General features: G+C 71.9%; 47 protein-coding genes (1 of these 47 only partly in view). 21 read left to right on the top strand and 26 right to left on the bottom strand.

Going from position 1 to position 57,303, the window contains the following annotated elements; genetic code table 11:
• Positions 1-99 precede the first annotated feature (99 nt).
• The 6 genes from AB0L37_RS34230 to AB0L37_RS34255 all read right to left on the bottom strand — a co-directional run bounded on the left by AB0L37_RS34230 (position 100) and on the right by AB0L37_RS34255 (position 10,357).
• Positions 100-1,332, bottom strand: coding sequence for an MFS transporter (locus tag AB0L37_RS34230; RefSeq protein ID WP_365514712.1), 1,233 nt, complete (start codon positions 1,330-1,332; stop codon positions 100-102).
• Positions 1,333-1,340: 8 nt separating this feature from the next.
• The gene (locus AB0L37_RS34235; protein ID WP_365514571.1) at positions 1,341-2,747 is read right to left on the bottom strand and encodes a CitMHS family transporter; all 1,407 of its coding nucleotides are present in this window, start codon (positions 2,745-2,747) and stop codon (positions 1,341-1,343) included.
• 164 nt (positions 2,748-2,911) lie between these two features.
• Complete coding sequence (locus AB0L37_RS34240; RefSeq protein ID WP_365514574.1) at positions 2,912-8,278, bottom strand: caspase family protein; 5,367 nt, start codon at positions 8,276-8,278, stop codon at positions 2,912-2,914.
• A complete protein-coding gene (locus tag AB0L37_RS34245) occupies positions 8,259-9,113 on the bottom strand; it encodes a hypothetical protein (RefSeq protein WP_365514577.1) in 855 nt (284 codons plus the stop codon). The genes AB0L37_RS34240 and AB0L37_RS34245 overlap by 20 nt, the downstream gene beginning before the upstream one ends.
• A gap of 97 nt (positions 9,114-9,210) precedes the next feature.
• Positions 9,211-9,819: a TetR/AcrR family transcriptional regulator gene (locus AB0L37_RS34250; protein ID WP_365514579.1), complete on the bottom strand. Its 609-nt coding sequence runs from the start codon at positions 9,817-9,819 to the stop codon at positions 9,211-9,213.
• Positions 9,820-9,829: 10 nt separating this feature from the next.
• Positions 9,830-10,357, bottom strand: a complete 528-nt coding sequence (locus AB0L37_RS34255; protein WP_365514582.1) for a hypothetical protein — start codon at positions 10,355-10,357, stop codon at positions 9,830-9,832.
• A 160-nt stretch (positions 10,358-10,517) separates the two neighbouring features.
• Here AB0L37_RS34255 and hmgA point away from each other — a divergent pair, with 160 nt between their 5' ends.
• The 3 genes from hmgA (at position 10,518) to AB0L37_RS34270 (ending at position 14,036) form a co-directional block, all read left to right on the top strand.
• Positions 10,518-11,831: a homogentisate 1,2-dioxygenase gene (hmgA, locus tag AB0L37_RS34260; RefSeq protein ID WP_365514585.1), complete on the top strand. Its 1,314-nt coding sequence runs from the start codon at positions 10,518-10,520 to the stop codon at positions 11,829-11,831.
• A gap of 201 nt (positions 11,832-12,032) precedes the next feature.
• Positions 12,033-12,782, top strand: a complete 750-nt coding sequence (locus tag AB0L37_RS34265; RefSeq protein WP_365514588.1) for a GntR family transcriptional regulator — start codon at positions 12,033-12,035, stop codon at positions 12,780-12,782.
• Between the two features lie 57 nt (positions 12,783-12,839).
• The gene (locus AB0L37_RS34270; protein WP_365514591.1) at positions 12,840-14,036 is read left to right on the top strand and encodes a type ISP restriction/modification enzyme; all 1,197 of its coding nucleotides are present in this window, start codon (positions 12,840-12,842) and stop codon (positions 14,034-14,036) included.
• A 12-nt stretch (positions 14,037-14,048) separates the two neighbouring features.
• On the opposite strand, the gene AB0L37_RS34275 is transcribed toward AB0L37_RS34270, so the two are convergent.
• Positions 14,049-14,759 carry a TetR/AcrR family transcriptional regulator gene (locus AB0L37_RS34275; RefSeq protein WP_365514594.1) on the bottom strand — a complete coding sequence of 237 codons (711 nt, stop codon included), beginning with the start codon at positions 14,757-14,759 and terminating at the stop codon, positions 14,049-14,051.
• Positions 14,760-14,822: 63 nt separating this feature from the next.
• Between AB0L37_RS34275 and AB0L37_RS34280 the strand changes: the two genes are divergently transcribed.
• Together AB0L37_RS34280 and AB0L37_RS34285 are read left to right on the top strand one after the other, a co-directional pair.
• Complete coding sequence (locus AB0L37_RS34280; protein ID WP_365514597.1) at positions 14,823-15,791, top strand: ATP-binding cassette domain-containing protein; 969 nt, start codon at positions 14,823-14,825, stop codon at positions 15,789-15,791.
• Positions 15,788-16,564 (top strand): ABC transporter permease, encoded by a 777-nt coding sequence (locus AB0L37_RS34285; RefSeq protein ID WP_365514600.1) that lies wholly within the window; start codon positions 15,788-15,790, stop codon positions 16,562-16,564. Before AB0L37_RS34280 ends, AB0L37_RS34285 begins: the two co-directional genes overlap by 4 nt.
• A 21-nt stretch (positions 16,565-16,585) precedes the next feature.
• Here AB0L37_RS34285 and AB0L37_RS34290 read toward each other — a convergent pair whose 3' ends face one another.
• The 3 genes from AB0L37_RS34290 to AB0L37_RS34300 form a co-directional block, all read right to left on the bottom strand.
• A complete protein-coding gene (locus AB0L37_RS34290) occupies positions 16,586-18,325 on the bottom strand; it encodes an amidohydrolase (RefSeq protein WP_365514603.1) in 1,740 nt (579 codons plus the stop codon).
• 279 nt (positions 18,326-18,604) lie between these two features.
• Complete coding sequence (locus AB0L37_RS34295; protein WP_338694887.1) at positions 18,605-18,874, bottom strand: hypothetical protein; 270 nt, start codon at positions 18,872-18,874, stop codon at positions 18,605-18,607.
• Positions 18,875-19,000: 126 nt separating this feature from the next.
• Complete coding sequence (locus AB0L37_RS34300) at positions 19,001-19,669, bottom strand: anti-sigma factor (protein ID WP_365514607.1); 669 nt, start codon at positions 19,667-19,669, stop codon at positions 19,001-19,003.
• A gap of 175 nt (positions 19,670-19,844) precedes the next feature.
• Between AB0L37_RS34300 and AB0L37_RS34305 the strand changes: the two genes are divergently transcribed.
• Positions 19,845-21,566, top strand: coding sequence for a serine/threonine-protein kinase (locus AB0L37_RS34305; protein WP_365514609.1), 1,722 nt, complete (start codon positions 19,845-19,847; stop codon positions 21,564-21,566).
• An 8-nt stretch (positions 21,567-21,574) separates the two neighbouring features.
• Here AB0L37_RS34305 and AB0L37_RS34310 read toward each other — a convergent pair whose 3' ends face one another.
• Complete coding sequence (locus AB0L37_RS34310) at positions 21,575-22,393, bottom strand: SGNH/GDSL hydrolase family protein (RefSeq protein WP_365514612.1); 819 nt, start codon at positions 22,391-22,393, stop codon at positions 21,575-21,577.
• A 328-nt stretch (positions 22,394-22,721) separates the two neighbouring features.
• Here AB0L37_RS34310 and AB0L37_RS34315 point away from each other — a divergent pair, with 328 nt between their 5' ends.
• The 5 genes from AB0L37_RS34315 (at position 22,722) to AB0L37_RS34335 (ending at position 30,294) form a co-directional block, all read left to right on the top strand.
• Positions 22,722-23,147, top strand: coding sequence for a hypothetical protein (locus tag AB0L37_RS34315; RefSeq protein ID WP_365514614.1), 426 nt, complete (start codon positions 22,722-22,724; stop codon positions 23,145-23,147).
• A gap of 392 nt (positions 23,148-23,539) precedes the next feature.
• Complete coding sequence (locus AB0L37_RS34320) at positions 23,540-24,367, top strand: glycosyltransferase family 2 protein (protein WP_365514617.1); 828 nt, start codon at positions 23,540-23,542, stop codon at positions 24,365-24,367.
• Positions 24,368-24,450: 83 nt separating this feature from the next.
• Positions 24,451-25,458, top strand: coding sequence for a glycosyltransferase family 2 protein (locus AB0L37_RS34325; RefSeq protein WP_365514715.1), 1,008 nt, complete (start codon positions 24,451-24,453; stop codon positions 25,456-25,458).
• Positions 25,455-26,279, top strand: a complete 825-nt coding sequence (locus AB0L37_RS34330; protein WP_365514620.1) for a polysaccharide deacetylase family protein — start codon at positions 25,455-25,457, stop codon at positions 26,277-26,279. Before AB0L37_RS34325 ends, AB0L37_RS34330 begins: the two co-directional genes overlap by 4 nt.
• Entirely contained in the window at positions 26,272-30,294 is a 4,023-nt protein-coding gene (locus AB0L37_RS34335; RefSeq protein ID WP_365514622.1) for a lipopolysaccharide biosynthesis protein, read from the top strand. Before AB0L37_RS34330 ends, AB0L37_RS34335 begins: the two co-directional genes overlap by 8 nt.
• Before the next feature lie 55 nt (positions 30,295-30,349).
• Here the strand turns inward: AB0L37_RS34335 and AB0L37_RS34340 are convergent, their stop codons facing one another.
• Positions 30,350-31,771 (bottom strand): xylan 1,4-beta-xylosidase, encoded by a 1,422-nt coding sequence (locus AB0L37_RS34340; protein WP_365514624.1) that lies wholly within the window; start codon positions 31,769-31,771, stop codon positions 30,350-30,352.
• 166 nt (positions 31,772-31,937) lie between these two features.
• Here AB0L37_RS34340 and AB0L37_RS34345 point away from each other — a divergent pair, with 166 nt between their 5' ends.
• Positions 31,938-33,032 carry a DUF5925 domain-containing protein gene (locus AB0L37_RS34345; RefSeq protein ID WP_365514627.1) on the top strand — a complete coding sequence of 365 codons (1,095 nt, stop codon included), beginning with the start codon at positions 31,938-31,940 and terminating at the stop codon, positions 33,030-33,032.
• 186 nt (positions 33,033-33,218) lie between these two features.
• Here AB0L37_RS34345 and AB0L37_RS34350 read toward each other — a convergent pair whose 3' ends face one another.
• Complete coding sequence (locus AB0L37_RS34350; RefSeq protein ID WP_365514630.1) at positions 33,219-33,593, bottom strand: GntR family transcriptional regulator; 375 nt, start codon at positions 33,591-33,593, stop codon at positions 33,219-33,221.
• A gap of 71 nt (positions 33,594-33,664) precedes the next feature.
• Between AB0L37_RS34350 and AB0L37_RS34355 the strand changes: the two genes are divergently transcribed.
• The 3 genes from AB0L37_RS34355 (at position 33,665) to AB0L37_RS34365 (ending at position 35,350) form a co-directional block, all read left to right on the top strand.
• Positions 33,665-34,600: a GNAT family N-acetyltransferase gene (locus AB0L37_RS34355; RefSeq protein WP_365514633.1), complete on the top strand. Its 936-nt coding sequence runs from the start codon at positions 33,665-33,667 to the stop codon at positions 34,598-34,600.
• The gene (locus AB0L37_RS34360) at positions 34,578-35,078 is read left to right on the top strand and encodes a DUF402 domain-containing protein (RefSeq protein WP_365514636.1); all 501 of its coding nucleotides are present in this window, start codon (positions 34,578-34,580) and stop codon (positions 35,076-35,078) included. Before AB0L37_RS34355 ends, AB0L37_RS34360 begins: the two co-directional genes overlap by 23 nt.
• 125 nt (positions 35,079-35,203) lie before the next feature.
• On the top strand, positions 35,204-35,350 hold the full coding sequence (locus AB0L37_RS34365) for a hypothetical protein (protein ID WP_365514639.1): 147 nt from the start codon (positions 35,204-35,206) through the stop codon (positions 35,348-35,350).
• Positions 35,351-35,359: 9 nt separating this feature from the next.
• On the opposite strand, the gene AB0L37_RS34370 is transcribed toward AB0L37_RS34365, so the two are convergent.
• The 4 genes from AB0L37_RS34370 to AB0L37_RS34385 are packed head-to-tail and all read right to left on the bottom strand — an operon-like array spanning position 35,360 to position 38,850.
• Positions 35,360-35,845: a GNAT family N-acetyltransferase gene (locus AB0L37_RS34370; RefSeq protein ID WP_365514642.1), complete on the bottom strand. Its 486-nt coding sequence runs from the start codon at positions 35,843-35,845 to the stop codon at positions 35,360-35,362.
• Positions 35,842-37,350, bottom strand: coding sequence for a tripartite tricarboxylate transporter permease (locus tag AB0L37_RS34375; protein WP_365514644.1), 1,509 nt, complete (start codon positions 37,348-37,350; stop codon positions 35,842-35,844). The genes AB0L37_RS34370 and AB0L37_RS34375 overlap by 4 nt, the downstream gene beginning before the upstream one ends.
• 4 nt (positions 37,351-37,354) lie before the next feature.
• Complete coding sequence (locus AB0L37_RS34380) at positions 37,355-37,870, bottom strand: tripartite tricarboxylate transporter TctB family protein (protein ID WP_365514647.1); 516 nt, start codon at positions 37,868-37,870, stop codon at positions 37,355-37,357.
• Positions 37,867-38,850, bottom strand: a complete 984-nt coding sequence (locus AB0L37_RS34385; protein ID WP_365514649.1) for a tripartite tricarboxylate transporter substrate binding protein — start codon at positions 38,848-38,850, stop codon at positions 37,867-37,869. Before AB0L37_RS34385 ends, AB0L37_RS34380 begins: the two co-directional genes overlap by 4 nt.
• 158 nt (positions 38,851-39,008) lie before the next feature.
• Between AB0L37_RS34385 and AB0L37_RS34390 the strand changes: the two genes are divergently transcribed.
• Together AB0L37_RS34390 and AB0L37_RS34395 are read left to right on the top strand one after the other, a co-directional pair.
• Positions 39,009-39,707 carry a response regulator gene (locus tag AB0L37_RS34390; protein ID WP_365514653.1) on the top strand — a complete coding sequence of 233 codons (699 nt, stop codon included), beginning with the start codon at positions 39,009-39,011 and terminating at the stop codon, positions 39,705-39,707.
• A gap of 166 nt (positions 39,708-39,873) precedes the next feature.
• Positions 39,874-40,860, top strand: a complete 987-nt coding sequence (locus AB0L37_RS34395) for a lytic polysaccharide monooxygenase (protein ID WP_365514656.1) — start codon at positions 39,874-39,876, stop codon at positions 40,858-40,860.
• Positions 40,861-40,892: 32 nt separating this feature from the next.
• On the opposite strand, the gene AB0L37_RS34400 is transcribed toward AB0L37_RS34395, so the two are convergent.
• Together AB0L37_RS34400 and AB0L37_RS34405 are read right to left on the bottom strand one after the other, a co-directional pair.
• Complete coding sequence (locus AB0L37_RS34400; protein WP_365514659.1) at positions 40,893-41,762, bottom strand: alpha/beta fold hydrolase; 870 nt, start codon at positions 41,760-41,762, stop codon at positions 40,893-40,895.
• A gap of 151 nt (positions 41,763-41,913) precedes the next feature.
• Positions 41,914-42,360: a MarR family winged helix-turn-helix transcriptional regulator gene (locus tag AB0L37_RS34405; protein WP_365514662.1), complete on the bottom strand. Its 447-nt coding sequence runs from the start codon at positions 42,358-42,360 to the stop codon at positions 41,914-41,916.
• An 85-nt stretch (positions 42,361-42,445) separates the two neighbouring features.
• Here AB0L37_RS34405 and AB0L37_RS34410 point away from each other — a divergent pair, with 85 nt between their 5' ends.
• Positions 42,446-42,823 (top strand): cupin domain-containing protein, encoded by a 378-nt coding sequence (locus AB0L37_RS34410; RefSeq protein WP_365514665.1) that lies wholly within the window; start codon positions 42,446-42,448, stop codon positions 42,821-42,823.
• An 87-nt stretch (positions 42,824-42,910) separates the two neighbouring features.
• On the opposite strand, the gene AB0L37_RS34415 is transcribed toward AB0L37_RS34410, so the two are convergent.
• Positions 42,911-43,960, bottom strand: coding sequence for a hypothetical protein (locus AB0L37_RS34415; protein WP_365514668.1), 1,050 nt, complete (start codon positions 43,958-43,960; stop codon positions 42,911-42,913).
• Entirely contained in the window at positions 43,957-47,406 is a 3,450-nt protein-coding gene (locus AB0L37_RS34420; protein WP_365514718.1) for a DNA polymerase III subunit alpha, read from the bottom strand. The genes AB0L37_RS34415 and AB0L37_RS34420 overlap by 4 nt, the downstream gene beginning before the upstream one ends.
• Before the next feature lie 152 nt (positions 47,407-47,558).
• On the opposite strand from AB0L37_RS34420, the gene AB0L37_RS34425 reads away from it, so the two are divergent.
• From AB0L37_RS34425 to AB0L37_RS34435, 3 genes are all read left to right on the top strand, one after another.
• Positions 47,559-48,578, top strand: coding sequence for a DUF3533 domain-containing protein (locus AB0L37_RS34425; protein WP_365514670.1), 1,020 nt, complete (start codon positions 47,559-47,561; stop codon positions 48,576-48,578).
• An 86-nt stretch (positions 48,579-48,664) separates the two neighbouring features.
• On the top strand, positions 48,665-49,318 hold the full coding sequence (locus AB0L37_RS34430) for an acetate uptake transporter (protein ID WP_365514673.1): 654 nt from the start codon (positions 48,665-48,667) through the stop codon (positions 49,316-49,318).
• Entirely contained in the window at positions 49,315-50,451 is a 1,137-nt protein-coding gene (locus AB0L37_RS34435; protein WP_365514675.1) for an AAA family ATPase, read from the top strand. Before AB0L37_RS34430 ends, AB0L37_RS34435 begins: the two co-directional genes overlap by 4 nt.
• Before the next feature lie 12 nt (positions 50,452-50,463).
• Here AB0L37_RS34435 and adhE read toward each other — a convergent pair whose 3' ends face one another.
• The 5 genes from adhE to AB0L37_RS34460 form a co-directional block, all read right to left on the bottom strand.
• Positions 50,464-53,103 carry a bifunctional acetaldehyde-CoA/alcohol dehydrogenase gene (gene adhE, locus AB0L37_RS34440; RefSeq protein WP_365514721.1) on the bottom strand — a complete coding sequence of 880 codons (2,640 nt, stop codon included), beginning with the start codon at positions 53,101-53,103 and terminating at the stop codon, positions 50,464-50,466.
• 223 nt (positions 53,104-53,326) lie between these two features.
• A complete protein-coding gene (locus tag AB0L37_RS34445) occupies positions 53,327-54,409 on the bottom strand; it encodes a S1 family peptidase (RefSeq protein WP_365514678.1) in 1,083 nt (360 codons plus the stop codon).
• Positions 54,410-54,638: 229 nt separating this feature from the next.
• On the bottom strand, positions 54,639-55,472 hold the full coding sequence (locus tag AB0L37_RS34450; RefSeq protein ID WP_365514681.1) for a slipin family protein: 834 nt from the start codon (positions 55,470-55,472) through the stop codon (positions 54,639-54,641).
• Between the two features lie 167 nt (positions 55,473-55,639).
• Positions 55,640-56,545, bottom strand: coding sequence for a S1 family peptidase (locus AB0L37_RS34455; protein WP_365514684.1), 906 nt, complete (start codon positions 56,543-56,545; stop codon positions 55,640-55,642).
• Positions 56,546-56,810: 265 nt separating this feature from the next.
• A protein-coding gene (locus AB0L37_RS34460) for a DUF1684 domain-containing protein (protein ID WP_365514687.1) crosses the window boundary here: on the bottom strand, positions 56,811-57,303 show its 3' portion. Its footprint extends 263 nt past the window's final position; 493 of the gene's 756 nt are visible here — the last part of the coding sequence; its start codon lies off the right edge, out of view; the stop codon is at positions 56,811-56,813.

A 57,303-nucleotide genomic window follows, 5' to 3' on the forward strand; every position in this document is an offset into this window, starting at 1 on the left:
TGCAGTCTCTTCTCGGCGTATTTACCCGTTGCAGGCTAGGCGGCGAAGCCGCCAGCCTTCATCGGAGGCGCCCCTGAGATGGCGCACGAAGTGCGCATCTCAGGGGCGCGGGGAACTGCGCGACCAGCCACGACGCACGGCGCGCCCGACCACCGACCCCGCACGGCGAGCAGACCCACCCCGAACCCCCAACCCGGCCGCGACCAGCAACAGCCCACCCAGCATCACGAACGGGGCCGCCGTACCCACCAGCCCGGCCACCAGCCCCGCGGACGCGGGCGCCGCAACCTGCCCGAGCCGGTTCCCGGTCAAGCGGAGCGCAAGCGCGGTGGAGCGGGCCTCCGGCGGCGCCGCCTGCACGACCGTCGTCATCGACAGCGGCTGCCCGACCCCCAGGCAGAAGCCGAGCAGCACCAGCATCACGCCGAGGGCCCAGACGGGAACGGGCAGCGCGATGCCCGCGCAGAGCACCGCCGCCAACAGGCACGTCGTCGCGATCAGCGCGGAACGGCCGAGCCAGTTGATGAGCGGCGTCATCACCAGACGGCACGCGATCGTCGCCCCGGCGCGGAGGCTGAGCAGCACGCCGATGACGGACGGGGCGATCCCCCGGTGCTCGCCGACCACCGGAAGGTACGCCGTGAGGATGTCCGTGGCCGACAGGACGGCGAGGCTGATGAAGATGCCGCCGGGGACGCCCCGGGTGCGCAGGATCCGGTGCACGGGAACACGACGGCCTGCCTCAGCGGCGTTCGTACGGGACCGCGTCGGCGTACGACGGAACTCGATGCGCCACAGCGACGTGAAGGCCACGGCGCACACCCCCGCCGAGACGAGCAGCGCGAGCGCGCTCGTGCCGGCCATGTCGGGGCCGCCGATCACCGCGCCGGCGGCGATCGGGCCGACGAGCTGGCCCAGGGACGCGCCGATGGTGAAGTGGCCGAAGTTGCGGTCCTGTTCGTCGGGCGCGGACTGCCGGGCCACGATCGACTGCGCGCCGATCACGAAGCACAGGTGCCCGAGGCCCATCACGCCGCTCCAGGCGGCCATCGGGACCAGGGAGTCGGCGAGGCCGCTCAAGGCGCAGCCGCCCGCGATCAGCACCACGCCGATGGGGAGGAGCGGAGCGCACCGGCCGTGGTCCGTCCGCCGGCCCAGCGGGACGGCGGCGAAGAGCGGCAGCAGCGCGTAGACACCGGCGATCACGCCGACGGCCCGCTCGTCCGCACCGAGCGCGAGCGCCCGGTACGAGACGGCGGGACGCGCCATCGACACCGCCCCCTGCGCGAAGCTGAAGGCGATGACGAGGCGCAGCAACCAGGTGCGGCTCATCCGGTCGGTCACACGATCCCGAAGAGCAGGCCCGCGCCGAGGACGACGAGTGCGGTCAGCGCGGCCCATTTCACGGTGAACTTGGTGTGGTCGCCGAACTCGACCTTGGCCATGCCGACGAGGACGTACACGGCCGGGACGAGCGGGCTCGACATGTGCAGCGGCTGGCCGACGAGCGAGGCGCGGGCGATCTCCAGGGACGAGACGCCGTGCGCGGCGCCCGCCTCGGACAGGACCGGCAGGATGCCGAAGTAGAAGCCGTCGTTCGACATGAAGTACGTGAACGGGATGGACAGGACACCCGTGACGAGTGCCATGTGCGGGCCCATCCAGTCGGGGATGCCGCTGACGACCCACTTGGCCATGTGGTCGACCATGCCGGTGCCCTGGAGGACGCCGGTGAAGACGGCGGCGGCGAAGACCATGCCGGCGACGTTGAGGACGTTCTCGGCGTGGGCGCCGATGCGGGCCCGCTGGTCGGGCATGTGCGGGAAGTTGACGGTGAGGGCGAGCGCGGCGCCGAGCATGAAGAGGACCGGGATCGGCAGCCACTCCATGATCATGGCGGTGAGGAGGGTGACCGTGAGCAGCGCGTTGAACCAGTACAGCTTGGGGCGCAGGGTGGCGCGGTGCGGGTCGAGGCCCTCGAACGTCTCGCCGTCCTCGTTCTCGTACGAGGGTGCGCCCGCGGCGGAGTGGTCGCCGCCGCCGGTCCCCTTGCGCGCACCGGTGCCCGCGCCGACCAGGACCTTCTCGTCGGCCGTCTCGGTGACGGTCTCGGCGACCTCGTCGATCGACAGGTATCCGAGGCGCTTGCGCTCCCGGCGGCCGAGGACGTAGGCGAGGGCGAAGACGAAGAGGAGTCCGACGGCGAGCGCCGGGATCATCGGTACGAAGATGTCGGACGCGTCGAGCTTGAGGGCCGTGGCCGCGCGGGCGGTGGGGCCGCCCCAGGGCAGCGTGTTCATGACGCCGTTGGCGGTCGCGGCGACACCGGTCATGACGACGAGGCTCATCTTCAGGCGCTTGTACAGCGGGTACATCGCCGAGACGGTGATCATGAAGGTGGTGGAGCCGTCGCCGTCCAGCGACACGATCGCGGCGAGCACGGCGGTGCCGACGACGATCCGGACCGGGTCGGCCTTCGCGAACTTCAGGATGCCGCGCACGATCGGGTCGAACAGGCCGACATCGATCATCACGCCGAAGTAGACGATCGCGAACATCAGCATCGCGGCGGTGGGCGCCAGGTCGCCGATGCCGGCGATGACGTAGTCACCGAGGTGGGCGCCCTTGCCCACCAGGACGCAGAACAGCGCGGGGATGAGCACGAGCGCCGCGATGGGCGACACCTTCTTCATCATGATCAGGACCAGGAAGGTCGCGATCATGGTGAAGCCGAGGATGGTCAACATGGAGGGGGTCCCTAACGTTCGTTCGCCTTCGAACTGCCGCCCGGGGGTGGCGGTCAGCGAGACGTTAGGGCCCGCTCTGTTGCGTTAACAAGATGTTGACGCGTGAGCAATAAGCGCAAAACTCCAGGTCACAGCTTTGGTGGTGGCCGGGTCGCCGGGGCTTGTCACAGACGGTCGAAGAGGACGACGCCGTTGCGGGTGCCGACGGCGAGTTCGCCGGCCGGGCCGGGGGCGAGGGCGGTGCACACGGAGGGCAGCTCGACCGTCGTACGGACCTTGCCGTCCCGGCTGCCGACGACGGCCAGGGTGCGCCCGAGGGCCACGGCGTACCGGTCCCCGCCGGCCAGGACCGTCGCGTGCCGGACTCCGGGGAGCGCAGTCCGGTGCCGGTGCACGGGCGGCGGTGTCGCGCTCGCCGCCCGCCGCCGGCGGCGAACTCCGGTCGCGGCCTGCCGGTCCAGCGCCTCGACCAACGGGTCGAGGGAGAGGACGAGGGTCTCCGCGACACCGACGAGCAGGAGCTGCGCCTCCTCGGCTCCCTGCACGAGGGCCACCGCCCGCACCCCGCCCGCCTGCACCCGCACCCTGGCACCGGTCGCCCCGTCGAGCAGGAACAGGCCCCGCCACCGGGTCGGTACCGCGTAGAGGGTGCGGTCGCCGTGCGGCAGGACCTCCGCCTCGTAGAAGGCGGGGTCCGTGCCCGGGTCGAAACAGGGCTCGTCGAAGACGGGGCCGCGCGCCACGTCGTGCACGGCGAGCCGGGCCCGGCCGTGCTCGTTCCACACCGTGAGCGAGTACGCCGACTGCCCGGCACCCGGCTCCCGTTCGGGCAGCGCCCGCAGCCAGACCGGTTCGCCCTCGCGGCCGCAGTGCGGCACCGGCGTGCGCAGCGGGCGGCCGCTCACGCGGGGAGCGGGCCGCTCCGCCAGGTCCCAGTACTCCAGGACGCCGGTGCCGCTGCGGGCCATGACCAAGGGGCGCGGCCGGTGGCCCGGCACCGGCCAGGCGAGGGCGATCACCTGCTCGACCGGGTGGCCCGCCAGAGGCCGCAGTCGGTGCCGCAGCGCGCCGTCCGCGCCCGCGCGCACCTGGACGAGCCCGTTCGTGGCGCCGACGACGACGTCCGCACCGCTTTCGCGCACGGAGACGGCGACGGTCGTCACCGACGCCACCGTGTCGAGGGCCTCGGTGAGTTCGAGGCGGGTGCCCGACCGGGTCAGCCGCCACACCTCGCCGGCCGCGGCGCCGCACAGGAGCCCGTCGTCACCGTCCCCCAGCGAGGCGACGGCCTCGGGCAGCCGGCCCTCCCACGAGCCGTCCAGGTCGACGACCCGGTGGTCGTTGCCGCCGCTGAAGGGCTGCCCGTCGAGGAAGCGGATGGCCTGAACGCCGCCGCGGTGCACGGGCCTCGGCACTCCGACCGGCCGGCACGTGGGCAGCGTCCACTCCTGTACGCCGCCGCTGTCGAAGCCCACGAAGAGCCGGCCGGTGTCCGGGGCGAGGCCGAGCGCCGTCGCCCAGCCGGGCATGACGAGGTCGGGACCCAGCGCGAGCATCCGGTTGTGCGTCACGTCCCAGCAGACGATCCGGCCGGGGCCGGTGGTGACGGCCACGACGTCACGGCCGCGGACCCGTCCTGTGGTGACCGCCGTGACGATGCCGGCGACCCCGAACTCCTGCTCCGCGACAGGCAGTCCACGGTCCAGCACGAGGACGCGCACCCGGCCGCCGTGCTCTGCGGTCACCACCATGTCGCGCTCCCCGGCGAGCCGCCCCACCGCGGCGCACGACAGCAGCGGCACGTCCCAGGGCCGGGGGCGGGGAACGGTGCGCCGCCAGATCTCCCGCGAGTCCGCGACGTCCCAGCACCGCACCGCGTGGTCCTCGCCCACGCTGACCAGGGCCCCGCGACCGTCCGGGCCGCGCACCGGGCCCATCGCGAGGATCCTGGCGCCCTGGTGGCCGGCCACCTGCGTGGAGTCGGCGGCGCGCGGCGTGGGCCAGATCCGTACGACGCCGTCGCTGCCGCCCACGCACACCGTGCCGTCGACGGTGCAGACGGCCGCCGCCTCGTGGTACCCGCTCTGTCCGCCGACCCGGTCGCCGGTGACGAGGTCGTACACCTGGAGCCCGTACAGGTCGCCCTGCACCGACACGCACGGCACCGTGCCGAGATCGAAGGCCGCGACACGCAGGCCCGGGCTGCGGTCGATGCGCAGGGGAAGCCCGACGGGCCGGCCGCTGTCGAGGTCGATCCGGTGCAGCCGGCCCTCGGCGGTGGCCACGGCGGCGATCCACTGCCGTCCCGCCCGGTGCACGGCCAGGGAGACGGGGGCCTCACCGGCGAGGAGCGTACGGACCGGCTTTCCTGCGGTCAGGGAGGTGAGCCGTACGGTGTCGTCGCCGCGGCTCGCGGTGACGGCGAGGGGGCCGGAGGGGTGGCCGGTGACGACCGTGAGGAGGTCGATGCGGGCGGCGTGGCCGGTGGAGCAGCCGTCCGGCCTCCCGGATTCCAGGTGCCCGCCAGCGAAGCCGTGCACCGACAAGGACAGCGGTGTGACCGCGATCGCGGTGACACGCCCGGTTCCGGACTCGCCCGGCTGCCACGTCAGGCACTCCGCACCACGCTGAATGTCCAGTCCCTGCTGGAGATCCCGGTCGTCATCGTCCAGCGCGCGCCGAGCCCGCCGCGACAGCCGTGGAGTCGCGCTCCACTCCGTCAGGACATAGGCGAGCAGCGTGCCGTCGTAGAAGCGCAAGGTGGCCGTGCCCAGCATGGCGGCGTTCCCCTCCACCACGACCTGATCCGCCCAGCGCACCCCGGTGCGGTCGTGCCCGGCGTCGGCCTCCTCGTGCAGCGGCAGCTTCCAGCACCGGTAGCGGCCGGTGGGGATGTGCCAGGCGTGCAGCAGGCGCCAGCGCAGCCAGCTCTCCTTGCCGGCCCGGTACTGGTAGCGCGTGTAGTGCGACAACGCCACGCCCCAGCCGGGGAGTTCGGGCGTCGCCGTCCAGGTGTCCGCGTCCAGCGCGCCCTGCTGGGCCGGCAGTTCGGCGCGCTCCCCGGTGTCCAGGTCCCAGGCTGCGGCCGTGGCGCGACCCGGGCGCTTCTCCAGGAACCAGGCCCGGCCTCCCTCGCCGGGCACGACAATCCCGTGACGGGCTCTGGACCACAGGCCCTCGTAGCTGCGCGAGCCGCCGTGCGGGTTCCACGCCGCCCACCGGGCCCGCCAGGGCAGGGGCTCCTCCCCCGCCGTGCCGCAGGAGTCGGCGAGCCGCGTCGCGGTGCGGCAGACCGCCGCGAGCCGCAGCCGGGCACGGGCGTCCGGGTCGGCGGGGCCCGGTGTCCTGCCGCGCAGCACCGCCTCGATGTCCCGCACGGCGCGCCCGGCCCTGCGGCCCTCGGCGGTGCGCAACTGCGGGAGCGCGGCGAGGAGTTGGCCCGGGTCGGCGGCGAGCACGAACGCGGCGTCCCGCACGAGCGGGTCGAGCACGCCGCCCTCGCCCGCGTGCAGCGCCAGGTAGTGCCGTACGTACGGGTGGTCGAGGTCGCGCAGCACGCCGGTCACCGTGCGCTGCACGTGCTCGGCGTCCTGGTTCTCGCGGAGGTACTCGATGAGGGCGCGGTGGTAGATCCGGTACACGGAGCCGCCGTCCTCGACGCCTTCGACGACGTACGAGCCCGCGGCCTGACGCAGCCAGACGATGTCCTCGTCGCCGTACGCACGGCCGGCGAGGGCCGAGGCGACCCGGGGCCAGACGCCGGCCCACGGAAGTCCGGCGCCCTGCGCGTAGGCGAGCGGGCGCAGCAGGTCGCGGGCGCGGTCGGCGAGCGGGCCGAGGCGCTGGTCGAGGTCGCGCTCCATGGCTTCGCCGGGCAGCCGGGGCAGTTGCTCGCACCAGGTGTGCCAGCCGGGGTCGCCGGGGTGGGGGACGCGGGGTTCGCGGGCGGTGGTGCGGGCGGTGATGCGGGCGACGAGGAAGGAGCGCCCGGCCGCGCCGGCGATGGCCTCGGCCACGGCGTCGACGACGCCGGGCGGCGCGGTCAGGAGCGGGGAGCCGGGCGCGGTCAGCAGGGTGCGGGCGTAGGCACGGACCGCGGGCGGGTCGCCGTACCGCTCGTCGTCGAGGTTCAGGACGGTGGCGTCGGCGGACAGGCGGCGGGCGATGTGCGGGCGCGCACCCACCAGCAGGCGCAGGGGGAGCTGGCGTTCGGGGTCGGTGAGCGGTGTGATCAGCTCGTCGACGACCTCGTGCGGGGCGAGGGTCTCGTCCAGTCCGTCGACGAGGACGACGAGGGGTGCCGTGCGGGTCTGGAGGTGGGCGGTGAGCGCGCCGAGCGACTCGGCCGCGCTGCCCGCGGCGGCGGCGAACGCGTCGAGGAGCTGCCGGGTCGACTTGTGGCTCGCGTTGACCGCGACGTGCACGGCGCCGGGCTCCGGCAGCGCCGACGGCAGTCCGGCGCGCGGCACGGCGGCGCCGCGGTCCGGGTCGGTGAGCACGGCGACCATGCCGAGCAGCGACGACTTGCCGGAGCCGGGGTCGCCGGTGACGACGCAGAGCCGGTCGGCGGCGCGGGCCGGGGCGAGCCAGCCGGTGAGGTCGGTGAGCGCGGTGTGCCGGCCGGTGAAGTCCCACACCTCGTCGGTGGGTACGTCGGTGCCGCGCGCCCTGGGGAGGAAGAAGTCGGTCAACTCCTGTTCCCGTGCGAGCCGTTCACGGCTGCCGAGCGCGACGATCCGGTCGATCTCGTCGAGCTTGCGGCCGGTGGCCTCGGGGACGTGCCGTGGGTTGGGCAGGAACGCGGGGATGCCGCCGGTGGCGTGCGAGAGGGACCAGACGGGGCGCTGGGCGGGCGGCACCTCGGGGTCGGCGGCGATGGCGGCCATGACGTGTTCGACGCTGATGTGGGCGGGCGCGTGTCCGGCGGTGGCCTGGCGGCGCACGGCCCGGTCGAACGCGGCGGACAGGGCGCCGACGTAGGACTCCTCCTTGCGTCGCGAGGAGGCGACGAGGACGAGGCCGGTGGGGCCGTGTTCGGTGACGGGCTCCCTGAACTGCCGTGCTTTCAGGGCGGTGCGCAGGGCGGTGTCGGTGCCCTCCTCCGCGTAGCAGCAGTCGACGAGGACGAGGAGCCGCTCGATGGAGGTGCCTTCCCACAGGAGCGCGACGAGTTCCTCGGTGGGCAGGGCGGTGCCGTGCGGGTCGCGGGCGTCGCTGTCGGAGAGCAGCAGGTAGTGCCGGCCGCTGTCCTCGGCGGTGATGCCGTGCGCCGCGAGGTAGAGCACGACGTGGTCGTCGGGGCGCCGCTCGGACGCGGTGGCGAACGTCCGCAGCGCCTTGGTGAGTTGCTCGCGGGTGGGGTCGAGGCCGAGGTCGGCGCCGCGGGTGTGGCCGAGTTCGCCGAGGAAGAGGGCGTCGACGCGGTGGACGTCGTCGGCGAGTTCGGGGCGGGCAGCTTCGGGGTGGGCCGCCACCTGGGTGACGGCCCCGCTCAGCAGATACCTGCGGCCCTCAGTCGCTCTGCCGCCCACCGGCCACCGCCCGCCCCGCCTGGGGCGTGTTGAGATACCTGGTGGCGTCGTGCGCCCGCGCACCGTTGCGTACGAGATGGCCCTCGACGCGGTCGCCGAACAGCGGGCGCAGGTCCTTCTGGAGGGCGACGACGTCTCCCTCGTCGGCGATGTTGGTCCACCGCTCGACGGAGCCGGGCCAGTCCCCCGGCTTGCCGCCCGGGACCCGCAGCCGCTCGAAGACGAGGCCGTGGATGCCGAGCGGGGAACCGAGGGTGACGAGGGTGCGCACCGGCCACTCGGGGTGGGCGCACAGCGCCTCGTAGGCGACGACCGTGCCCAGGGAGTGGGCGACGACGGTCCGGGTGTCGGACGAGATCCGGTCGGCGAGGCGCTGCTGTACGGCGGCGTGGACGCCGGGGTCGGTGAGGTAGGCGCGGACCTGCTTGAGGTCGGCGACCAGGGCGCGCAGGGCGATGCCGGCGAAGAAGCGGGAGCGGCTGAGGGCGTTGAGGGCGCGCTGGACGGTGCGCGGGGTGCGGGCGAGGGTGCGGGCGTCGGGTGCGAGGACCGCGTCGTCGGTGCGGGCTGCCTCCGCCCACAGCGCGAGCAGCAGGTCGCTCTCCAGGCCCTCGGCGACGTCCGAGGCGTCGAGCGGCGGGTCCTGCACGGCGAGGGTGCGGCCGGGAGTGCGGAAGAGGTCGCCGTAGAAGGCGCAGTGCAGGTCGCCCTCATCGAGGCCGGGGGCGGCCGCGCGGGTCAGGCCGTCGGCCAGCGCGGGGTACCACGTCGCGTGCAACTGCCGCTCACCCGCGTACTGGTGGCCGATCCCGTGCACGCCCACCACTCGCACCATGACGTCCCCCGCCGGCCGGTTCACAGGAAGTGACGGGCCGTGGCCCGGCGCGACCAATGTACCAACGGGCGCCCGCCCGGGCGCTGTTCACAGCGTTTCAGTCCAACACCCTTGCCAGATAAGCCCGCAGCAGCTCCCGCGTCTCCTCGATGATGGCCGCGTCCCCCGCCGCGTCGAGCCGGAACGCGAGCCGGACCAGGGCGTCGGCCGTCTCGACGGCGACGAGGAAGGTGCGGCGCAGGGCGGCGTCGGGGGTGCGGCCGAGGTGCGGGGCGAGGAGGTCCGTGAGGGTGCCGGCGACGCGGTGGTTGGGGTCGGCGTCGGGGTCGCCCACGGGGATCTGGGTGCCGAAGTCGACGAGGGAGAAGCCGGGGGCGGTGCGCTTCATGGCGAGGTACTCGTCGAGGACGGCGTCCATCGCGGCGCGCCAGTCGCCCGCGGGGATCGCGTCGAGCCGTACGGTGACGCGCTCCGCGTAGCTCTCCAGGTTGCGCTGGGCGAGGGCGTCGACCATGGCGCGCTTGTTGCCGAAGAAGCGGTAGACGGAGCCGATGGGGACGTCGGCGCGGCTCGCGACGGACCGGGTGCTCAGCTCCTCGTAGCCGCCCTCGTCGAGAAGCTCGGCGCAGGCGTCGAGGATCCGCGTCAGGCGTTCGGCGCTGCGCCGCTGAACAGGGGCGCGGCGCAAGGACGTCGGGTGGGGCATGGCGCCCAGCCTAAGGGGCGTCCGTGGACGACGTGGGTGAGGCGGTCTCGGCTCCCGACGCGGTGAGGTCGGCGGTCGCCTCGACGGGTTTGCCGTCGACGGCCCAGACGGTGTGATCGTCGGCGTACAGGCGCACGGTGACGTGATGGGTGCCGCGGCCGACGCGGGCGGCGGGCAGCCGGTGGTCGAGGGTGCGCAGCAGGGCCAGGCGCCGGCCGTCGAGGAAGAGCTGGGCGTAGCCGCGGCCGTGGACGGCGCGGGACTCGGTGCCGGGCGGGCTGAGGCGGAAGTGCTTCAGGCGGATCCGGATGTCCCAGCCGGCGCCGGGGTCGGCGTCGGGCTCGACGACGATGCCGGCCTCGGGGGCGCCTTCCTCGGGGATCTGGCGGTAGCGCCGGCCCTCGTCATCGGTGGTGTCGAGGACCGTGCCGACCTGGCGCGGACCGCCGTCGTCGTCACCGCACCCGACCGGGCCCACGAGGAGGGCACACGTCAGGAGGGTGGCGGCGGCTGTGCGGAACCGTGACGACCTCGACATGCACGCGACAGTAGAGGACCGCTCACGTTCCCGGATCCGCCTCGGGGAGGAGGCCGCGGGGGCCTCAGGAGGGAGGCCGTACGGAGATCTCCGGCCCTCTTGCGCGGGGTGCGGCCGAATCCTACGGTTGTCCATAGGAATCATTGACGAGGGAGCGATGATGAGCGGGGACGTACGCAAGACGGCAGAGGGTCTCACCTATCTGTCGGGGTTCGGGAACGAGCACGGCTCGGAGGCGGTGCCCGGCGCCCTGCCCCAGGGCCGCAACTCGCCGCAGCGCGCCCCGCTCGGCCTCTACGCGGAACAGCTGAGCGGCTCGGCGTTCACCGAGCCCCGCGCGCACAACCGCCGCTCGTGGCTGTACCGGATCCGTCCGTCGGCGGCGCACCCGCGGTTCACGCGCGTCGACAACGGCGCGGTCCGTACCGCCCCCTTCACGGAGTCCGTCCCCGACCCCAACCGGCTGCGCTGGGACCCGCTGCCCGACCCGGCGCCGGGCACGGACTGGCTGGCGGGCCTGTGGACGCTCGGCGGCAACGGCGACGCGACGCAGCGCACCGGTATGGCCGTGCACCTGTACCACGCCAACTCCCCCATGAAGGACCGGGTGTTCAGCGACGCCGACGGTGAACTCCTGATCGTCCCCGAGCGCGGCGGACTGCTCCTGCGCACCGAGTTCGGGCTGCTCGCGGCGGCTCCCGGCGAGGTCGCGCTGATCCCGCGCGGCGTCCGCTTCCGGGTGGAGCTCCTCGACGCGTCCGCCCGCGGATACGTCTGCGAGAACTACGGCGCCCCGTTCCAGCTGCCCGACCTCGGCCCGATCGGGGCCAACGGCCTGGCGAACGCCCGGGACTTCAGGGCGCCGGTCGCCGCGTACGAGGATGCCGACGGGCCGGTGCAGGTGCTCAACAAGTTCTGCGGCAACCTCTGGACGGCGACGTACGACCACTCGCCGCTCGACGTCGTCGCCTGGCACGGCAACCATGTCCCGTACGTGTACGACCTGCGGCGCTTCAACGTCATCGGGTCCATCTCGTACGACCACCCGGACCCGTCGATCTTCACGGTCCTGACGTCGCCGTCGGACACTCCCGGTCTCGCCGGGGTCGACTTCGTCGTCTTCGCGCCGCGCTGGCTGGTGGGCGAGGACACGTTCCGGCCGCCGTACTTCCACCGGAACGTGATGAGCGAGTACATGGGCCTGATCGAGGGCGCCTACGACGCCAAGGCCGCCGGCTTCGTGCCCGGTGGGGGCTCGCTGCACAACATGATGTCGGCGCACGGGCCCGACCGGGAGACGTTCGACCGGGCCAGCGCGGCCGAGCTGAAGCCGCAGCGGGTCGATGACGGTCTCGCCTTCATGTTCGAGACGCGGTGGCCGGTGACGCTGGCTGCGCAGGCCTCTGGGGCGGGGCACTTGCAGCGCGGCTATGACGAGGTGTGGCGGGGTCTGGAGCGGCATTTTCGGGGGTAGTCCCGGTTCGTCGCGGGCTGCGGGCCGGTGGGGGGCCGGTCGCGCAGCTCCCCGCGCCTCGGGGAGATGCCGCACCGAAGGTGCGCATCTCAGGGGCGCGGGGAACTGCGCGACCAGCCACGACGCACCCCGCACCCGCCCGATCAGCAGAACCCGGCACACGAGATTGCATCCCCGCCCAACGACCGATACGGATAACCCGTGACGTCATTCGCCCCGGACTCGATCGTCCTGAACCGCAAACTGCCGCTCTGGTATCAGGTGTCGCAGTCCCTGCGCGCCTCCATACTGGGCCGCTCCCCGCAGGACCCGCTGCGCCTGCCCACCGAGGAACAACTCGCGGCCCACTACGGCGTCTCCGTCCTCACGATGCGGCAGGCGCTGAAGGAGCTGGAGGACGAGGGGCTGATCACCCGGCACCGCCGCCGGGGCACCTTCATCGAACCGGACGCCCGGCGCGGCGCCCCCGTGCGGCTGCTCGGCTCCGTCGACGCCATCGTCGCGCAGCAGTCCGGCATGACGACCGAGTTGCTGGAGCACGGCCCGGCGCCGGTGCCCGCGGCGTACGCCGACCTGTTCCCCGGGGCGGCGACCACCCCCACGTACCACCGGCTGCGCAGCGACGAGAAGACCGGCGAGCCGACCAACCACGCCCGCAACTATCTGCGGCCGGACCTCGGTGAGCTGGTCGATGTCGCCGATCTCGCGCGCTGGCCGATGACGAAGGTGCTGCGCGACGTGGTCGGGGTGAAGATCAGCCGGATCACCGACTCGGTGGAGGCCCGCCTCGCCGACCCCGAGACGGCCCGGCTGCTCGACGTGCCGCTGCTCAGCCCGATCCTGCACTACACGGGGATCACGTACGACGAGGAGGGCCAGGTGCTCGACGTGGCGGTCATCCACTACCGCGGCGACCGCTTCTCGTTCACGGTGACGCTGGACGCGCACTGAGGCGGGAGGCACCCTGAGGCGGGCGGCACAGCGACAGTGTCTGAGTACGATGCCCGGGTGACGCCCGACACCGACGCTCCGCTGCTCGCGGACCTCATGCCGTGGTCCGTCGCCCCGCTGCGGCTCGGCCGCGGCTGGCCCGTGGCGCCCGATCCCGCATCGCTCAAGGCCCGTTGGGCGGCATTCGTCCGTGCGGACGCGAGCGAGCGCGAGGCCCTGCTCGAAGCTTCGCGGACCCGCACCCTGCACACGGCGGCCGCCCAACTCCCCGGCCGGCGCACGGGAACGGAACCGCTCGCGCACGCCGACGGCCCGTGCCCCGAGCCGGTGCGCGTGCTGCACGGGCCGTTCGACGAGCAGTGGCTCATCCCCGACCAGCGGCTGCTCGACGCGGCCCGGCCCGAGCTGTGGCGGGTCGCCGACGCGCGGCAGTCGTACCTGGTGGAGCAGGGGTACGTGCCCGACGCCGGCGGCCCCGTCGTCCTCGCGAGCGCCGTCCTGCCCGAGGGCCGCTCCCCCGCGGGCCGCCCCGGCCGCATCCGCCCGCTGTACCGCCGCCCGAACGGCGCCGAGCCGAACGTCGCGCCCGGCCTGCTCACCCACCTCTCCGGCCGCTACGGCCACGAGGTCACCGCCGACGACCTGTTCGCCTGGATCACGGCCATGGCCGTGCGCGCGGGCAAGGACGTCCGCGTGCCCCTGCCCGACGATCCCGGAGTCTGGGCGCGCGGGCTCGAACTCGGCCGCCGCGCCGCGTGGTTGCAGCGGCGCGCGCCCGGCGACGAGCGGCCGAAGCTGCCCGGCGGGCGTCGCCCGTATGTGCGGGCCCCGCTGCCGGCCCGCCCCACCGAGCTGCTCTACGACCGCGAGGAGGCGGCCCTGCTCATCGGCGACGGCCGCATCTCTCCGGTCCCGGGGGCGGCGTGGGACTTCCACGTCAGCGGGGTCCGCGTCCTTGAGCAGTGGTTCGCGCGCAGGACCGCCCCCGCCGAGCCGGGCACGCTGGCGGCGCTGCGCCCGTCCGCCTGGCCGCAGGCCTGGACGTCGGAGCTGCTTGAGATCGTGACCGTGCTGGCGCTGCTCGCCGAACTCGCCCCGCTTCAGGACGCGTTGCGGGGCGAGCTCGGCGCCGAGGTCACCGGGGAAGCGTTGCGGCGCGCGGGCATCCTCCCCGTACCGGACGGCGCGCGTCGGCCCGCCTCCGTACTCGACCATCAGGAGGAGGGCCCGGGCGGGCAGTTCGCGTTCCTCTGACCCGCACCGCTCTCACTCCGCGGCGAAGCCCTCCAGGGTCCGGCGCAGCGCCCGCTCGAAGACCGCTTCCAGGTCGATCGGGCCCGAGTCCTCCATGAACGCCGCCGCGAGCCGGGGGTACTTGCCGGACGCCACCTGCGATCCCAGGTAGGCGATCCGCACGGCCTGTTCCTGTTCGGCGCTCCACGGCAGGGAACGGGTGCGTTCGGCGGTGGCGATCTCGTTGGCGACGTACGTCGTGACCACGCTCGTCACGGCGGCGATGAGCTCCATCTTCGTGCCGTACGGGCGCTCCAGCGGGTCCAGGCAGGCCATGCAGTGCTCCAGGTACCGCAGCGCGTTCGGGCTGAAGCCGTACACCGGTGACATGAGGCGGGGCATCCAGGGGTGGCGGTGCATCAGCGCCCGCGCCTGCCGGGCGAGCCCGAGGACGTCGGCGCGCCAGTCGCCGGTCGGCTCGTGGTACTCGTACTCGCCGCTGACCGCGTCGACCATCAGCTCGTGCAGGTCTTCCTTGCGCGGCACGTAGTTGTACAGCGACATCGTGCCCATGCCGAGCTCGGCCGCGATCTTGCGCATGGACACCGCGTCGATGCCCTCGGCGTCGGCGACGCGGACGGCCGTCGCCGCGATGTCGGCCCTGCTGTGGGCCGGCCTGGGGCCCCGTCCGGCGCGCTCGGGGCGCGCCCAGATCACTTGGGGTTCGGCCGCTCGGCCCGCCATTGATCATCACCTCGCGCACCATCCTAGTTACGTACACCGTACGTAGTGCGGTACGGTGGCGCCATGACTTCTACGTACGCTGTACTTAGTGAAGGTCTGGAGAAGCGATTCGGCTCGGGCGCGAACGCCGTACACGCGCTGCGCGGGCTCGATCTGGCCGTGCGGGAGGGCACCGTGTGCGGTCTGCTCGGGCCGAACGGAGCGGGCAAGACGACGGCCGTACGGGTGTTGACGACGCTGCTGCGGCCGGACGCCGGGACCGCCCGGGTCGCCGGGCACGACCTCGCGAAGGACCCGGGCGCCGTGCGCCGCCGCATCGGCGTGACCGGCCAGTACGCGTCCGTGGACGGCGACCTCACGGGCCGCGAGAACCTGCGCCTGTTCGGGCGGCTGCTGCGGGCGCCGCGCGGCAGGACCGACGAGCTCCTGGAGCGGTTCGACCTCACGGAGGCCGCCGACCGCACCGCGCGCACCTACTCGGGCGGTATGCGCCGCCGCCTCGATCTCGCCGCGAGCCTGATCACGCGGCCCGCCGTGCTCTTCCTCGACGAGCCGACGACCGGCCTCGACCCGCACAGCAGGAACGAGATCTGGGACGCGGTGCGCGAGCTGGCCCGCGAGGGGACCACGGTCCTGCTGACCACGCAGTACCTCGACGAGGCCGACCGGCTCGCCGACGAGATCGTGCTGATCGACGGCGGCCGCGCCGCCCACACCGGCACGCCCGCCGAACTGAAGGGCCGGCTCGGCAGCTACGCGGAGGTCGTGGTCACCGAGGAGGCCGGCGAGTCCGGACTGCACGCCGCCGCCGTCGTCCTCGACCAGCTCACCGGCTCCCGGCCCGTCCTCGACCCGGAGCGGCGCACGGTCGGCGCGGTCGTCCTCGACCCCGCCGTCACCCTGCCCCGTGTCGTACGCGAACTCGACGCGTGCGGCGTCCCGCTGGTGGACGCCACCCTGCGCCCGCCGACCCTCGACGAGGTGTTCCTGCGCCTCACCGCCGACACGAGCATCAAGGAGGTCGCCGCATGAGCGCGATCCTGTACGACGGCGGCGCCGTCCTCGGCCGTCACCTCCAGCGCCTGCGGCACGCCCCGGCGATCCTGATCATGACGCAGACGATGCCCATCGTCTTCCTGCTGTTCTTCGGTTACGTCTTCGGCAGCGCGCTGGCGATGCCGGGCGCCGACTACCGGGCGTTCCTGGTGCCCGGGATGCTGGTGGCGACCGCGGCCAACGGGATCATGACCGGCATGTTCACCGCCGCGCAGGACTCGCACCGCGGCGTGATGGACCGCTTCCGCACGCTGCCGATGAGCCGGTCCGCGGTGCCGCTCGGACAGGCCGCCGCCGACCTCCTGACGACGGCGGTGGGCCTGGTGCCGCTGGTGCTCGTCGGGCTCGCGATGGGGTGGCGGATCGAAGGCGGGGCGGCGGCGGCCGTGGCCGCGTTCGGACTGCTTCTGCTCTTCCGGTTCGCGACGACGTGGGTCGGCATCCTGCTCGGCCTCGCGTCGCGCAGCGAGGAGGCGGCCGGTCAACTGGGCGGCGCCACCTTCATGTTGCCGCTCCTGTCGAACGCGTACATCCCGACCGACGGCATGCCCGGCTGGGTGCGCACGCTCGCCGAGTGGAACCCGATCAGCGCCGTGTGCACGGCCGTGCGCGACCTGTGCGGCAACGCGCCGGTGCCGGACGGGGCCGCCTGGCCCGTGGCGCACCCGGTGGCCGGATCGCTGGCCTGGTGCGCGGTTCTTCTCGCGGTGTGCGTGCCGCTCGCCGTCCGCCGCTACACGCGCGGCTGACGGCGAGCGGGGCGCCGACTCCTAGACCTGCGGCGCCAGTTCGGGGCCGAGCGAGGAGAACTTCTCCTGGGAGACGATCCGCTGCGGCGGCCAGGTGATGTTGTTCGGCGGCCACTTCTGGCGGGTCTTCTTCAGGAACCAGGCCGGCGGCTCGTACATCGGGGGCTCGTAGCCGTCCGGCAGCGCCGTCTTCCACTCGACGCCCTTGGTCCGCTCCGTGAACTCGTCCTTGACGGCCTTCAGTCGGGCGGGCTGGGTGATCAGGTCGACCGCGGTCGCCGCCAGATACTTCGCGGCGGCCACGACCGCCGCCTGGCCGGGCGCCGCCGCCGCACAGGACGCGGTCGACCAGGTGTGCATCTTCGTACCGATCGGGGCGAGCGCCGCCCCCATCGACACGGTCGGCACGTTCCAGCTGATGTCCGCGACATCGGTCGAACCGCCGCCCAGGAAAGCCGGGTTGGGCGGGGTGAGGTCGGCGACCTTGTCGTGCATACCCTTCTGCGGCAGACCGAGGGACTCCTGAAGCTCCTTCGCGAGCCGGTGGGCCTCGGCGGTGAACTCGGGCGGGCCGATCTGCCGCATGTTCTCGTGCAGCAGCTCCGCGAAGGACTTGGACGGCAGCTGGTTCCAGCAGGCGGAGGTGATCCGGTGCCGCACCTTGGTCTGAGAGGCCTTGGCGGCGGCCTCGGAGACGGCGATGACCTTGTCGAGGAGCACCTGGACGCGGGCCGGGCTGCCTTCGCGTACGTAGTAACTGATCTCCGCGATCTCCGGAGTGACATTGGGTATGTCCCCGCCGTTGTTGATGACCCAGTGCAGGCGGCCGGACGGCGCGAGGTTCTCCTCGCGCAGGAACTCCGACATCGTCGCCATCATCACGGCGGCGTCCAGCGCCGACTTGTTGCCGAGCGGGGTGCCGCCGTGGCCCGCGACGCCGAGGAACGTGAAGGTGACGGCGGTCATCGCGGTGGTGGTGCCCCAGCCGGTGGCGTTCGCCGTGGAGGGGTGCCAGTCGAGGAAGGCGTCGAGGCCCTCGTACACGCCCTTGCTCACCGCGTACGTCTTGCCGATCAGGGTCTCCTCGGCTGTCGAGCCGAAGAACTTCACGGTGACGGGCAGCCTGTGCTTCTTGGCGGCCTGGGCGACGGCGGCGGCCGCTGCCGCCGCGGCGGTGCCGAGGGCGCTGTGGCCGCAGCCGTGTCCCGGGCCGTAGCTCGGGGCGAACGGGTCGTGGACGTACTCGCGCGGATCGTGGTGGCCGACGCCCTTGTTCTGGGAGAGGCCGGGCAGCGCGTCGTACTCGCCGCTGAAGCCGAGGACGGGGCCGCCGCTGCCGTACGTGAAGGTCGCGGTGAACGCGGTCGGGAAGCCGGCCGTGCCGAACTGGACGTCGAATCCCGCCCGTTCGAGGAATCCGGCCTCGGCGAGGGAGGAGTTCCACTCGCGCAGGGAGAGCTCGGCGTGTTCCCAGATCTCGGCGTTCAGGCCGGTGATCCGGGAGGCGTTGGAGCCGATCCAGTCGAGGGCGGAGGCCTTGGCGGGGCTGTCCTCGGCGAGGCCCTCGGGGGCCTTGTAGGCGGCGGGGTCGGTGTCCACGGCGTCGTCGGCCGCGGCCATCGCCGGGTCGGCCTCGGCGGTCATGGCGGCGGCGGTCACTCCGGCCGCGCCGAGCAGCTGCATGATGCGGCGTCTGCTGAGCTGCGGGCCCGCGGCCATCAGGGCTTCGTTGTGCTCGTGCTGGTCGTGCAGGTCACACACGCGCACCTCCGGGGGTGAGGTTGGTGTAGCTGTATCGGCCATCGACGATCATCAAGCGACACAGTGGACCCCGGAAGTTGCTCCGTCAACATCCGTGCATGACAAGGGTGTTACGGCGGCGTGCGGCGCGTGCGGGCACGACAGAGGCCCGCATCCGGCTCTCCTGCCGTGACGACCGCCGCATGCCGTGGGGATGACGGACGCGGAAATGCGCAGCGGTACGCCGGACGGCGCGGAGAGTGGATGCGGGCCTCGGCCCTGCTGGTCGGGCGGCCCGGGTTAGTGGCCGCCGAACAACGAGCGGCGCAGGCGCCGCAGGGGTGCGAAGAGCGAGACCCGCCGCATCCGTGCACGGCTTCCGCCGCGCTCGTGCGCGGTGTCACGCGCGGTGAGCTCACGCATCAGCGTCGTCGCCTCGGCCACCTCGCGCTGCGGGACGGCAGGACCGCCGAGCACCGAGAGATGGCGGTCGAGACGCGAGCTGGTCGCGCTGCTCCCGCACGTGATCGCAGGCACTCGAGGCCTGCTGCGCACTGTTATCTGTTCCATGTCACTCCCCACCCATACGAGGGCACCCGGCCCGGGCAGGTTAACCCTATCGCCCCCGCGTGACACTCGTGTATCCCGGTCGCAGGATTCACCTCCCCCATAAGGAGGTTGACGGCACCTCAGTGGTTACTCTCCGAATACGACTGATTCCAGGGCGAGTTGGACAACTGGGGCGCTCGTGGGCCGCTTCGAGCCGCCGACGGATTCGGCCGTGACAGCGAGTGAAGATGCGTCCGACGTCAAGCCGGAGGCCAGTACGGGCGTGTCGGACCCCCGGTCGGGCAGTACGGCGAGCGAACGGGGCGGCTCCGAGCCGGAGATCACCCAGAGTTGGCGGTCCTTGCCGCCCGGCGGGGCGGACAGACCCGTGACGGTGATCACGGTGCTGCGCAGCGCCGGCGAGGCGACCACGGACAGCCCCTCGCCCCGGGCGACGCGTGCGTCCGGGGCGGCGAGAACGTGGGCGATCTCACGTGCCTCGGACTTCTGTGCGTCAACCCGGCCCTGAGTACGGATCAGCTCCACGCCCAGCAGGACGGGGGCGACGAGCGCGAGCACGGCGGCGCCCGCGGCGAGCGGCACGAACACGGGCCGGCGGCGCGCGGGCGCGGGCCGTGTCGGTTCGGGCGGCTCCTGCTCCAGCGTGCGTACGGCGCTCAGGACGCGCTCCCGCAGACCGGGCGGGGCGGCACCGAGGCCGCGCGCGAGCCGCAGGGTGTCGACGGAGCGGGCGCGCCGGCCCTCATGGAGCCCGCACCCCGTCCGTCGCGCCCCGGGCCCCCGAGTGCGGGGCAAGCGGCTCGCGCGGTGCGGGCACCGACGTACAGGGGGACGGACGCAATGACAGCAACTGCCATGGCCCGACGGTGAGTTCGCTCCCCGGCCGCGCGCAGAGGGTGCGGATTGGCGTTCAAGGGGGCGGCAACAGCGCTCGGTTGAGCTACTTTTGTTCAGACTTGTCTTGTAGGGCATGGGTCTTGGGGGCACCGTGAGCACAGGGCCGGGCAATGAGCGTTTGGTCGCGGGCCGGTACCGGCTCCTCGATCCGCTCGGCGAGGGCGGCATGGGCACCGTGTGGCGGGCGCGCGACGAGGTGCTCGGCCGCGAGGTCGCCGTCAAGGAGGTACGGGCTCCTGCCGGGCTGCCGACGGCCGACGTGGAGCGGATGTACGCGCGGCTCGAACGGGAGGCCTGGGCCGCGGCCCGGATCGCGCACCGGAACGTGATCACGTTGTACGACGTGGCCACCGAGGACCAACGCCCCTGGGTCGTCATGGAGTTGATCCGCGGCATCTCGCTCGCGGATCAGCTCGACGCCGAGGGACCGATGGACCCGCAGCGCGCCGCGCACATCGGCGCCGAGGTCCTCGCGGCGCTGCGCGCGGCACACGAGGCGGGGGTGCTGCACCGCGACGTGAAGCCGGGCAACGTCCTCCTGTCGAACGAGGGCCGCGTCGTGCTCACCGACTTCGGCATCGCGATGGTCGAGGGCACGCAGGCGCTCACGATGACCGGCGAGGTGATCGGATCGCCCGAATTCCTGGCCCCCGAGAGGGCGTTGGGCCGCACCCCGGGCCCCGAGTCGGACCTGTGGTCGCTCGGGGTCCTGCTGTACGCGGCGGTGGAGGGGCACTCCCCGTTCCGCCAGGACACCCCGCTCGGCACCTTGCGGGCGGTCGTCGACGACGAATTGCCGGCGCCGCACCGGGCAGGCCCGCTCGCCCCGGTCATCGAGGGGGTGCTGCGCAAGGACCCGGCCGAGCGCACGCCCGCGGCGGACGCCGAGCGCGATCTGCGGATCATCGGCGCGGGCGGCACGTTGCGCGGGGATGGCGTCCAGGGCGCTCCGCTCGCCGCGCGGCCGACGGTCACGTCGCGGCAGCCGGCCACGCCCACGCCGCCGCTGCCCGCCCCGGCCTCGTTCGGCTCCGCTCCCGCCGGCACGGCGACGACCGTCCCGGGCGGTGCCGGATCCGGGGAGCGCCAGGCCCGGCGCGCCTCGCTCGCGCTGATGGCGGGCATCGTCGTCCTGCTCCTGGCCATCGGAGGCCTCACGTACGCGCTGCTCAACCGCGACGACGGCGGCGGCTCCAGCGGGGGCACCAACAGCGGTTCCGGCAGTGGTGGTTCGAGCGGTGGCGGCAGCTCGGGCGCGGGCGGCTCGTCCGGCGGCAACTCCGCCTCCACCGACGGCGGCGGCAACAGCAACGGCAGCACGGACGGGAACGGCGACAACGGCGGGAGCAACGGAAACGGGAACGGGAGCGGCGGGTCCGGCGGCAACAGCGGCGGTCACACCACCACCCCTGCCCAGTCCGTGCGGGTCAGCGTCCAGGCGGTGCGCGGAAGTTACTCGGGGGCGTGTCCGCCGCCCGCGGCCGAGGCACCCTCGTTCGCGGCGACGATCACGGTGGGCCGCACTCCGGCCGAGGTCGAGTACCGCTGGGTGACGCGGAGCGGGGAGCCGTCGGACCCGGGGTGGAAGACCCTGAGCTTCGGCTCGGGCGGCGCGAAGAGCCGTACGGTCAACACGACACAGACGGCGTACGAGGCGGGCGGGACGCTGCACAACCAGATCGCGGTTGAGGTGCGCAGCCCGGTCGCCGTGACCTCCAACTATGTGGCGTACTCCGTCACGTGCGAGGTGGTGACCCCGACGACGGGGGCCACCACCGGTTCACCGACGTACTGAGGCGCCGATCAGGCGGCGGACGTGAAGACGGGCAGGTAGCCGCTCGCCTGTCCGGTGGCGGTCGGGTGGTAGGACTCGCCGATGTTGGTCCAGTTGACGCTGTGCAGCCAGGACGAGCCCGAGCAGATCTCGTGCCCGCTGAACGTGGTCGTCACGTCGCCGAAGGTGAAGCCGTAGTCGGCGGCGCGCTTGGCGGTGGTGGAGTTGAGCAGGTCGGCCGCGCTGTTGATGGCGGACCGCTCGGTGTCGGAGAGCCCCGCGAGGCAGGACCCGCCGATCTTGTAGAAGCGGGGGTAGCCGAGGACCACCACGTGGGCGGCCGGGGCCTTCGCGCTGATCGCCGAGTACACCTGGCCGAGCTTGCCGGGCAGGGTCGAAGTGACGTAGGCACGCGCCTCGTTGATCCGGGACAGGCACGTGGACTCGGAGTAGAGGACGCAGGTGGTCATGACGTCGGCGAAGCCGGCGTCATTGCCTCCGACGCTGATGGAGACCAGCCCGGTTCCCGAGCCGAGCGGGCCGAGCTGATTGGCCAGGACATCACCCGTACGAGCACCCGAGCACGCCTTGAAGTTGAAGCTGGAGGGTGAGTGGGCCGCTGCCCACAGGGCCGGGTACGCCTTGGTCGAGCGCTTGCAGTCGCCGCTGGTGCTGTCGTAGCTGCCGGCGCCGACCCCCGAGGAGTACGAGTCACCGAGGGCCACATAGCCCGTGGCGGCCAGAGTTGTGGGGGTGTCTGCTGCCTGAGCGGCGCCCGCCCCGGTGAGGGCGGCCGTCGTGGCGAAGAGGAACGAGGTCACGTATGCCGCAAGTCGGAAACGTCTCATGGAACCTCCCTTAGCAGGATCTCTGCCACAACTGTGGTAGCACGCCACAGAGTTACCGGGAAGTACCGGAGCCCGACATTCGCCCGCCGTTCATTACAGGTGCATGTCAGAACAGGTTCTTGTCCGACATACCCTCAACTCCCGCGCTCTACGCCCGTAGAGACGGCGGGAAGCGAGCCGCCCCCGGAAGCTGATCATCCGTCAAGTGTCCGACAGGAAAACGCAGTTACCACAGAACCCATCCCATCCCCGCCGCATCTTGACGCCGCCCCCGCCGCTGCGCGACATTGAAGCCCGGCATCCGGCGCGTCGGGGGGCAAAGTCGCCAATGCAGACCATAGGCATCAAGCCGTCGTCATCCGGCGGTTCGGGCGCGGGCCCGGCGGACGGACCGCCGGGCACTGACGCGTGGTACCTGCTCGCGGGGGCGGGCGTCGTCGCGGGGGCGGCGGGCCTGATCCTCGCGCTCTCGGGCGCCGAATCGCCGCTGCGCGGCCCGCTCGCGCTCTTCTTCCTGCTCGCCGCGCCCGGTGCCGCGTTCGCCGCGGCCCTGCGCGGCCTCGACCCATGGGCCCGACTCCTCACCTCGGCGGCCGGCGCGGTCGCCGTGGTGATGCTCGTGGCCCAGGGCATGCTCGCCACCCACCGCTGGTCGGTGAACGGCGGGGTCATCGCGGTGGGCGCGCTCAGCGCCCTCGCCTTTCTTCTCCAGTGGGCGATCCGATCCGTTAAACGGATGCGCAAAATCCGCTAGCGGGACGCCAGTTCAGGTAAAGCCCAAAACAACAAAAACGTGAGGCCTCGTTCCAGGTCTTGCCATACAGTCACAATCATCAATACCGTCGTACATCCACCCGCATCGGTCCATCACGCAATGCGATCTAGGGGAGGGCTCAAGATCGCGACGGATCGGGGCGGGGCGCGGTAGGGGGGTGCCGTGCTCGGTGAGCCGCGAGTTTCTCAAGTCTGGGTCGCCGAGTCGCGTGCCGCGCGGCCGGTCCGAACAACCGGTGTGTATTGCCAGCTCACCCGGCCTGTACGGAGATCAATTCTGTCATGCCGTAAGTGAGAACCCCCCTTTCGAACCGGATATCCAGCCGGACCGCCCGGGGGCGGGCGGTCCACCGGACGAGAGGGACCAGACTCATGAGCAGCTCTGCTGTGCGACCGGTGATCCCCGATGACGAGGATCAGCCGGCGCGCATACCCGCCCACTACCGGGCGATCTCCACGCACCTGGCCATCGCGCCACGGGTGAGCGTGGTCATTCCCGCCATGAACGAGGCGGAGAATCTTCCGTACGTCTTCAAAACACTGCCGGAATGGATCCACGAGGTCGTCCTGGTCGACGGGAATTCGACCGACAACACCGTGGAAGTGGCCCGTGAATTGTGGCCGGAAGTCGTGGTCGTACCGCAGCACGGAAAGGGCAAGGGGGATGCCCTGATCACCGGTTTCGAGGCGTGCTCCGGCGACATCATCGTGATGGTCGACGCGGACGGTTCGGCCGACGGCCAGGAGATCGTCAGTTATGTCTCCGCACTCGTCTCCGGCGCCGATTTCGCCAAGGGATCACGCTTCGCGAACGGCGGCGGCACGGACGACATGACGCCGATCCGCAAACTCGGCAACTGGGCGCTGTGCTCGGTCGTCAACGCCAAGTTCGGCGCCCGCTACACCGACCTGTGCTACGGGTACAACGCGTTCTGGCGGCACTGCCTCGACGAGATCGACCTCGACTGCACCGGGTTCGAGGTGGAGACCCTGATGAACATCCGGGTCGTCAAGGCGGGCCTGAAGGTGCAGGAGATCCCGAGCCACGAGTACCTCCGGATCCACGGGGCCAGCAATCTTCGGGCCGTGCGGGACGGGTTGCGGGTGCTGAAGGTGATCCTTGCCGAGCGGTCCAATCGGCGGGCTCGGCGGCGGGCCACCCCTTCGCGGCTCAACCTGGTACGGGGGGACGGGTCTTGACCGGGCGTCATGCGCGCGGGTCGCGGGGCTCTGCCCCGGACCCCGCTCCTCAAGCGCCGGAGGGGCTGGATGTGCCGGAGGGGCTGGGAACACCAAGCGTCTCCGTCGTCATCTGTGTGTACACGGAAGACCGCTGGGGCGACATTCTCGACGCCGTCGCCTCTGTGCGTGCGCAGTCGTGTCCTGCCCTGGAGACCCTGCTCGTCGTGGATCACAACCCCGCGCTCCTCGGGCGGCTCGCCATGGAGTTCAAGGAGGTGGCCGACGTCCTGGTGCTCGCCAACGCCGGGCCACGCGGCCTGTCCGCCGGGCGGAACACCGGGATCGCCGCCTCGCGCGGGGAGATCATCGCGTTCCTCGACGACGACGCCGTCGCGGAGCGGGACTGGCTGCGGCACTTCGCCGACGGGTACGCCGATCCGAAGGTGATGGCCGTCGGCGGGCGCACCGAGCCCATCTGGGCGTCGGGGCGCCGGCCCGTCTGGTTCCCCGAGGAGTTCGACTGGGTGGTGGGCTGCACGTACAAGGGGCTGCCGCGCGGCAAGGTGCGGGTGCGCAACGTGCTCGGGGGCAACGCCTCGTTCCGGCGCACCGCCTTCGCCGCGGCGGGCGGCTTCGCCACCGGCATCGGGCGGGACGGCGACAAGCGTCCGCTGGGCTGCGAGGAGACGGAGCTGTGCATCCGCCTCAGCCGCGCCAGACCGGACGCGGTGCTGCTCATCGACGACCGCGCGGTGATCCACCACCGGGTGCCGGCCGGGCGGGAGCGGTTCGCCTACTTCCGTACGCGGACGTACGCGGAAGGCCTGTCCAAGGCGCTCGTCGCCCGAAGTGTCGGCGCGGGCAAGGGACTTGAGAGCGAGCGTGCCTACACGAGCCGGGTGCTCCCGGCGGGCGTGGCCCGTGGTCTCCGGGACTTCGTGCGCGGCCGGGCAGGTGGCGCGGGGCGGGCCGGGGCCATCGTGGCCGGAGTGGCGGCGGCGGCCGGTGGGTACGTTCTCGGGAGTTTCCGGGCGCGGAGCGGGGGCTCCGCGACGTTCTCCGTGGTGGAGATCGACCGGAGCGAGGGGGAGACGGGGGCGGCGGCATGAGCGTGCGGCAAGGGACGTCCGACGGGGTGCCCGTCCCCATCCTGATGTACCACGCGGTCGCCCACGAGCCGAGCCCGGCGACACGTGAACTCTCCGTCTCCCCCGGGCAGTTCACCGAGCAGATGGAACTGCTCGGCGCGCTCGGATACACCCCGCTGACCACCGCCGCCCTCGCCGGGATCTGGCGTGGCGGCGGCCGGGTGCTGCCCGACCGGCCGGTGCTGATCACGTTCGACGACGGCTACGAGGGCGTGCACCGGCACGCCCTGCCCGCCCTCGCCAAGCACGGGTTCGCGTCCACCCTGTTCGTCTCGACGGGATGGCTGCGCGGCCCGTACGACACCGGGGGCGGGCTCGACACGATGCTCGACTGGGAGCAGGTGCGGGCGCTCGCCGCCCAGGGCGTCGAGATCGGCGGGCACAGTCATACGCATCCGCAGCTCGACCAGGTCGACGACGGAGACCTGGAGTTCGAACTGCTGCACTGCCGGGAGATCGTCACCGAGGAGCTCGGCGCGCAGCCCGTCTCCTTCGCGTATCCGTACGGTCACTCCGACCGACGGGTGCGCGGGGCGGTGCGCGCGGCCGGGTTCGCCCAGTCGCTCGCCGTAGGCAACGACCTCGCCCGCCGCCGCCAGGGCCCCTACGCCCTGCGACGGGTCACCGTGCGCCGCTCGACCGGTATCGCCGAGTTCGAGCGGCTCGTCGAGGGCCGTGCGATCGGCCGTCATTTCGCCAGGGACCGTGCCCTGTCCAAGGGGTACGCCGTGGTCCGCAGAGCCCGACAGGCCCGCCGGAAGGCAACCCGTACCCGTGTCTGACACGACCACCACCCCTCAGGCCGCACCGACCGACGCCGCGGGCGGGCAGGCGAGCGCGCCGTCCGGTCGCAGACTCAGGCTGCCCGGCATGGGCCGCGGCAGGAAGGGCAGCAAAGACGGCATGGGGTCCGGGGGACGGAATCAGCTGTTCCGCAACGCCTATGCCCTGATGCTGAACACCGGTATCTCCGGCGTCCTCGGCGTCGGCTTCTGGCTCGCCGCCGCGCACTACTACACGGCGGACGCGGTCGGGCAGGGCTCGGCGGCGATCGCGGCGATGAAGTTCCTCGCCGGGCTCACCGCCGTGACGCTGACCGGCGCGCTGGCCCGCTTCATCCCGATCGCCGGGCGCGCCACGGGCCGCTTCATCTTCCGTACGTACGCGGGGAGTTCGGTCGCGGTCGCGGTCGCCGCGGTGGTGTTCCTGCTCACGCTCGACGTGTGGGGGCCCTCGTACCGGTTCCTGCACGGGCCGCTGAACGGTCTCGGGTTCATCGCCGCCGTCGTCGCCTGGTCCCTGCTCACGCTCCAGGACGGCGTCCTGACCGGGCTGCGCAGCGCGCTGTGGGTGCCGGTCGGCAACACCGTGTTCTCGCTGGTGAAGCTGGGGCTCCTGGTCGCGTTCGCGACGGCGCTCGCGACGACCGGTGTCTTCGTGTCGTGGGTCGTCGCCATCGCGTTCTCGGTGCTGCCGCTGGGCTGGCTGGTCTTCCGCCGCCTCGTGCCGCGGCACATCGCGGCCACCGGCGACAAGGCCGAGCCGCCGACGCTGCGCGAGATGGGCCGCTTCCTGGCGGGCGACTACACGGGCTCGCTGTTCTCGCTGGCCGTCGTCTACCTCGTACCGGTGATCATCGCCTCGCAGGTCAGCTCGGCCGACAACGCGTACTTCTACATCACCACCACGATCGGCGGCACGGTCAACCTGCTGGCGATCAACATGGGGGCCTCGCTGACCGTCGAGGGCTCGCACGACCCCGCCCAGCTCGCCGCCAACACCCGTGCGGCGCTGCGCCGGATGGCCCGCATCATGATCCCGATCTGCGGGCTCCTCTTCCTCCTCGCGCCGTACGTGCTGCACGTGTTCGGGCAGGACTACGCGGACGCGGCGACGCCGCTGCTGCGCTGGTTCGCGGTCGGCGCGGCACTGCGCGTGGTCATGGAGACGTACTTCGCCGTGCTGCGCGCCCAGAGCCGTACGTCCGGACTCGCCTGGCTGCAAGGGCTGTTGTGCGTCCTGGTGCTCGGTCTCACGCTGCTCCTGCTGCCCCGGATGGGGCTGACCGGCGCGGGCGTCGCCGAGATCTCCTCGCTCGCGGTGATCGTGGCGATCGCGGCGCCGAAGCTGTGGCGTGTGGTGCGCACCGTTCCCCCGGCGGCGCCGGTGGACGGGGTGGCCGCCCCGGACGGCGACCTGGCCGATCTGGGCACGCCGAAGGCGCAGGTGGGCGCGGCGGAGAAGCAGGGTCCGAAGTGGGCGCTGCGCGACGCGATGGACTCCGACACGCTGCATCTCGCGGTCCAGCTCAACCTGGACCACCAGGAGCGCAGGCCCGATCTGCGGCTCGGCCCCGTGACGCCGCCGCGCGGCGAGCACCTGCCGACGTGGGCGCTCAGGACGCCGCTGCCGGGGCAGCGTTCGGCGCCGCCCGCCAAGGACCCGGAGGCCCCTTCCGAGGCCCCGGAAAGGTCCGAGGGGTCCGAGGGGTCCGGGGCGTCCGGGGGGTCCGAGGGGTCCGAGACGTCCACGACCGCCGCCGCCTCCGCCTCGGCCTCTGCCTCTGCCTCTGCCTCGCAGGCATCGAGCGACGGACACGCCGAGGACGGCTCCGGAGTGCCCGGCGCGCGCGACACGGTCGATCTGTCGCCGGGCCCGGCCGCCGCGCAGGAGCCGGACTCCCCCGCCGCCGAGACCGGCACCGCCGTGCGCGAGCCCGAACCGGCCCTGTCCGTAGGAGAGTTGGGCCTGCCGACCGCGCCGCCGAAGGAGCGCGCGCGCCTGACCCCGGCCGTCGTCGTCCTGTCCCTGCTGCTCGTCGCCGCACTCGGCCTGTACTGGGGCCCGGTTCTCGGGATGAGCGACGCCGATCTGGCGGACATGGGCGGGCTCGGCCTGATCTCCGTCCTGCCGCCGATGACGCTCCTCGGGGCCGCGCTCCTCATCGGCGTCTTCGGCTCCCTGCTCTGGCTCGAACGCCCGCACAAGCGGCTGCTGTTGCTCACCCTGCTCGCCACGGTCGTCTCGCTGCACGCGCTGCCCGCCGTCATCGAGACGGAGCCCCGGTTCGCGACGGCCTGGCAGCACCTGGGCTTCATGGACTACATCGACCGCACGGGCTCGGCGGTGCCCGACCTGGACGCCCGCTGGAGCTGGCCGGGCTTCTTCGCCGCGGCCGCGTTCCTCGCCAAGGCCTGCGGTGTCAGCGATCTCACCGAGGTCATCCGCTGGTGGCCGATGACCATCCAACTCCTCTACCTGGCACCGATGTTCCTGCTCCTTCGCTCGGTGCGGGCGAGCTGGAAGGCCAAGTGGACCGGCCTGTGGATCTTCGTGCTCAGCGGCTGGGTGGGGCAGGACTACTTCTCGCCGCAGGGATTCACGTATCTGCTCTATCTCGTCTTCGTGGCGATCCTGCTGGTCTGGTTCCGGGCGCCGCGCGTGCTGTGGACCAAGCGGCGCCCCGGCGAGACGGAGGTCGAGCCGACGGACCGCCGGCAGCGGGCGGTGCTCCTCGTCGTCCTGATCGGCCTGTTCGCGGCGACGGTCCCGGCCCACCAGCTGACCCCGTTCGTGATGCTGGGCGTGCTCGCCGTCCTGGTCCTGGTCGGCCGCTCCGAACTGCGTGGCCTGCCGCTCCTGTTCGGTGTGATCGTCGCCGTCTGGCTGGGCTTCCTCGCGGAGCCGTACTGGTCGGGTCACTTCAACGACCTGTTCGGCGGCGTCGGCGGCGTCGGCGGCAATGTCTCCTCCTCGGTCTCCGGCCGTATCCAGGGCGGCAGTTCGACCCACAAGCTCGTGCTCTACGTCCGCGTGCTGCTCGCCGGCGGCGTCATGGCGTTCGCCTGCTGGGGCTGGTGGCGCCGGCGCGACTGGAAGTACCGCGAGCGCTCCCTGGTCGTCCTGACCTTCGTGCCGTTCCTCGGTTTCGGCATGCAGTCGTACGGCGGTGAGATGGCGCTGCGCGTCTTCATGTTCGCCCTGCCGGGCGCCGCCCTGCTCGCCGGACTCGCGCTGTTCCCGCGCACCGGGGTCACCGCGAAGGAGCGCGACAGGGACCGGATCAGCCTGGCTCCGCTGGCCGCGGTCCTTGCCGGGCTGCTGCTCATGGGCGGCTTCCTGGTGGCCCGTTGGGGCAACGAGCCCTTCGAGCGGATCCGGCCCGGCGAGGTCGCCGCGATGGACTACGTGTACGCGCACGACAAGCCGACCGTGCGCCTGCTGTGGATGAGCAACGACACCCTCGACAACGTCACGCCGGCCATGCCGTGGGGCGCCCGCGACATGGAGAAGGTCCAGTACGTGCCGACGCTCGCGCCGCCCGACCCGGTCCTGGTCGGCAGCCTCGTCAAGGCGCTCAAGGACGCGGGCCCGAACTCGTACCTGATGATCAACGAGAGCCAGGTCGTCTATCTGGAGATGGACGTCGGCTACTCCAGGACGTGGAAGACCCGGCTCGTCCAGAACCTCGACGCACGGCAGGAGCTGAAGAAGGTCTACGCCAACGCGGACGTGACCATGTACCAGCTGCGCAAGCAGCCGTCCGGCAAGGTGGCGAAGGCCGATCCGGGCCCGATCGGCCCGCAGGTCACCTGGACGCCGTGGTCGGTGGTGGGCGCGCTCGCGGCGCTCGCCCTGATCGTGCTGCTCACCGCCCGTGAGGTGGTGCGGGTGGCGGCGCGGCCCAGCATGCGTCAACTGCGGTGGTTGCAGAGCACGTTCTGGTTCTCGCTGCCGCTGCTCGCGGTGGTCCTCGCGTCGCTGGTCCAACGGTTCATCACGATGGGCCTGCAATAGCGGGTCCGGCGGCCGGGTGCGGTGCCCCCTGCCCGGGGGCACCGGGGGCGCCGTCTCACCGCTTGAGCCACTTCACCTCGTAACCCTGCATCTCGAACCGCTTGCCGTCGATCTTCGCGCTGATCGGCCGGTTGAGGGTGTTCACGACGAGGACGGCCTTGTCGTCGGCGATGACCCGGACATTCGGCACGTCGTCGGCGGCCACCGGCACCGTCTCGAACGTCGTCCCGGGCCCGAACTCCTCGTTGAACCGCGACACCAGGTCGTACATCGGCAGCGGTCCGCCGCCGGACGCCGCGTCCGTGGGCCGCCACAGGCAGCCGGCGCAGGAGTCGCCCTTCTCGTCCATGGGGTTCCAGTAGAACCCGGACGTGGCGCCGCCCTTCGACATCGCGATCATCCCGGAGGCCTGCACGGCGACGCGGTGCGGCTCGCTCCAGCCGTCGCGCTCGTCCTTGCTGTCGGCGGGCTCGACGTAGTACTCGGACCACCACAGCGGCAGATCACCGGTCTGCTGCTCGATCCACTTGCCGACGGCCGTGAACTTGTCGGTGGCCTTGAACTCGTTCGGCAGCATCTCGTCGTCGTTCGTGTAGCTGGAGCCGTCGACGACGACGAAGTCGGCGCCCGCCTTGTTCTCGTTCCAGTACGTGAAGGCGTCGAGGATCCGCTGGTCCATGCGCCCCCAGGGGCCCTTGACCGTGTCGGAGGCGCCGTCGGTCTGCTTCGGGTCGAGGCTGTCCATCACCAGGTAGGGGCCGCCGACCATGATGTCCTTGTCGACCTTCTTCAGGGCCTTGTAGACGAGGTTGTAGAGCTTCGTGTAGCCCTCGTAGTCCCAGCGGCCCTCCGCGTCGTTCCAGAACCCCTTGAACTCGTTCCAGACGATGAAGTGGCGTACGTACGGGTACCGCTTGGCGACCGTCGTCGCGAGGTTCGCGTAGTCCTGGAAGTGCTCGGGGTCCGGCGCCTTCTCCAGGTTCCGCTGGCTCCAGTCCGTGTTGCCGACACCGGCCTTGCCGCCCTTCATCCAGTCGGGCGCGCAGCACAGCGTGACGACCGGGGTGCCGCCCGACTTGCGGATGAAGTCGATCCGGCGGTCCATCTCCTCGAACTGGTAACGCCCCTTCACCGGCTCGGGGTTGTTCGCCCCCCAGCCCATGACGTGCTGGATCTGCGGCATCGGCCGCTTGCCGATGAGCTGCTCCGCGCGCTCGACGGCGGCGGACGCGCCCTCATCGGCCGAGTACTGGGTGTGCGTGAACCCCCAGCCCACCTCCGGCCCCAGCTTCTTGGGGGGCTCGGCGGGTGTGCCGTGCACCTTGTCACCGTCCGGCGTCGTGCCGGCGGTTCTCGTCCTGTCGTCCGGAAGCGTGCTGATCACGGTCAGCACCAGGGCCAGTACGGCCATCCCCACGCCGAGCAGGGCGATGAGCCGCCATCGCCGTGCCCCCGAATCCCACCCATGACGTCCCATCAGGGACAAGGGTAACGAGGGCAGTTGGCGGAGGGACAGGCTCCGTTGCCACAGCCTCGTAACGAGCTCCGGGGCGAGCGTCGTCGCGTGGTACGGGCGGGACGCGCCACGACGGGCCCTGGGGAAATCCCGTGCGGGCGGGGCCTCCGTGCCGGATCATGGCCGCATGTCTGCGAACCCTTTCGACGCGTTGCAGGTCCGGCTGGGCGTCGACGACAGCGACTCGCCCGCCGATGTCGTCGACGCGCTGTTCCTCGGCCGCTTCGCCACGGGCGAGCAGCCGCACTCGCACGCCGTCAACATCGACCGGGTCCGCTCCGGCGCCACGCTGCTGCCGCCCGACGCCCGCATCCTGCGCTCCGCGCGCGACGACGACCGCAGCGCGACGCTCGCCGAGGGCGAGGGATGGACGGTCCTGATCTCCCGCTGGAACCGGGGCGCCGACGTCACGGTGACGGCGACGACCGCCGAACTCGCCGAGCGGATCCTCAAGTCGGCGACGGACGGCGCGACCGACGAGCCCGAACCCCAGCCGGACAACGTGACGATGGGCTTCTGGTACGTGTCGCCGCGGCGCGGCCCGCACCGCACGACACGGCAGATCTCGGCCGGTACGTGGGACGAGGTGCGGCCCAACTACACGGCGCCCGTCGCCGAGGCGATGGACCGGCTGATGAAGACGCGGCCCGAGGACATCGCGGGCCGCCTCCTGCTGCTGCACGGGCCGCCCGGCACCGGCAAGACGTCCGCGCTGCGCACGCTGGCCCGCTCGTGGCGGGACTGGTGCCAGGTCGACTGCGTCCTCGACCCGGAGCGTCTCTTCTCCGACGTCGGCTACCTCATGGACATCGCGATCGGCGAGGACGACGGCTCCGCGAAGGGCCGCTGGCGGCTGCTGCTCCTGGAGGACTGCGACGAGCTGATCCGCGGCGAGGCCAAGCACACGGCGGGTCAGGCGCTCTCGCGCCTGCTCAATCTGACCGACGGGCTGCTCGGGCAGGGCAGGAACGTTCTGGTGGGCGTGACCACCAACGAGGACCTGGAGCGGCTGCACCCTGCGGTGGTCCGGCCCGGGCGGTGCCTCGCCCGTATCGAGGTGGGGCCGCTGACCCGCGCCGAGTCGGTGAGCTGGCTCGGTACGGAGGAAGGGGTCGGGCGGGAGGGGGCGTCGCTGGCCGAGCTGTACGCCCTGCGTCGCGGGGTGTCTCCGACGGCGGTACCGGATCAGCGGGGCTCGGCTGAGGCGGGGTTGTATCTGTGACGGGACCGTGGTCAAGGGTTCGTGTGCGGGCCGGTGGGGGCTGGTCGCGCAGTTCCCCGCGCCCCTGAAATGCAGACGCTTCGCGTCGCATTTCCCCGATGAAGGCAAGCGGCGAAGCCGCAAGCCTTCAGGGGCGCGGGGAACTGCGCGACCAGCCACGACGAAACGCGCACCCGGCAACCACACCTACAGGTACGCGGCGCGCACCGCCTCCCGGGCAGCCGCGAGCGCCGCTTCCTCCGACAGACCGAGCCGCCGAACCCGCTCGGCAAAGACCCGCGCCGCAGCAGCCGCCTCCCGAGAAGCCGCGTCCCGAGCGGACGCGACGAACGTTCCGTTGCGGCCCCGCGTCTCGATCACCCCGTCCGCCTCCAGCGCCCGGTACGCCTTGGCCACCGTGTTCGCGGCGAGCCCGAGTTCCTCCGCGAGGCCCCGCACCGTGGGGAGCTTGTAGCCGACCGGCAGGGCCCCGCCCCGGGCCTGCTCGGAGATCTGCGCCCGCACCTGCTCGTAGGGGGCGGCGCTGTCGGCACTGTCTGCAATGCGGATCTTCAAGGTCACGCGGACGATTGTCCCGCAGCCGCGGAAAATGGGAGGCACCCGGGCGCGGACGGCGCGTAGCGTGCGGCGACATGACCGTGATCGTCCGCACCCTGAACCCGTCCGACCCCGCGGACACGGCCGGCTTCGCACGGGTGCGCCGGGCCTGTCTCCCGGCGATGCTCGCGACCCCGGCGTCCGTCGCGTACGAAGCGGCGCGGGCCCATCCCGACGCCCACTACCGCCAGTTGCTCGCGGTGGACGGCGCGGGCACCGTCATCGGTACGGCGCAGGTGGGCATCGCGTACGAGAGTCCGGAGCCGGGCCAGGGCTACGCCAACGTGTATGTGCACCCGGAGCATGTCGGGCAGGGCGCGGGCACACTCCTGCTGCGCACGGCCGAGGCGCATCTCGCCCAGCACGGTGCGACGGAGGTGTTCTGCTGGGCCCTGGACGGGCCGCGGAACCTGGCGTGGGCGGCGGCCCGCGGCTACCGGCCGAGCCGCACCGCGCACTTCCTGCGCCTGGAGCTGACGGATGACGCACTGCCGCCGCTCCAACCCCCGCCCAGCGGGGTGGAGTTGTGCACGGCGGCGGACTTCGCTGCCGATCCGCGGCCGCTGTTCGCGGTGTACGCGCAGACGGTGGCGGACGAGCCGGGCGACATCGCGGCCGAGCTGACGGACTACGCCGCCTGGACGGAGCAGGTCTGGCGGCATCCCCTGTTCCACCACGAACTGACGTCGGTCGTCGTCAGGGACGGCCGGCCCGTCGCGTTCTCCGTCGCGCAGACGGACGGAGACGGCCGCTACTGGTCGGGCATGACGGGCACGGCCCGCGCGTTTCGCGGCTGGGGCCTGGCGAAGCTCGCCAAGAACGACTCGCTGCACCGGGCCCGCGCGGCGGGCGTCTCGGTGGCGTACACGGGCAACGACGCGGACAACGCGCCGATGCTCGCGATCAACAAGTGGTTCGGTTACACGCTCGACGCGACGGAGGTCCGCCATGTCCGCACCCTCGATGCCTGACACCTCTCTCCAGGTCCGCCTGGTCAAGGCGGGGCGCACGAAGATCAGTTACCCGGCGCTGCTGCTGCACGACGACGGCGAGCGGGTCACGGTGCGCGCCGAGTGGGCGGGCGAGGGCGTGCGCGACTTCGGCTTCGTCCGCTTCGAGCCGGGCGACGTGTTCACCGAGCACTACTGGCGCGACCGCTGGTACGCGATCAAGGAGGTGCGGGCGGGGGACGGCACGCTCAAGGGCTGGTACTGCGACATCACGCGCCCGGTGGTGCGCGACGCCGAGGGCGATCTGCGCTCCGAGGACCTCGATCTCGACCTGTGGGTGTCCGCGGACGGCTCGCAGGTGATCCGCCTGGACGAGGACGAGTTCGCCGAGAGCGGTCTCGCCGGGCGTGACCCGGCCGCCGCACGGGCGGCGACGCGGGCCCTGGACGAGCTCGAGCGCCTGGCGCGGCAGGGCGGTTTCGCCGCTCTGCTCGCATGAACCGCCGTGCCACGCATTTCCCCGTCGTGACAACCGCCACTGACAATTGCGCTTCGATGAGCAACCCTCCGGGAACAGGTCTACAACGGCACCACGTTGAAAACCGTGTAGGTACAGGAGGCACCATGCGCCGAGTGACCACGCACAAGCGGACCGGAGCCAGCGCCCTCACGCGCCGGCTGCGGGACGTGCAGGAGGAAGCGGCCGAGCGCGGGCGCGAACGGCCGGAAGTGCGCAAGGACGTGCGCAAGACGTGGTGGCCGGACGAGTAGGAGGACCGGTCACATGACGTCCAGACCCAGCCGCTTGCGGTAGTGGATGCGGTCGTAGGGCCCGTCGACCCGGCGTTCCACGACCTCGTACCCGTACCGCGGATAGATCTTCTGGTTCTCCCACATCAACGCGTTGGTGTAGAGCCGGACTTCGGGCAGTCCGAGGGCGCGCGCGTGCTCGTCGACGAAGCCGAGCAGGCGGCGGCCCACCCCTCGCCCGTGGGCGTCGGGGTGGACCGCGATGCTGTCGAGGAAGAGATGGTCCTCGTACGCCTCCACGACGACCAGGCCGCTCACCGTGGCGTCCCCCTCACCTCCTGTGACGTACACGAGACCCGCCGCCACGTTCGCGGCGTGGTCCGCCTCCATGGGCTGGGGCACCACCCCGATGCGGTCGATGTAGTGCCCGTACGCCGCGTCGGTGACGGCCTTGACGGCCGGCACGTCGGCGGCGCTCGCCCGGCGGACCTCGAATCCTGCGTTCTCGCTGCTCATGCCGCCTTTTCTACGTCACTGCCGCTCCCCCGCACCACCAGCTTCCGTACCAGCGGCCAGGCCACGACGACCAGCACGATCCCGTAGACCGTCACGGAGAACGGGGTGTCGACGAGGCCGCTGACGTGGCCGTCGCTGATCTGGAGGGCGCGGCGCAGCTGCTGTTCGGCGTTCGGGCCGAGGATGACGCCGATGACGGCGGGCAGGACGGGCAGTCCGTAGCGGCGCATGCCGAAGCCGATCAGGCCGATGACCAGCAGGATGACGAGGTCGAGGGCCTCGCCGCCGACCGCGTACGCGCCGACCGCCGCGAAGAAGAGGATGCCCGCGTACAGGTACGGGCGCGGGATGCGCAGCAGCTTCGCCCAGACCGGGGCGAGCGGCAGGTTCAGGGCCAGGAGCAGCACCATGCCGACGAACAGCGAGGCGATCAGGCCCCAGACCAGTTCCGGCTCGCGTTCGAAGAGCAGCGGTCCCGGCTGGATCCCGTACTGCTGGAAGGCGGCCAGCATGACGGCGGCGACGGCGGTCGTGGGCAGGCCGAGGGTGAGCATGGAGACGAGGGTGCCCGCCGCCGACGCGGACGAGGCCGACTCGGGTCCGGCGACGCCTTCGATGGCGCCCTTGCCCCACTCGTCCTTGTGCTTGGAGAGGCGCTTCTCGGTCACGTACGACAGGAACGTGGGGATCTCGGCGCCGCCCGCGGGGATCGCGCCGAACGGGAAGCCGATGAGCGGGCCGCGCAGCCAGGACTTCCAGGTGCGCTTGACGTCGGCGCGGCCGAGCCAGGGGCGGCCGACGGGGATGGCCTCGCCGCTCGTGCGGCGCAGGTGCGCGGCGACCCACAGCGCCTCGCCGATCGCGAAGAGGCCGACCGCGACGATGACGACGTCGATGCCGTCGGCGAGCTGCAACGAGCCGAAGGTGAGCCGCTGTTGGCCCGTCATCTGGTCCAAGCCGACCAGGCCGATGGTGAGTCCGATGAGCAGCGAGGCGAGTCCGCGGACGCGGGAGGAGCCGAGCACCGAGGTCACCGCGATGAACGCGAGGACCATGATGGCGAAGTAGTCGGGCGCGCCGATGTCGACGGCGAGCGAGGCGACCTTGGGCGCGAGGGCGACGAGCAGGATCGTGCCGATCATGCCGCCCGCGAAGTGGCCGATGGCGGCGGCCGCGAGGGCCTGCGCACCACGCCCGGACTTGGCCATGGGGTTGCCCTCCATGGCGGCGACCACGGCGGCGCTCTCCCCGGGGGTGTTGAGCAGGATGGAGGTCGTCGAGCCGCCGAACATGGCGCCGTAGTAGATGCCGGCGAACATGATGAACGCGCCGGTGGGTTCGAGTCCGTACGTCACCGGCAGGAGCAGCGCGACGGCCATGGCGGGGCCGATGCCGGGGAGCACGCCGATGGCCGTGCCGAGCAGGACGCCGATCGCCGCCCACAGCAGGTTGACCGGGGTGAGGGCCGTACCGAAGCCGTCCATCAGGGAGTTGAGGGCATTCATGACGTCACAGCACTCCCATCAGGGGGCCGCCCGGCAGCGGAACGCCGAGCAGTTGGTCGAAGACGACGTACGTGAGCAGGGAGAGGACGGCGGCGATCAGCGGGTCGCGGTCGAGCCGGCGGCTGCCGAGCGCGTAGGCCGCGCCCCAGAACAGCAGTGCGCCCGCGACCGGGAAGCCGATCGGTTCGATGAGGACGGCGGCGCCGAGGAAGACACCGGCGAGCAGCAGCACCGTGCGCCAGTCGGCGGGTTCGGTGAGGTCGACGTCCTCGCCGCCCTCCGCCTCGCCGCGTCCGCCGCGCAGGACGTCGACGGCGAGCAGAAGGGCGACGACGAGCAAGCCGACGCCGACGACGACGGGCACGGTCTTCGGTCCGACGGGGCCGCGCTGGGTGATCTCGACGTTCATGGTGAGGGCGTCGGTGAGGACGAGGACGCCGAGCGCCAACAGCATGGCGCAGACGCCGAGTTCGGAGTGCTCGCGCAGCCAGGAGCGGCGCGCCTCGGGGACGGGGTTCACAGGCCCAGCTCCTTCAGTACGGAGACGACGCGCTTGTCCTGGGCGTCGAGGAAGTCGCCGAAGTCGTCGCCGGTCAGGAAGGCGTCGGCCCAGCCGTTCTTCTTCAGCGACCGCTTCCACTGCTCGGAGGCGTGCAACTTCCGTACGAGGTTGGTGAGTTTGGCGCGCTGGGTGTCGCTGAGTCCCGGCGGGGCGACGATGCCGCGCCAGTTGGTGAAGTCGACGTCGTAGCCGGACTCCTTCAGCGTCGGACCGTCGAGGCCGGGGACGCGTTCGGGTCCGGTGACGGCGAGGAGCCGCAGTTCGCCGCTCCTGATCTGGTCCAGGTACTCGCCGACGCCGGAGACACCGAAGGCGACCTTGCCGCCGAGGATGGAGGCGAGGAGTTCGCCGCCGCCGTCGAACGGGATGTAGTTGACCTTCCTCGGTTCGATCCCGGCGGCGCGCGCCATCAGCATCGGCGCGAGGTGGTCGGGCCCGCCGGGCGAGGAACCGCCGCCGACGGGCAGCTTCCCGGGGTTCTCCTTCCAGGCGTCGATGAGCCGGCCGATGTCCTTGTACGGGGAGTCCTTCGCGACCACGACGACATCGGCCTCCTCGGTGAGGCGGGCGATGGGGGTGGTGTCGGCGAGCGTCTTCGGGGAGTGGTTGGAGCGGGCGGCGCCGACGACACCGAGGCCCATGGACATCGCGAGCCTGCCGTTGCCGTGCTCGCCGACGAGCCGGGCGAGGCCGACGGTGCCGCCGGCGCCCGGCAGGTTGAACACCTCGATGTTGTGGGTGAGTTCGGCGTCCTCGGCGTTCTTGGCGGCGGTGCGCGCCGTGATGTCGTAGCCGCCGCCGGGCGTGTTGGGGACCATGAGGCGCAGGCCGGGGATCTGCGTGCCGGTGTCGGCGCCGCTGCCCGCGGTGAGCAGCGGCGGCCCGACCAGGACGAGCAGCGCGGCCCCGAGCAGGGCGAGGGGTGTGCGCAGGCGCACGTGGGCCACCACCTTGTTCTGGGTTCTCGGAAAGGGCTCTCGGACGGGGGTACGGCCGTGTGAGGTGGCCCACATGTTGCCTACGCGTGAACCGGCTGTCTCTCTTCCGCAAGCAACGGACGTTGTGGTCCTTGTGGTCGCGCGCCTACCCTGCGCCCGTGACGAAGGTGCTGGTCGTGGACGACGACTTCATGGTCGCCAAGCTGCACAGCCGCTATGTGTCCGCGATGGACGGGTTCGTGGTGGCCGGGGTGGCGCACAGCGGCGCGCAGGCGCTGCGGGCGGCGGAGGAGTCGCGCCCCGATCTGGTGCTCCTGGACGTGTACCTGCCCGACATGGACGGCATCGACGTCCTGCGGGAGCTGCGGGCCGCCGAGGAGCGCGATCCTTCCCGTACGCCGGTGGACGCGCTGTTCATCACGGCGGCGCGGGACGCGGAGATCGTCCGGGCCGCACTGCGCGCGGGCGCCCTGCACTACCTCATCAAGCCGTTCAACAAGGCAGCGCTGCATGAGCAGTTGACACATGTGGCGGCGCTGCGGGCCCGGCTCGACGATCTGGACGAGGCGCGCCAGGAGGACGTCGACCAGATCTTCGGCGCCCGTCCGCCCGGCTCCCGCGAACTGCCGAAGGGCCTCGCGGCGCACACGGCGGACCTGGTCGAGCGCACGCTGCGGGCCCACCCGCAGGGCTTGTCGGCGGCGGAGTGCGCCCAGGAGGCGGGCTCGCTGTCCCGGGTGAGCGCGCGCCGCTACCTGGAGTTCTTCGCGGAGACGGGGCGGGCGCGGGTGTCGCTGCGGTACGGCGGGACGGGGCGTCCCGAGCGCCGCTACCGGTGGGTCAGCCGGTCTCTCTGATCGGAGTCTGAGCCCGGCCTTAAGGGCGCCATAAAGATCGACTCAGACCCCTCACAGGGGCGGACCGGCGCGATGTCGCGGGCTAACTTCCTTGTCATCGGGGCTCGTTCGCCGCAGCGGACGAGGCCTCCCCCCACCCCTGTGCCACCGATCGAGGAGTACTCCCATGCCCGCACGCCGCAGCCGCAAGCTCACCGCTCTCGCCGCGACCGGCGTCGCCCCGCTCGCCCTGACCGTCCTTTCCGGCACGCCCGCCGCGGCGCACGGCACGCTCGGCGACCCGGTCAGCCGGGTCGCGGCCTGCTACGCCGAGGGCGCCGAGAGCCCCACGTCGGCGGCGTGCAAGGCGGCGGTCGCCGCGGGCGGCCCGCAGGCCCTGTACGACTGGAACGGCATCCGCGACGGCGAGGCGGCCGGCAAGCACCAGGAGAACATCCCCGACGGCAAGCTCTGCTCGGGAGGCGCGGACGAGTTCAAGGGCATGGACCTGGCCCGTGACGACTGGCCCGCGACGAAGGTCTCGGCGGGCTCGTACACGTTCAAGTACAAGGTGACCGCCCCGCACAAGGGCACCTTCAACCTCTACATGACGAAGCAGGGCTACGACCCGTCGAAGCCGCTCGCCTGGTCCGACCTGGACCTGGAGCACCCGGTCGCGACGAAGACGGACCCGGCCGCCGAGGGCGGCTACTACACGTTCTCCGGCACGCTCCCGGACCGCTCGGGCCGCCAGCTGATCTACGGGATCTGGCAGCGCTCGGACAGCCCGGAGGCGTTCTACTCCTGCTCGGACGTGACGTACGGCGGTTCCGCGGCGGGGTCGTCCGCCCCCGCCGCGTCGGCCGAGCCCTCCGCGCCGTCCGACGAGCAGATCGCCGAGGACGCCGACAAGTCGACGGTCGACCACAGCGGCATGGACATGGGCGGTGACGCGACGCACGAGCCCGCCGAGTCGCAGCCCCCGGCCCCGGCCGCTGCCGATGCCAACTCCCCCGCCGCACAGGGTGGTTCGGAGAACCTGGCGGAGACCGGCGGCGACTCCGCCACCCCGTACATCGCGATCGGCGGCGCGGCCGCCCTGGCGATCGGCGCGGCGGGCCTGTTCGCGTCGGTGCGCCGCCGTGCGATGACGGGCGGCCGGCACGGCCGCTGACCCGCCCCGCCTGAACGGACCGGCTGCGAAGGTCAGTTGAAGCAGTCGGTCCGGGTGGCGTGTGCGGGATCGAGGGCGTTGGCGACCTCGTGGTAGGCGACGAGGTCGACGGTCCCGATCGTCACGTGCTCGGAGAGATCGGCGGGGCACAGGTCCTGCACCACGACGTTGCGCACGTCGGCCCCGTCGAGGAACTGGGTGCGGTACGGGGTGACGACCTCGTCGTACTTGGTGGCGATGACGGTGTAGTGGACACCCGGCACGGTGTCCCCGCCCGCGTTCAGCCTGGTGATGAAGTCCGATCCCGCGACCTGGTCGGCGAGCGCCGGCGTGGCGAGGGTGAGCAGGTCACCGATGCCCGGGAAGTAGGGCAGCAGCCTGGTGAGCCCGCTCAGGGTGGTGCCGTGATTGTCGGGCGCGATGCCGATGAGCGCGTTCACCTCGGCGGCACCGCCGAGGAACTTCAGGTAGTAGCGCGGCATCATGCCGCCCTGCGAGTGCCCGACGAGGTCGACCTTGGCGGCGCCGGTGGCGCCCCGCACCTTGTCGACGAAGGCGCCGAGCTGTCCGGCGGACTTCGCGATGGGGCCGAGCCCGTTGAAGAGGGGGACGCCGGGCAGTTGCCCGTAGTCCAGCGAGAAGACGCAGTAGCCGCGCTTCACCAAGTAGGGCGCGAGGACGAGCCAGTTGTCGACGGAGTTCCCGAACGTGCCGTGGACGAGGACGACGGGCCGCGGATGCGCGGCGGACGGCTTGCAGGAGTAGTCGTTCCAGCCGCTGCTTGCGGACGCGGTCTCCGCGTGGGCCGCGCCGGCCGGCAGCGCGGTGGCGGTGAACAGAGCGGCGGCGACGGCCGCGGCGCGCAGCCATCTGCGTCCGGGCAGCTTGTTTCTGGGCAGCATCGTGTATCTCCTTGCGGCTCAAGGGAGTTGCAGGAGTGTGCCGTGGCGTGCGGTGTGCCCAGGAGAAGTTACGCGCGAGTAGTAGAGACGTGAAGTTACGCGTCGGTAAAAACTTCCGTACGCGGTTGCGCGGGGTGCGCCTGACGAGATGTCACCAGGTGGGCCGGAGCGGCCCGTTGGGCGCGAGGGTCAGCAGTCGCTCCCCCAGCGCGCGCGCCTCGCGCTCCCCGATCCGCTCCACCCAGGGCCGCACGGCATCCGCCGCGGCCTCCTCGGCGGCCCGGGTGCAGGCCCAGCCGCGCTCGGTCAGCAGGACGAGCCGGGCCCGCGCGTCGCTCGGATGCGGCCGCCGCTCGACGTACCCCTTGCGCACCAGCTCGTCGACGAGCTGACTCGCGGCCTGCTTGGTCACCCCGAGATGCGCGGCGAGATCCGTCGTGGTCGCGTCCCCGAAGGACAGCCGCGAGAAGGCGAAGCCATGAGCGGGCCGCACCCCCTCGAAACCCCTGGCCACGACGCCTTCGTGGATGCGTTGCGTCAGCTCGCCGGCGGCGGCGAGCAGGGCGGCGGACAGGGCCAGGGCTTCGGAATTCTGCACGCGGACATTGAAACACCCTTGACGATATGGTCAAGCCGCCTGACTATATAGACAAGCAACTTGACCATCTCTCGAAGGAGCTCCCATGCCCGTAGTCCGCGCATCCGAAGCCGTCGTCCACGACCTGCACGGCGCCCGCTTCATCTCGTACGCCGCACCCCGCACCGGCAGCAAGGAGCTGGCGGCCTGGCGGGGCGAGATCCCGGCGGGCACCAGGGCGCCCGCCCACACGGTGACCCACGAGGAGATCCTCCACCTGCTCACCGGCTCCCTGCGCCTCACGCTCGACGGCGAGACCCACACGCTCACGGCGGGCGACACGGCGATCGTGAACGCGGGCACGACCCTCTCGGTCGAGAACCCGACGTCCGAGCGGGCGACGATGTGGGTCACGACATCGGTGGGCCTCCAGGCCGAACTGGCGGACGGCACCCGCATCACGCCGCCGTGGGCGAACGCCTGACAGCGCCCCGCAAGGGGCGCGGGGAACTGCGCGAGCACCCCCACGGCGCGGCACCCGCCAGCGCACCGCACCCCCTACGGCGAGGAGCTACGCCGCGAGCGCCCCCGGCACGATCACCCCGGCCCCGAACCGCGCCCGAGCCCGGTCGGCCACCGCCTCGAGCACCCGCCCCCGCTCATCCACCGGGTCGAAGGTCAACTGCCGGGCCGCCCCTTCGGCAGGCCCGAGCCCTTCCGCCCGCAGGGAAACCCCCCGCACACGAGCCCGCTGCAACCCCAGCGCCTCGTACATCCGGTACACCGCCGAGGCCAGCACGGCGGAATGCGCGGAGGGTTCCGCGAGCACCCGGCTGCGCACCGTCGAGGACCGGTCGGCATAGCGCACGGTGAGGCTCAGCGACCGGCACACCTGCCCTTCGTCCCGCATTCGGGCGCCCAGTTCGTCGGCGACGGCGAGCAGGGCGCGCCGGTGCCGGAAGGGGTCCAACTCATCGCGTACGAAGGTACGTTCGGCGGCGGCGGACCGTGCGGCGGCGTTCGGCACGACCCGTGCGCGGTCCACGCCGCGGGCCTTCTCGTGCAGTTCCCGTCCGGCCCGCGCCGTGGTCAGCCGTTGCAGCGTGGACAGCGGCGCGGCGGCCACCCGGCCGACCGTGTCGAGCCCGTACTCGCACAGGGTGCGGGCGGTCGCGGCGCCCACCCCGGGCAGCGCGGCGACGGGCTGCGTGTCGAGGAACTCCCGCACGTCGTCGACCACTTCGGTCACTCCGGTGCGGGCGCGGCGCGCCGCCATCCGCGCGATCATCGGCCCGGGGCCTGCGCCGATGACGCACTCGACCCCGTACAGGGCGACGGCCCGCACCCGGACGACCGAGGCGATCTTGCGTGCGTCCCACCCGAAGTACCGTACGGCGCCGCGCAGTTCGACCAGGGCGGTGTCGGGCGGCAGCGCCTCGACGACGGGGCTGAACTCGCCGAGCAGTTCCAGGAGCCGGGGCAGCTCGGCCTCCCGGGCGGGCTCAAGCAGAAAACGCACGCACAGCACGACCGGCTCCGCCACGGCACCCGGCTCCCTCGCACTCACCGCGTTCACCGAACTCACCGCATTCACCGAACTCACCGCATCCATCGCACTCACCCCGCACTCCCTTGGCTCTGATGCCACAACTTCCGCCGCCCGCCCGGCACTCCGTCCCCGGCAGGCTTGAGGTCGGCCCACGGGTTCATCTCGTACCCGGTGGGCAGCTTGATCCGGCGCCCGTTGTCCGCGCCCGCACCGGAGCCCTCACCGGGGTCGTCCGGCGCGGGCCCGGCCAGCCGCCGCGCCACTTCGTCGAGCCCCTTCTCGCGGTACACCTCCACCAACTCGGCCAGATTCCAGGCGGCCTGGCCCACCACGCTGAGGCTGCGCGGTCCGCGCCGCTGGACCTCGCCCCGTACGAGCAGCAGCCACGAGTGGAAGACGGTGTGCGCGCACGCCGCGTGCGCCTCGTCGAAGAACGCGAGGTCCACCAGGCCCGTGCCGTCGTCCAGGGTCGTGAAGACGACCCGCTTGCCCGAGCGGATCGGCGGGGTCTGCGTGGCCGCCTTCGCCCCGGCCACCAGGACCGTCCGCCCGTGCTCGGCGTCGCGCAGCCGCCGCGCGGAGACGACGCCCAGCTCCCGCAGGAACTCCTCGTGGTCGCCCATGAGATGGCGGGACGCGTCCATGCCGAGCACGCCGAGTTCGGCGCTGAGCCGCTCCGCGTCGCCGAGGTCGGGCAGCCCGGCCGAGGCCGTCCGCCGCCCGCCGGCCAGCGGCAGCTGCTCACCGCCCGAGCCTCCCGCCCCCCGCCCCGAGCGCTGAAGCTCCGTCAGATGCAGTTGCAGATCACGCCGGTTGGCGCCGAACGCGTCGAGCCCGCCGACTTGCGCGAGCCGGGTCGCGAGCGGGCGGCTCGGCCGGGCCCGCTGCCAGAAGTCGAGCAGCGAGGCGTACGGCTGCCCGGCCTCGATCCGCGCGGCCTCCGCCTCGCTGATCCCGTACACGTCGGAGAGCGCGAGCCGCACACCCCACCGGGCCGGTTCGGGATCGGACACCAGTTCGATCCGATGGGCGACCGCGGACCGGTTCACATCCAGCGGAAGCACCGGCACCCCCCGTCGCCGCGCGTCCGCGAGCAGCAGCCGCTTCGGGTACATGCCGGGATCGTGCGTGAGCAGCCCCGCGTAGAACGCCGCCGGATGGTGGGCCTTGAGCCATGCCGACTGGTAGGTGGGCACCGCGAAGGCCACGGCGTGCGCCTTGCAGAACCCGTAGCTGCCGAACGCCTCGACGATCTCCCAGGTCCGCCCGATGGTGTCGGCGTCGTAGCCGCGCGCGGCCGCGGCCTGTGCGAACCAGAAGCGGATGCGGCCCTGCGACTCGGGGTCGGACAGGCCGCGCCGCACCCGGTCGGCCTCGTCGCGCCCGCAGCCCGTCATGATGTCGACGATCTTGATGATCTGCTCGTGGAAGACGACGACGCCGTACGTCTCCTTGAGCGCGTCGGCCAGGTCGGGGTGCGGGTAACGGATCGGCGCGCGCCCGTGCCGCGCCTCGATGAACGGCCGCACCATGTCGGCGGCGACCGGTCCCGGCCGGAACAGCGAGATGTCGACGACCAGATCGTGGAAGTTCTCCGGCTGGAGCCTGCCCACGAGGTCGCGCTGGCCCGGGGACTCGATCTGGAAGCACCCCAACGTCTCGGCGGACTTGACGAGTTGGTACGTCTTCGGGTCGCCCGGCGGCACCTGCGCCGGGTCGTCGAGGTCCACCGTCTCGCCCGTCGCCCGCTCGATCTCGGTGACCGCGTGCGCCATCGCCGACTGCATCCGCACCCCGAGCACGTCGAGCTTGAGCAGCCCGAGGTCCTCCACGTCCTCCTTGTCGAACTGGGACATGGGGAAGCCCTCGCCGCTGGTCGGCACGACGGGCGTACGGGCGAGCAGCGAGGCGTCGGAGAGCAGCACGCCGCACGGGTGCATGGCGACGCCGCGCGGCAGCGCGTCGAGTGCCTCGACGAGTTCCCACAGCCGCTTCTTGTCCCCGAACTCGCCCGCGATCTGCCGCAGTTCGGGCAGTTCCTCCATCGCCGAGCGGGCGTCGCGGGCACGGATGTGCGGGAACGCCTTGGCGATCCGGTCGATGTCGGCGGGGTCCATGGACAGGGCCGCGCCGACGTCCCGTATCGCATGACGCACCCGGTACGTCTCCGGCATCGCGACGGTCGCGACGCGCTCGGTGCCGAAGCGGTCGAGGATCGCGCGGTAGACCTCCAGGCGGCGCGCGGACTCGACGTCGATGTCGATGTCGGGCAGCACGGAGCGGCGCTTGGACAGGAAGCGCTCCATGAGCAGGCCGTGCTCGACGGGGTCGGCGTTGGCGATGCCCAGCAGGTAGTTGACGAGCGATCCCGCGCCCGAGCCGCGGGCGGCGACGCGGATGCCCATCCCCTTCACGTCGTCGACGACCTGAGCGACCGTCAGGAAGTAGGAGGCGAAGTCGTAGTGACCGATGATGTCCAGCTCGCGGTGGAGCCGCTCCCAGTACGCGTGCTCGCCGCCGTGCCCGAGGCGGACCATGCCGGCCGCCGCCCGGGAGGCGAGGACGCGCTGCGCGGTGCGGCGGCCGGCGCCGACGAGCCGGGGTTCGGGAAAGCGCACGGAGCCGATGCCGAGGTCGTCCTCGGGGTCGACGAGGCACGCGTCGGCGGTCGCCCGCGTCTGGTCGAGCAGCCGGTACGCGCTCTCGCGGCGGAACCCGGCGGCCTCCACGACCTTCTCGGCCTCGCGCAGCATGGCGTCGGCGTCCTTCAACCACCGCTCCCCGCTGTCGAGTTCCTTGGTCGGGTCGACGGGTACGAGGCGGCGCGCGGCGTCCAGCACGTCGGCGACGGGGCCCGCGCCCCGGTCGGCGTACCGGACGTCGTTGCTCAGGACGGGGCGCACCCCCTGCTCGGCGGCGAACCCGACGGTGCGGGCGGCGAGCCGCAGCGAGCCGTGGCCCGTGCCCATGCGTCCGTGGTGGACGGCTTCGAGGCGCAGGGCGTCACCGTAGATCTCGCGCCAGGGCGCCAGCAGTGTGGCGGCCTTGTCGGGGCGTCCGGCGGCGAGCGCGCGGCCCACGTCGGAGGCGGGCCCGAGCAGCACGGTCAGCCCTTCGCCGTGGTTCTCCTCCCACGGCAGCCGGACGTCCTGCGAGCCGTCGGCGTGCGCGGCGGTGATCATGCGGCACAGCTCGGCCCAGCCGCGGGCGCCGTCCCGGGCGAGGAAGGTCACGCGGGGTGTCGACTCGTCGATGAAGGCGCCGCCGCGCACGGGCGGCCGGCGCCGGTCGCCCCGTACGGGGGTGCCGACGGCGAGCTCGGTCCCGAACAGCGGCCGCACCCCGTGCTTCGCGCACGCCTTCGCGAACCGCACGGCACCGGCGACGGTGTCGCGGTCGGTGAGCGCGAGGGCGTCCATGCCCCGCTCGGCGGCGCGCTCGGCCAGCCGCTCCGGGTGCGTGGCGCCGTAGCGCACGGAGAACCCGGACACGGTGTGCAGATGCGTGAAGCCCGGCACACGCACCTCCAGCACACCTCGAGCCAATCGGATCTCACCTCCCCCACCTCCACCATAGACCAAGTTTCGAACGCGTGTACGACACCGTGCGAAGGGCACCCGTTCGGGCCACCCCACCTGCACGATCAGGGGCCCCACCGGACGGTGGGGGCATGAAGTTCGCCGATGAGTTCAGGAATGCCGTCACTCCGAGAGCCGCGCTGCTGGTCATCGGCGTCCTCGCCCTCCAGCTGCTCTTCATCGCCTCGTACGTGGGGGCGCTGCACAATCCGAAGCCGAAGGACGTGGCGTTCGGTGTCGTCGCGCCGGTGCCCGCCGTGGCACAGCAGACCGCGCAGAAGCTGGACAAGCTGCCCGGTTCGCCGGTGGACCCGCGGGTGGTCGCCGACGAGAGGACGGCGCGGCAGCAGATCATGGACCGGAAGATCGACGGCGCCCTGGTCGTCGACCCGCGGGGCACCTCGGACACGCTGCTCGTCGCGTCCGGCGGCGGCACCGTCCTCGCGAGCGCCCTGGAGACCCTGGCCACCGAGGTCGGCGCCGCGCAGCAGCGCACGGTGAAGACGGTCGACGTGGCCCCCGCCTCGTCCCAGGACTTCGACGGCCTGTCGTCCTTCTACCTGGTCGTCGGCTGGTGCGTCGGCGGCTACCTGTGCGCCTCGATCATGTCGATCAGCGCCGGGTCCAAGCCCGCGAGCCCGCAGCGCGCGGCGATCAGGCTCGGCACGATGGCGCTGGTCGCGATCGCGGGCGGCATCGGCGGTTCGCTGATCATCGGCGACTCGATCCTGGGCGCGCTGCCCGGCTCGTTCTGGGCTCTCGCGGGGCTCGGCGCCCTGGTCACGTTCTCGGTCGGCGCGATCACGCTGGCCCTGGAGGAGCTCACCGGTGTCGTCGGCATCGGCCTCGCGGTCCTGCTGATCGTCGTCGCGGGCAACCCGAGCGCGGGCGGCGCGTTCCCGCTGCCGATGCTGCCGCCGTTCTGGCAGGCGATCGGCCCCTGGCTGCCGCCGGGCGCGGGCACGTGGGTCGCCCGCTCCATCGCCTACTTCCAGGGCAACGACGTCACGAAGTCCCTGCTCGTCCTCTCCGCGTGGGCGGTGGTCGGCGTAGTGGTGACGCTGCTGGTGGCGGGCGTACGGGAGAAGAAGCGGACCGCCGCTGCCGTGTGAAGGCAGGCGCGGGGAACTGCGGGACCAGCCACCCACGGCCCGCACCCGCCCGACACTGACCAGCCCGGCAGACGAAGAGGCGCCCCATGAACCTCCCCCACCGCTCCGGCCCTGCCGCCCAGGCCAGCTCCGTCAAACGCATGGAGCCGACCGCCCAGGCCCAGCTCGGCCCTCTCGGCCTCACCGGCTTCATCGTCGTCACCATGATCGCCACCGGCATCGACGCGGGCGTCTTCCCCGAGAAGCTGGCCGCCGCCGACGTCCCGGCGGTCGGCTTCTTCATCGGCGGCCTCGCCCAGCTCCTCGCGGGCCTCTTCCAGGCCCAGCGCGGCGACACCTGGCACGCCACGGTCTTCGGCGGCTTCGGCCTGTTCTGGATGGCGAAGGCCCTGATGCTCCAGTGGGTGGTCCCCGGCCTCGACCCGTCGCTGCGCGGCGACGCGATGGGCCTGTTCACGCTGCCCTGGGTGTTCGTGGTCTTCGTCCTGTGGCTGGCGAGCTGGCGGATCCACCTGGTCCTGCTGCTCACGTTCAGCTGCGTCCTCGTCGTCTTCGTCGCGATGACCTGCCACGGCTTCACGGGCCTGGTCGGCTGGAACCGGGTCGCGGGCTGGTTCGGCCTCGGCGCGACGGCGGGCGCGCTCTACCTGCTCGCCGGCCAGGTGATGGCGTCGACGTGGGGCCGCGCGGTCCTGCCGATGGGCCGCTTCCTCGCCCCGCCCGAGCCCTCCGAGACATGATCACCACCCTGGCCGTCGAGAACTACCGCTCCCTGCGCCGCCTGATCGTCCCCCTCGACCGGCTGAACGTGATCACCGGCGCGAACGGCACCGGCAAGTCCAGCCTCTACCGCTCCCTGCGGCTGCTCGCCGCGTCGGCCCGCGGCGGCGCCGTCGCCGCGCTCGCGCAGGAGGGCGGCCTGCCGTCGGTGCTGTGGGCGGGCGAACGGGACACGGGCCCGGTCGGCCTCAGACTGGGCTTCGCGGGCGACGAGTTCGGCTACGCCGTCGACTTCGGGCTCCCCCCGTACGACCCGGGCTCACCCTCGATGTTCCAGCTCGACCCGGAGATCAAGCGCGAGTCCACCTGGGCCGGTCCCGTCCTGCGCCCCGCGGCCCTGCTCTGCGACCGCGCGGGCCCCGCCGTCCGTACCCGCACCGCCGACGGCGGCTGGCACCGCACGCAGGGCCTGCGCCCGTACGACAGCATGCTCAGCGAGCTCGCCGACCCCCAGCTCGCCCCGGACATCCTCACGTTGCGGGAGCTGATCCGCTCCTGGCGGTTCTACGACCATGTACGCACCGACGCCGAGGCGCCCGCCCGCGCCGCCCGCATCGGCACCCGTACGCCCGTGCTCGCCGCCGACGGCGCGGACCTGGCCGCCGCCCTCCAGACGATCCGGGAGATCGGCGACCACGAGGCGCTGGACGCGGCCGTCGCGGACGCGTTCCCCGGCAGCCGGATCCGGGTCGTCGACAGCGGCGGCCGGTTCGAACTCCAGCTGGATCAGCGCGGGTTGAAGCGTCCGCTCGGTCCGGCCGAGCTCTCCGACGGCACCCTGCGCTACCTTCTGTGGACGGCCGCGCTGCTCACCCCGCGCCCGCCGTCCCTCATGGTCCTCAACGAGCCCGAGACGAGCCTGCACCCCGAACTCCTCGCCCCGCTGGCGCACTTGATCCTCGCCGCGACCAGGGAGTCCCAGGTCGTCGTGGTCACCCATGCCCGCCCACTGGCCGACACCCTGGCACGCGAAGCGCCCCGCCACCGCGTCGACCTCAACTCCGTGGAACTGCTCAAGGAGTCGGGGCGGACGACGGTGGCGGGGCGCGGGGGCCTGCTCGACGAGCCGCTCTGGCACTGGCCCAGACGGTGACCCGAGCGGTGACTACACCGCCGGGTGCCCGTAGTACGCCTGCCGCATCAGCCGCTTCATGTCGTCGATCATCGGCATCCGCGGGTTGGCGGGCGCGCACTGGTCGGCGTAGGCGTTCATGGCCTGCTGCGGCAGCGCCTCCATGAAGGCGGCCTCGTCCACGCCCTCCTCCTTGAAGGAGGCCGGGATGCCGCAGCGCTCGCGCAGTTCCTCGACGGCCTTCGCGTACGACTCCACGCCCTCTTCCGGGGTCGCGGCCGGCAGGCCCAGCATCTTCGCGATCTCCTGGAGCCGCTCGGGCGCCCGGTACGTCTCGGCCTTCGGCCACGGGGTCGCCTTGTGGGAGACGGTGCCGTTGTGCCGGATGACGTGCGGCAGGAGCAGCGCGTTGGTGCGGCCGTGGGCGACGTGGAAGGTGTTGCCCAGCGTGTGCGCCATCGCGTGGACGAGGCCGAGGAAGGCGTTGGCGAAGGCCATGCCCGCGATGGTCGAGGCGTTGTGCATCTTCTCGCGCGCCTCGGGGTTCTTGGCGCCCTGCGTCACACAGGCTTCCAGGTTCTCGAAGATGAGCTTGACGGCCTGGAGGCACTGGCCGTCGGTGAAGTCGTTGGCGTAGACGGAGACGTACGCCTCGGTGGCGTGGGTCAGCGCGTCGAAGCCGGAGTCAGCCGTCACGGTCGGCGGCAGGTTCATCGGCAGCATCGGGTCGATGATCGCGACGTTCGGGGTCAGCGCGTAGTCGGCGAGGGGGTACTTCTGGGCGGCGGCCGGGTCCGAGATGACCGCGAAGGGGGTGACCTCCGATCCCGTGCCGGACGTGGTCGGGATCGCGACCAGCTTGGCCTTCTCGCCCAACTGCGGGAACTTGTAAGCCCTCTTGCGGATGTCGAAGAACTTCTCCTTCGTGTCCGCGAACTCGATCTCCGGGTGCTCGTACATCAGCCACATGATCTTCGCGGCGTCCATCGGCGAGCCGCCGCCGAGCGCGACGATCGTGTCCGGCTCGAAGTCGCGCATCGCGGCCGCGCCCGCCTGCACGGTGGCCAGCTCCGGGTTCGGCTCGACGTTGTCGATGACCTGCACAGTGACCGGCTGCGGACGGGAGTCGAGGATGTCGGTGATCCGCCGGACGAAGCCGATGTCGCTCATCGTGCGGTCCGTGACGAGGGTGACGCGGCTGACGCCGTCCATCTCCGCGAGGTACTTCACGGCGTTGCGCTCGAAGTAGATCTTCGGCGGGATCTTGTACCACTGCATGTTGGTGTTGCGCCGCCCGATCCGCTTGATGTTGACGAGGTTGACGGCCGAGACGTTGTTGGAGACGGAGTTGTGGCCGTAGGAGCCGCAGCCGAGGGTCAGCGAGGGCAGGAAGGCGTTGTAGACGTCGCCGATCCCGCCGAAGGTGGAGGGCGAGTTGACGATGACGCGGACGGCCTTGACGCGGCGGCCGAACCGCTCGGCCAGCTCCTCGTCCTCGGTGTGGATGGCGGCGGAGTGCCCGAGGCCGTTGAACTCGACCATCTGCGCGGCGAGTTCGATCCCGTGCGCGGTGTCGCGTGCCTTGAGCGCGGCGAGGACCGGCGACAGCTTCTCGCGGGTCAGCGGCTCACCTGGCCCGACCTCGGCGCACTCGGCGACGAGGATCGAGGTGTCGGCCGGCACCTCGAACCCGGCCTGCTCGGCGATCCAGGCGGCCGGCTTGCCGACGACGGAGGCGTTGAGCTTCGCGCCCGAGCAGTCGTTCCCGTACGCCGTGGTACCGAAGACGAACTCCTCCAGCTTGGTCTTCTCGGCGGCCGTCACGACGTGCGCGCCGAGCCGTTCCATCTCGGCGATCCCGTCCTCGTAGACCTCCTGGTCGAAGATGACGGCCTGTTCGGAGGCGCAGATCATGCCGTTGTCGAAGGCCTTGGACAGGACGATGTCGTGGACGGCGCGGCCCAGCTTGGCGTCCTTGGCCACGTACGCGGGGACGTTTCCTGCGCCGACGCCGAGGGCGGGCTTGCCGCACGAGTAGGCGGCCTTGACCATGGCGTTGCCGCCGGTGGCGAGGATGGTGGAGACGCCGGGGTGGTTCATGAGGAGGCCGGTCGCCTCCATGGAGGGCTCCTCGATCCACTGCACGCAGTGCTCCGGGGCCCCGGCCTCGATCGCGGCGTCGCGCACGATCCGGGCGGCCTCGGCGGAGCACTTCTGGGCGCTGGGGTGGAAGGCGAAGACGATCGGGTTGCGGGTCTTCAGGGCGATCAGCGCCTTGAAAACGGTCGTCGACGTGGGGTTGGTGACGGGGGTCATCGCGCAGATGACGCCGACCGGTTCGGCGATCTCGGTGATGCCGTTGATCTCGTCGCGCGAGACGACGCCGGCCGTCCTCAGGCCGCGCATCGAGTTGACGACGTGCTCGGAGGCGAAGAGGTTCTTGACGGCCTTGTCCTCGAAGAGGCCGCGTCCGGTCTCCTCGACGGCGGCCCGCGCGAGATCACCGTGGTGGCTGAGGGCTGCCAGCGACGCCTTCTTGACGATGTGGTCGACCTGCTCCTGGTCGTACGTCTCGAACGCGGCCAGCGCCGTCAGCGCCCCCTCGACCAGTCCCTCGACCGTGCCCTCGGCATCCATGGCAGGCTCCCTCTTTTTCTGCGGCCTTTTCGTGATGCCTCGATTCCACACCTTTACGCTCCGCGCAGGGGGCGGAGAAGGGCCCCGACCCGAGGGCCGAAGGTCCCTAAAGGGCTCGATCTCGAACCGATAGATGGCATCTCACCTGCGAGAACATGGCAGGACTTTGGACCCTTGCGCGCTTGTGAAAGTTTTCACAAGAATTTCGGGAAAATGTCCCGCCCCCTGGGAAAGCGGGGCGGGACACGAAGGAGCGGGCTCAGCCGATCTGTGCGCCCGTGGCGGAGAGCGCTTCCGTCACCGGCTGGAAGAACGTCTCCCCGCCGGACGTGCAGTCGCCGCTGCCGCCCGAGGTGAGGCCGATCGCCGTGTCGCCGGAGAAGAGGGAGCCGCCGCTGTCGCCGGGCTCGGCGCACACGTCGGTCTGGATGAGGCCGTTGACGATGTCGCCGTTGCCGTAGTTCACGGTCGCGTCCAGGCCGGTCACCGTGCCGTCGTGGACCTGGGTCGTGGAGCCGGACCGCGTGACCTTCATGCCGACGGTCGCCTCACCGGCCTTGGTGATGGCCTGCGCGGAGCCGTTGTAGAGGTTCACCTCGCTCGGGTGGTCGACCTCGGCGGTGTACTTCACGAGGCCGAAGTCGTTGTCCGGGAAGCTGGACTGCTCGTTCGTGCCGATCTGCTGCCCGCTGGAGTCGGACCAGCTGGAGATCGCCTCGGTGCAGTGGCCCGCGGTGATGAAGTACGGCTGGCCGTCCTTGACCACGTTGAAGCCGAGGGAGCAGCGGCCGCCGCCCCCGGTGATGGCGTCGCCGCCCGCGATCAGGGGCTTGAACTCGCCCTGGCTGCGCTTGAGTTCGACCTTGCCGCCGAGCCCGTCGACGACCTGGTTCAGCTTGTCCCAGGCGGCACCCTTGACCGTGCGGTCGGCTGTGACGACGACCTTGTTGGTGGCGGGGTCGGTGGCCCAGGACGTGCCGGGGATGGTGGCGTCGCTCTTCAGCGTCGTACGGGCGCTCTTGAGGGCGGCGAGGGAGTTCCGGACGACTCTGGCCTTGGCGCCGGCCGCCTCGACGGTCCGCGCCGCGTCCTCGCTGAGGACGTTGACGACGAGGTTCCTCGCCGAGGCGTCGTAGTAGCTGCCCGCCGCGTCCGCGCCGAGGTCCCTGTGCAGGGTCGAGGCGAGATTTCCGGCCGTGGCGACGGAGAGCGTCTTCAGCTCCACGTCCGGGGTTTCGGTGCTGGCGTTCGCAGTCTGGAAGGTGATGCCCGCGGCGACCAGGGCGGCGATTCCCGCTCCGGCCACGGCAGCGCGCCGCTTGGGTATGCGTCGGTGCTTCAACTCACGTCCTCCTGTGGGGGGTTGGGAACGGCCCGGATGTGGGGGGTGGGCCGTGTCCGTGAGGGCCTGCCCACTATCCCGACCGTCACAGGGGGCACACAAGGTCGACTTCAGGACGCGCGTACGCCAACCCCCCTGCGCCCTCCGTCCCTTGCGCACGCCCCTGGCCACGCACGTCGATCCCCTTTGCAAACACCCAGTGCACAGGCCGGACCGCAGGGGGTGAGGACTAGTCCTGTCCTGAAATGGTGCCCCGCGACGGGCTGCCGGGGCTCGACTCCTCCACCGCGGGACGGGCTTGCTCGGGGGTCGCCCGCTCCAGGAACCGCAGCAGCTCCACCGGGAACGGCAGCACCAGCGTCGAGTTCTTCTCCGCGGCGACCGCCACCACCGTCTGGAGAAGCCGGAGTTGCAGCGCGGCCGGAGTGTCCTCCATCTGCTGGGCCGCCTCGGCGAGCTTCTTCGACGCCTGGAGTTCGGCGTCGGCGTTGATGACCCGGGCCCGCCGCTCCCGGTCCGCCTCGGCCTGCCGGGCCATCGACCGCTTCATCGACTCGGGCAGCGAGACGTCCTTGATCTCGACGCGGTCGATCTGCACACCCCACCCGATGGCGGGGCTGTCGATCATCAACTCCAGGCCCTGGTTGAGCTTCTCGCGGTTGGACAGCAGATCGTCGAGATCGCTCTTGCCGATGATGGAGCGCAGCGAGGTCTGCGCCATCTGGGAGACGGCGAACCGGTAGTCCTCCACCTGCACCACGGCCTCGGCCGCGTCGACCACCTTGAAGTAGATGACGGCGTCCACCCGCACCGTCACGTTGTCCCGCGTGATGCCGTCCTGCGCGGGCACCGGCATCGTGACGATCTGCATGTTGACCTTACGGAGCCGGTCCACGAACGGCACGATCATGGTGAACCCCGGCCCGCGCACCGTCGATGTGAGCCGGCCGAGCCGGAACACCACCCCGCGCTCGTACTGCTTGACGACGCGTGCCGCCGCCATCCCGTACACCGCGCCGGCACACACGGCGGTCACTCCCGCCGCCACCAGTTCCTCGACCATCTCACGGCCCCCCAGGGTCCGAAGCGGGCGCATCAGGCTTGTGCTTCGACGGTATCCCCGCCCCTCACCCAAGGGGAGGGCCCCCGCCCGGCACAATCCCGGACGAGGGCCCCTACTGCTGGCTGCGGTTCACTGACGTACGACGTGCGAAGAGGTCGGACCCGGGGTCAGTAGACGTGCACCCCGTACGCGCTGAGCGCTTCGGTCACCGGCTGGAAGAAGGTCGTGCCGCCGGAGGAGCAGTTGCCGCTGCCGCCGGAGGTCAGGCCGTAGGCCTTCGTCCCGCCGTACAGCGGGCCGCCCGAGTCGCCGGGCTCCGCGCACACGGTGGTCTGGATCAGGCCGGAGACGATGTCGCCGCCCCCGTAGTTGACCGTGGCGTTGAGTGCGGTGACCCGGCCGCTGTGCGTGCCGGTGGTGGAGCCGCGCCGGTACACGGTCGTGCCCACGGAGGGCGTGGCCGCGCTGGTGATGTCCTGGCTGCCGACGGTCCCGGACTTGGTCACGGAGCTGTTGGTGTAGCGGACCAGGCCGTAGTCGTTGCCCGGGAAGCTGGATCCTGCCGTGGTGCCGAGCGTCGTCGAGTGCGACGAGTTCGACCACCAGGTGCCCGCGCCGTCGGTGCAGTGACCGGCCGTCAGGAAGTAGTAGTTCCCGCTGTTGTCCTGGACGTTGAAGCCGAGCGAGCAGCGCCAGCTACTCGCATAGATGGCGTCGCCGCCGGAGATCAGCTTCTTGAAGGTGCCGGCCGTGCGCTCGATCTTGAGGGCGCCCGCGTTCGCGCCGGCCTCCTTCTTGATCTGGTTGATCTCGGCCTGCGAGACCGTGCTGTCGACGGTGACGACGACCTGCTTGGTCTTGGCGTCGACGGCCCACGCGGTACCGGCGACGTCGGCGCCGCGCACCGCGTCACTGGTCTGCGTGAGTTCGGCGGCGCTGAACGTCTGGGGCGCGTCGGCGGCGTGGGCGGAGGGTACGGCGAACGCTGCCGCGGCAAGGAAACCGGAACCCGCGGCGATCAGCCGGGTCCGTCTCGCTATACCGCTGCGGGGGGTGGTGCGCTTGATCCTCACTGGTCGTTCCTCCCGTAGGGAAGTCGGGGGCCCGCGTGGGGTCGGGGCCCGTGAGGCGCAGCCAGGGCGACGACGGTGCTCCGGATTCCGGACACGCCGTGCTCCTGACAAGCGCTGCTCGGGAGTATTCGGGCTCTCAACTACCCGGCACAAGAGCACCTTTCAGACTTCCGCCGGATCTCCGCAAACACGACGGCATGCCCCGACGGCGTCACCCGTACGTCTCGTACGCGTCTGCCGGCCGTCGGGGCTGGGCTCCGTCCCGTCAGACGGACGGCGGCGCCGTCAGGTTCCGCTCCCCCGCCTCGACCGCCACGGGAAGGGTGTTGCCCGGGGGCGGGAACGGGCAGATGAAGTGGTCGGCGAAGGCGCAGTTCGGCAGGACCGCGCGGTTGAGGTCGACGGTGGTGCGGCCGTCCGCGTCGGGGGCCTCTGCGTACAGGAAGCGGAACCGGTAGCTGCCCGCCCCGCTGGTGGCGTCGGCGAAGACGGCCCACAGGCGCCCGTCGCCGAGCCGGGCCACCTTGAGCGTGTGCTCCTGTCCGTCGAGCGGGAAGGTCAGCTCGCCGGCGAGGCCGAGTCCGCGCTCCTTGCCGTCGGCGTTCTCGACGCGGATCTCGCGCCCGGTCCCGTACGGCGTGTGGCGGCCCTCCACGGACCAGCGCGCGTCGTACGGGGTGGCGTCGATGCCCGCGAAGGCGGTGCGGGCGGGCGCCGCCGGGTCGAAGTCCCGTACGGCCCACAGCCCTTCGCGCACG

The sequence above is a fragment of the Streptomyces sp. NPDC052225 genome (assembly GCF_040679615.1).
Classification (GTDB): domain Bacteria; phylum Actinomycetota; class Actinomycetes; order Streptomycetales; family Streptomycetaceae; genus Streptomyces.

What these genes read in the sequence shown, in the direction of transcription:
- AB0L37_RS34295 (WP_338694887.1), bottom strand. Translation starts at nt 18,874, where the DNA reads ATGGAACAGATAACAGTGCGCAGCAGGCCTCGAGTGCCTGCGATCACG.
- AB0L37_RS34245 (WP_365514577.1), bottom strand. Translation starts at nt 9,113, where the DNA reads ATGGTGCGAGTGGTGGGCGTGCACGGGATCGGCCACCAGTACGCGGGT.
- hmgA (WP_365514585.1), top strand. Translation starts at nt 10,518, where the DNA reads ATGAGCGGGGACGTACGCAAGACGGCAGAGGGTCTCACCTATCTGTCG.
- AB0L37_RS34360 (WP_365514636.1), top strand. Translation starts at nt 34,578, where the DNA reads ATGTCCGCACCCTCGATGCCTGACACCTCTCTCCAGGTCCGCCTGGTC.
- AB0L37_RS34410 (WP_365514665.1), top strand. Translation starts at nt 42,446, where the DNA reads ATGCCCGTAGTCCGCGCATCCGAAGCCGTCGTCCACGACCTGCACGGC.
- AB0L37_RS34395 (WP_365514656.1), top strand. Translation starts at nt 39,874, where the DNA reads ATGCCCGCACGCCGCAGCCGCAAGCTCACCGCTCTCGCCGCGACCGGC.
- AB0L37_RS34345 (WP_365514627.1), top strand. Translation starts at nt 31,938, where the DNA reads ATGTCTGCGAACCCTTTCGACGCGTTGCAGGTCCGGCTGGGCGTCGAC.
- AB0L37_RS34355 (WP_365514633.1), top strand. Translation starts at nt 33,665, where the DNA reads ATGACCGTGATCGTCCGCACCCTGAACCCGTCCGACCCCGCGGACACG.
- AB0L37_RS34250 (WP_365514579.1), bottom strand. Translation starts at nt 9,819, where the DNA reads ATGCCCCACCCGACGTCCTTGCGCCGCGCCCCTGTTCAGCGGCGCAGC.
- AB0L37_RS34340 (WP_365514624.1), bottom strand. Translation starts at nt 31,771, where the DNA reads ATGGGACGTCATGGGTGGGATTCGGGGGCACGGCGATGGCGGCTCATC.
- AB0L37_RS34280 (WP_365514597.1), top strand. Translation starts at nt 14,823, where the DNA reads ATGACTTCTACGTACGCTGTACTTAGTGAAGGTCTGGAGAAGCGATTC.
- AB0L37_RS34235 (WP_365514571.1), bottom strand. Translation starts at nt 2,747, where the DNA reads ATGTTGACCATCCTCGGCTTCACCATGATCGCGACCTTCCTGGTCCTG.
- AB0L37_RS34330 (WP_365514620.1), top strand. Translation starts at nt 25,455, where the DNA reads ATGAGCGTGCGGCAAGGGACGTCCGACGGGGTGCCCGTCCCCATCCTG.
- AB0L37_RS34315 (WP_365514614.1), top strand. Translation starts at nt 22,722, where the DNA reads ATGCAGACCATAGGCATCAAGCCGTCGTCATCCGGCGGTTCGGGCGCG.
- AB0L37_RS34430 (WP_365514673.1), top strand. Translation starts at nt 48,665, where the DNA reads ATGAACCTCCCCCACCGCTCCGGCCCTGCCGCCCAGGCCAGCTCCGTC.
- AB0L37_RS34230 (WP_365514712.1), bottom strand. Translation starts at nt 1,332, where the DNA reads ATGAGCCGCACCTGGTTGCTGCGCCTCGTCATCGCCTTCAGCTTCGCG.
- AB0L37_RS34285 (WP_365514600.1), top strand. Translation starts at nt 15,788, where the DNA reads ATGAGCGCGATCCTGTACGACGGCGGCGCCGTCCTCGGCCGTCACCTC.
- AB0L37_RS34450 (WP_365514681.1), bottom strand. Translation starts at nt 55,472, where the DNA reads ATGGTCGAGGAACTGGTGGCGGCGGGAGTGACCGCCGTGTGTGCCGGC.
- AB0L37_RS34400 (WP_365514659.1), bottom strand. Translation starts at nt 41,762, where the DNA reads ATGCTGCCCAGAAACAAGCTGCCCGGACGCAGATGGCTGCGCGCCGCG.
- AB0L37_RS34320 (WP_365514617.1), top strand. Translation starts at nt 23,540, where the DNA reads ATGAGCAGCTCTGCTGTGCGACCGGTGATCCCCGATGACGAGGATCAG.
- AB0L37_RS34305 (WP_365514609.1), top strand. Translation starts at nt 19,845, where the DNA reads ATGGGTCTTGGGGGCACCGTGAGCACAGGGCCGGGCAATGAGCGTTTG.
- AB0L37_RS34425 (WP_365514670.1), top strand. Translation starts at nt 47,559, where the DNA reads ATGAAGTTCGCCGATGAGTTCAGGAATGCCGTCACTCCGAGAGCCGCG.
- AB0L37_RS34255 (WP_365514582.1), bottom strand. Translation starts at nt 10,357, where the DNA reads ATGTCGAGGTCGTCACGGTTCCGCACAGCCGCCGCCACCCTCCTGACG.
- AB0L37_RS34375 (WP_365514644.1), bottom strand. Translation starts at nt 37,350, where the DNA reads ATGAATGCCCTCAACTCCCTGATGGACGGCTTCGGTACGGCCCTCACC.
- AB0L37_RS34275 (WP_365514594.1), bottom strand. Translation starts at nt 14,759, where the DNA reads ATGGCGGGCCGAGCGGCCGAACCCCAAGTGATCTGGGCGCGCCCCGAG.
- AB0L37_RS34365 (WP_365514639.1), top strand. Translation starts at nt 35,204, where the DNA reads ATGCGCCGAGTGACCACGCACAAGCGGACCGGAGCCAGCGCCCTCACG.
- AB0L37_RS34370 (WP_365514642.1), bottom strand. Translation starts at nt 35,845, where the DNA reads ATGAGCAGCGAGAACGCAGGATTCGAGGTCCGCCGGGCGAGCGCCGCC.
- AB0L37_RS34310 (WP_365514612.1), bottom strand. Translation starts at nt 22,393, where the DNA reads ATGAGACGTTTCCGACTTGCGGCATACGTGACCTCGTTCCTCTTCGCC.
- AB0L37_RS34435 (WP_365514675.1), top strand. Translation starts at nt 49,315, where the DNA reads ATGATCACCACCCTGGCCGTCGAGAACTACCGCTCCCTGCGCCGCCTG.